The organism is Sphingosinicella flava (assembly GCF_016025255.1).
In the GTDB taxonomy this organism is placed as follows: Bacteria; Pseudomonadota; Alphaproteobacteria; order Sphingomonadales; family Sphingomonadaceae; genus Allosphingosinicella; species Allosphingosinicella flava.
The window spans coordinates 2,230,622-2,288,292 of the sequence record NZ_CP065592.1 but is presented as its reverse complement, the minus strand read 5'-3'; the positions used below and the strand labels follow the sequence as shown (position 1 = coordinate 2,288,292).

Sequence of the window (57,671 nt, the reverse complement as noted above, 5' to 3'; positions counted from 1 at the left end):
CTGGGCAACAAGACGCTCCTGTCCGAGCTCGGCGTGGACACGCAGCCGCTCGAAATGGTTGCCGACGAGCATCGGTCAGAAGGCGGAGGGGTGATGTTCGCTGCCATCGATGGCAAGCTCGCCGGCCTTCTCGTGGTCGCCGATCCCGTCAAGGAAACCGCGGCAGAAGCGATCACCAATCTTCAGCGCAGTGGCGTTCACGTCGTGATGATGACCGGCGACAACCTGCGGACGGCGGAGGCCGTCGCGCGCAAGGTTGGCATCGACGAGCTGCTGGCCGAGGTACTGCCGGAGCAGAAGCAGTCGAAAGTTCAGGCCTTGCGGGAAAAGGGGCGCCGAGTGGCCATGGCCGGCGACGGCATCAATGACGCACCGGCGCTTGCTGCTGCTGACGTCGGCATCGCCATGGGCACGGGGACCGACGTTGCAATGGAAAGCGCCGCCGTAACGCTGGTAAAAGGCGAGTTGACCGGCATCGTCCGCGCCCGCCGGCTCAGCCGCGCGACCATGCGCAACATTCGCGAAAACCTCTTCTTCAGCTTCGTCTTCAACGCGGCCGGCGTGCCGATTGCGGCCGGAATACTCTATCCGGCATTCGAGTTATTGCTGTCGCCAATCATTGCGGGGGCCGCGATGGCTGTCAGCTCCGTTGCTGTGATTGGAAACTCGCTGCGCTTGCGGACCGTGACGCTATGAAGCGTCGAGCGGATGCGACCGTTTTCGCACAGCAGACATTCCGCTATTCGGCAAAGCTGCCCGCTCGGTAAGGGGGCCAAGAAGGCGTCGAAGGGGACGTCCTTACATATATCCGGGTATCGCACTTCCGAGAATGGACCCTCAGCTGCCGTCAGCGCAACTCAGCCTTAAACGCCGAAGGTTTCGCTCATAAAGGATCAAGTCGCGCGCTGGTGCACTGGACATCGGCACTGACGTCCCAAAATTGATATTGGCGCTCGTTCTCCGCTTCCAGATACGCCTCGGCGACCTCGCGCGCGATTTTACACAGCTCTTCGGGGCTGGCGCCGCGACGCTTGGCGATCTCGAACTTCCGTTCCACCTTGGCTGCTTGGTCGGTGCATCCGCTCAAGGTCACGGCGGCAGCCAAGGCGACCACGCTTGCCCGAGACGGCATCTCGATTACGCTCCATGAAGCAGCGCGCGTGCCGGCAAGCGCCGGAAATCACGGCACAAATCGCGGGCATATCGGAGAATGAGGTATTGTAATCACACAGAAAGACTGTGTGGTGCCCAGGAGAGGACTCGAACCTCCACGCCCTTGCGAGCGCCAGCACCTGAAGCTGGTGCGTCTACCAATTCCGCCACCTGGGCACGGGGTAGGTGGCGCGCTTAGCGGGCGCTTGGGGCGCTTGTCAATCGAGAGGCGAGCGGGCAAGGGGACAAAAATTCGGCAAGGCTTTAAGGAAGACGTGAAATGGACCGGCTGGTCACTGTGTTCGGAGGGGGCGGCTTCATCGGCCGCTATGTCTGCCAGGCGCTGCTGAAAGCGGGCGCACGCGTGCGAATCGCGCAGCGGGATCCGAAACAAGCCTGGTTCGTGAAGCCCCTCGGCGGCCTCGGCCAGACCCAGTTCGTCGCGTGCGATATTCGCGACAGGGATCAGGTCTCCCGCGCCGTCGCCGGATCCGATGCGGTCGTCAACCTGGTCGGCGTGCTCAAGGGCAATTTCAAGGCCTTCCATGTCGACGGCGCCCGCAACATCGCGGAGGCCGCCGCGGCAGCCGGGGCACGGACGCTCGTCCACATCTCGGCGATCGGCGCCGATCCTGCCAGCCCCTCCGCCTACGGCCGCAGCAAGGGCGAGGGCGAGCATGCGGTCCGCAAGGCCTTTCCGGACGCGATCATCCTGCGGCCCTCCATCGTCTTCGGGCGCGAGGACAATTTCATCAACCGCTTCGCGCGCATGGCGCGGCTGCTGCCGGTTCTGCCCATCGTCGGCGGAAAAACGAAATTCCAGCCGGTCTACGTCGCGGATGTCGCGCGCGTCGTGTGCGAAAGCATCGCCAATCCCGACGCCCATGCGGGACAAACCTATGAGCTTGGCGGCCCGCAAATCCTGTCCATGCATGATCTCAACGCGCTCATTTGCAAGCAGACCGGCCGATCCAACCTGCTGATCGACGTGCCCGATATCGTGGCCAGCGCGATGGCACGCGTCGGCAGCTTCCTGCCCGGCGCGCCGATCACCTGGGATCAGTGGCTGATGTTGCAACGGGACAATGTCGTGAGTGGCGCGGAGGGCCTGAAAGCCTTCGGCATCACGCCGACGCCGATCGCCGCGGTCGCGGACGGTTGGTTGACCAGCTACCGCCGCCACGGGCGCTTCGCCGCCAAGTCGCCTTACTGACCGTCTTCCGATCGGCAGCCAATTCATGGACACCTCGATCCTCACCCTCATCCTGCTCGGCTTCATCGAGGGGCTGACGGAATTCTTGCCGGTTTCATCGACTGGCCACCTGATCCTCGCTGGCGCCTTGCTCGGCTTTGAGGGTGAGGCGTCGAAAACGTTCAAGATCGCCATCCAGCTGGGCGCGATCCTGGCCGTGCTGCTCGCCTATCGCGACCGCTTTTGGAAGGTGACGGTGGGCCTTGCGGCGCGCGAGGGGGGGGCCATCGCTTTCACCCGCAACATCCTGCTGGGCTTCCTTCCCGCCATGGTCATCGGCGTCGTCGCCTATAAGAGCATCCGCGCGTTGATGGAGACGCCGGAGATCGTCGCCGTCGCGCTGATCGTCGGCGGCATCGCCATCCTGCTGATCGAACGGATGGTGAAGCAGGTCCGCATCCGCAGCGTTGAGGACATGCCCCCGCGTTCAGCCCTGTCCATCGGCATCGTCCAATGCCTCGCCATGGTACCGGGCGTCAGCCGGTCGGGCGCGACGATCATGGGCGCCTTGCTGATGGGCGTGGAGCGCAAGACGGCGGCGGAATTCAGCTTCTTCCTCGCCGTGCCCACGATGATCGCGGCGACGGTCTTCGATCTCTACCAGAACCGCGATCTGCTGAGCATGAACGACATGAACGCCATTGCGATCGGCTTCGTCACGGCATTCGTCGTCGCCCTGGCCGTGGTGAAGGCGTTCGTCGCCCTCGTCTCGCGCTATGGCTTCGCGCCCTTCGCATGGTACCGTATCGTGATCGGCAGTATTGCGCTCGCCTGGCTCGCCGCGCGCTAGAAGCTGGTAATCGATTCATCGGGAGGGGTTTCATGCGTTATCTTCTTGCGATGCTCTGCTTGTCCGCCGCGTCGCCGGCTTCGGCTGCCCAAGCCATCAGCGTCGTTCCCGATTTGCCTGCGGCGAACATGGAAGCGGCACAGGCCGTCATCGATCTCGTCTGGCCGCTTGGCACGTACAAGCGGATGATGGACACCACAGCGAAATTGATGACGGACAATCTCGTGTTGAATGTCATGGACATGAAGGTGGGCGACCTCGGCCCTATCGCGGGAGATGAAGTGGAAGAGGCGGAAGCCGGACAGACTTTGCAGGAAGTCGCCGTCAAAACCGATCCGCATTTCAAGGAACGGTTCGCGATTTTCGCGCGTGTTGCCACCGAAGAGATGGGGGCGCTGATCAATGGAATGGAGCCGGAGATGAGGAGCGCGCTGATGCGGGCCTATGCGCGGCGTTTCCAGGTGCAGGAGCTGCTGGACATGAAGGCGTTTTTTGAAACGCCGACAGGCCGGAGATATGCGACCGAATCGGTTCTGATCATGCAGGATCCCGAAGTGCTGGCCATGGCCCAGTCGTTTCAACCCCGGTTTATGGAAGCGCTTCCTGGCATCATGAAGAAAGTCGAGGCCGCGACGGCGCATCTTCCGCCACCGCCAAAGAGCGACGAGGAACCGCTGACGGGGAAATGAACCCCCGCGCATCCGGGCGTTTCATACAGGTCGCAAGGAATCGCCCGATCGGGAACGAGCGGCTAAGTCCTTGATCGTTCAGGAAAGGCTCATCGGGTTCCGCGTAGGAAACCGACTCGCTCCGGCCGCGTTGTGCGGCGGCCTGTCGTGGAGAGTTTCTATGCGCGTCATGATTCCCGTTCTTCCCTTGCTGTCATTCGCGACGCCCCTGGCCGCGCAGCCGGTGGACCCGGTCGATGCCGAGATTGCCCGCGCCATCCCTTCTCCTGCCGAGCTGGATGCGCTGGGCGTTGTCCTCGGGCGTGTCATGGGCGCGATGATGGATGTCGAGATTGGCGGCTTGATGGACGCGATCGATCCGGACGGCGGCGATTCCCGCAGCCGGGGGCGTGACCGCCGCACCATCGGCGATCTCGCGGAACGCGACGATCCTTATGCCCGCGAGCGGATGCAGCGGGGCGTCGAGGTCGCGACCGCGAACATGGGCGACGTCATGACCGATATCGCGATCCTCGCCCCGCGCCTGCGCCGCACCTTCGAACATGTCGGCCGTGATATCGAGGATGCGACGCGCGACCTGCCGCGCCGCGACCGCCGTTAAAATACGCAATCGCCATCGCGCCTGTGGACTGACGCCGCGTCCGCGCTAAAGAGCGGAAGCATGTGGCAGCTCTACCAATTCCCCCTCTGTCCCTTCTCCCGCAAGCTGCGCCTGCTGCTCGGCGAGAAGGGAGTGGGGCATGAATTGGTTCGCGAATCCCCGTGGATGAAACGCGACGAATTCGTCGACATGAACCCGGCCGGGCAGACGCCGGTGCTGGTCGAACCGGCGCGCGGCATCACGCTGATCGATAGCGGCGCCATTTGCGAATATTTCGAGGAAACGGTCGAAAAGTCGCCGATGATCCCCGGCAGCGCGGCCCAGCGGGCCGAGGTTCGCCGCCTCGCCGCCTGGTTCGATGACCGCCTCTATGCCGAAGTGGTGGAGCCCCTCCTCAACGAGCGGATGAAGAAGCGTCTCGTCACGCGCGACGCGCCCGACACGCGGGTGCTGCGCGATGCGATGCGCGTCGCCAACGCCCATCTCGATTATCTCGACTATCTGCTCGATCACCGCCGCTGGCTGGCGGGCCCGGTGCTGAGCCTCGCCGACCTCGCCGCCGCCGCGCACCTCTCGGTCGCCGATTATCTCGGCGGCATCGACTGGCGCGGTCACAAGCAGACCACCGACTGGTATTCGGTGATGAAATCCCGTCCCAGCTTCCGGCCCTTATTGGCCGAGCGGATGGAAGTGATCGCTCCCCCCGCCCATTACGACAAGGTCGATTTCTTTTAGGATTGACGATTTCGGAACGGTAGCGGCATCATCCGTGTTTCTTCCGACCCTAGGTCAAATTGGAGGAATGGAGCGGAGCAATGACGAGCCGGGATTTCTTGGTTCAGCTTCAAGGTTATGGCCTCATGACGGCCGAAATCAGTTATTACATGCCCGATCATCCGGATCTGCTGCAGCTGTTCGTCTGGCAGGAATATGACGTGGCTCCCGGTTTTCCGGTCCTCCACAAATTTCTCGATCACTGGCGCCGCGAAATCGAGGCGGCGCTCCATTCCATCCGCATCGCCCACCAGCATCTGATCCGCCCCGCCGAATGGCGGGCGGTGGACGGCGTGATCTCGATCAACTGAACCGCGTCAAATCTTTCTGGCGGTAATGAAATAGTCGAGCGACGTGTCTTCGGACAGGACAAAGCCGCGCGTGACGGAGAAGCTGAGGCCTTCCACATCCGTCACCTCCAGCCCGGCATCCTTTACCAGCGCGCAAAGCTCCTCAGGCGTCAGAAATTTGGACCACTCATGCGTGCCCCTGGGGATGCGGCCCAATCCCTCGGCAAGGGTGATCATCATCAGCTGCGACCGGGCGGTGCGGTTGGGTGTCGAGAGGATGAGGAGGCCTCCCGGCGCGAGGTGATCGGCAAGGCCGGTGACGAAAATGCGCACGTCCGAGACATGCTCGATCACTTCCAGGGAGGTGATCAGATCATATTGGCCGTCAAGCGTGTCCGCCGATCCGACCCGATAATCGATTTCAAGCCCCTGCCCTTCGGCGTGAATCCGGGCGGCGGCGATATTTTCCGGCGCGGCGTCCACTGCCGTCACTTCGGCGCCCAGGCGCCGCAGAGGTTCGGCGAGCAATCCGGCGCCGCAGCCGACATCCGCCGCGCGTTTCCCTTCGAGCGGGCGGCGGCTCGTTTCGTCGGTCTGCCAATGATGGTCGATCTGCTCGCGTATATATTTGAGCCGCACCGGATTGAGCTTGTGGAGCATCGCCGACGAGCCCTTGGGATTCCACCAGTCGGCGGCCATCCTGCCGAAATGCGCGGCTTCGTCCGGGTCGATCGTGGAGGGGTCGCTTGCGTTCGCCATGACCCGACTCTATCAGGGCGGCGCGTCTTTTCCCAAGGCTTTTCGGCCGCTCACTTACGCGAGGCACATGGCCCGTATCGTCATGAAATTCGGCGGCACCTCGATGGCGGGCATCGAGCGCATCCGCCATGTCGCGGGTCTCGTGAAGCGCGAAGCGGAGGCGGGCAACCAGGTGGCGGTCGTCGTATCCGCCATGGCGGGCGAGACCGACCGGCTCATCCAATTCTGCCGCGAAGCCTCCTCCCTCTACGACCCGCGCGAATATGACGTGGTGGTGGCGAGCGGCGAGCAGGTGACGAGCGGCCTTCTTGCCATCACCCTCCAGGGCATGGGCGTCAACGCGCGCTCCTATATGGGCTGGCAGCTGCCGATCCGGACGACGCCCGCGCACAGCGCGGCGCTGATCGACGCCATCGATGCGGACATATTGGAAGGCGTTTTCTCCGAAAATGGCATCGCGGTCATTCCGGGTTTTCAAGGCGTTGCCGCGGACGGCAGCGTATCGACCTTGGGCCGGGGCGGGTCCGACACGTCCGCGGTGGCCTTGGCGGCCGCCATCAAGGCGGATCGCTGCGACATCTATACCGACGTGGACGGCGTCTACACGACCGATCCGCGCATCGTGCCCGGCGCCAAGAAGCTCGCGGCGATCACCTATGAGGAGATGCTGGAGCTCGCCAGCGTGGGCGCCAAGGTGCTGCAGACCCGCTCCGTCGGCCTCGCCATGCGGGAGGGGGTGGCGGTGCGCGTTCTCTCCTCTTTCGAAGACAAGCCGGGAACCATGGTCGTCGGCGACGATCAGATCGAGGATTATCAAATGGAACGCCAACTCATCACCGGCATCGCTTATGACAAGAACGAGGCACGGGTTACGCTGACCGGCCTTCCCGACAAGCCCGGCTCCGTCGCCTCTATTTTCGAGGCGCTCGCGAACGCCAATGTCAATGTCGACATGATCGTGCAATCGGTGCCGCGTGCGGGCGAGCCGAGCGACCTCACCTTCACCGTGCCCACCGCCGCCCTCGCCCAATCGGCGGACGTGCTGGAAAAGCTGAAGGAGAAGGTCGGCTTCAACGAAATCCTGACCGATACCAATGTCGTGAAAGTGAGCGCGGTCGGCGTCGGCATGCGCTCTAACGCCGGTATCGCCGCGCAAATGTTCAAGGCGCTCGCCGACCGCGGCATCAACATTCTCGCCATCACCACTTCGGAAATCAAAGTCTCGGTCCTGATCGCCGAGGAATATACCGAACTCGCCGTGCGCGTGCTCCACACGACCTACGGCCTCGACGACAATGGAGAAACCGCGTGACCTTCAATATTCCCCTCCCCCTTGATGGGGGAGGCCGGGTGGGGGTGATCGCCGGGAAGGACACCGCCTTATGACGAACATCACCCCCACCCAACCCTCCCCCATCAAGGGGGAGGGCCATTCCAAACTCACCGCCCTCATGAAGCGCGGCACCGATTTCCTGGGTGCCGAAGTCGCCATCATGGGCGGCGCGATGAGCTGGGTGTCGGAGCGCAACCTCGTCTCCGCCATATCCAATGCCGGCGGTTTCGGCGTGATCGCGTGCGGCGCGATGAGCCCCGAACTGCTCGACACCGAAATCGCCGAGACGAAGAAGCGCACGGACAAGCCGTTCGGCGTCAACCTCATCACCATGCACCCGCAGCTCTCCGAGCTGATCGACGTGTGCGGCAAGCATAAGGTCGGCCATGTCGTCCTCGCGGGCGGCCTGCCGCCGCCCGGCGCGCTGGAGCGGATCAAGGCGACCGGCGCCAAGGTCATCTGCTTCGCCCCCGCGCTCGCGCTCGCCAAGAAGCTGATCCGTTCCGGCGTCGATGCCTTGGTGATCGAAGGCATGGAAGCGGGCGGTCACATCGGTCCGGTCTCCACCTCCGTCCTCGCCCAGGAAATCCTGCCCGAAGTCGCGGCCGATCTCCCCGTCTTCGTCGCGGGCGGCATCGCGCGCGGCGAGGCGATTGCGGGTTACCTGGAAATGGGCGCGGCGGGCGTCCAGCTCGGCACCCGCTTCGTCTGCGCGACCGAATGCATCGCCCATCCCAATTTCAAGAAGGCGTTCATCCGCGCCTCGGCCCGCGATGCGGTGACCAGCGTGCAGATCGACCCGCGCCTGCCCGTCATCCCGGTTCGCGCCCTCAAGAACAAGGAAACCGAGGCGTTCGCCGCCAAGCAGCGCGAAGTCGCCAACCGCCTCGACACTGGCGAGATCGAGATGGCCGAGGCGCAGCTCCAGATCGAGCATTATTGGGCCGGAGCGCTTCGCCGCGCGGTGATCGATGGCGATGTCGAAACCGGCTCGATCATGGCCGGTCAGTCGGTCGGCATGGTGAAGGACGAGCGGCCCACGGCCAACATCATCGCCACCTTGATGGAAGAGGCCGCGGCCGCGCTGGAACGGCGCGCGGCGGCATGAGGCCCCGCCCTGCCTAGCGTTTGAACGGAAAGGCGGTGCCTACCGCCGACAACAGAGGATTAGTTTTGCTGTCCGGCAGATAGCCATAGTCTATCCTCCAGAGTGCCACCCCGCCAATGCTGTTGCGCCGTACCCAATGTCCTTTGACGGCGATGGACATCTCATCCTCGTAGGACAGGAAGCCGGCTGGCAGATTGGGAGGCTGATGGGGAACGCTTGGAAGCGTGGGAGCAAATCCGCCACCCGGGTAGCTGCGATATCCGACCTGAGCCACCGGATCCCATCGGTAAGTGCCATTGATAAGATAGCCGAGCCTTGCGAGTTCGCGATAAGAGGTACGGAGGAAAAAGCCCTCGAAAATAGTGCTGGCGGCTATCGGCTGCCGTGGCCCTGTCACATCCGGCCCATAGTAGGTTCCGTTGAAGACAATGCCGACTCCCAGCTTTCGCGGATCCACACCCGCTCTCGTATAAGCCGCGATAGCGCTGGCGAGATCGTAAGGATGCTCCGGCGCCGCGCCTCCAATGGCGCCGTTGAACCACGATAGGCTGCTACCCCCTTTTTCAGGAAAATATGAGGCGTGATCGAACTGGCCGTAAGGCGTTACATTATATTGATCCACCAGGCTTGGTATCTCGGCCTGCCAGGCTGGAACTCGCCCATCGGCGAGGCCGAATATGTTCGGCGCCGTGGCCGCGACCGTAATGATCAGGGGACGTTGGCTGCCGTAGGATGGATGATTACGAGCGGCGGCGCGAAGATCGACGAGGAGAGCCTTATATCTTCTCCGAACTTCCTCCTCGCTCAAATTGGTGAAATCCGTCCTTACTTTAAGCCAATTTATCGCGATACCGTCATAGTCGTCGGCACGCAGGCGGTTCAGAATATTGGTTATGAAGCGAGGGCGTGCAGCATCGGTGGTAGCCACCAGAAGGGAACTGTCATTGTTTCCGCTTCCATCGAGCATCAGCAGGGCTTTCACCCCCTTGTCATGTGCGCGGCGAACGAGCCGCTCCTCTGGCCCTCCCTCCCCGTGGATGGGGTAGCCTGTCATTTCTTCCAGATCGCCTGGCTGGACGTCGGGGCCGAAGGAGCTTGCAGCGACGACCCCGTAAATGACGAGATGCGACAGTGGCCCCATATCGACTTCTTCAACGGGATATTCCGTCCATCCGTAATAACCTGTTACCCAAGGTTTGTACGCCGGTTCCCCCATAGGAACGACTGAGACAGTGGCGGTCGCCGATCGGGTTGGGTCGGCGATGCTAGTCGCGACCACGCGGTAGTTCCCCTGCGCCAAGGGAGCCACGTAGAGGCCGGTTTCGGTAATTCTGCCGCTGGATGGCCCATCCAGGAGGGTCCACGTGCAGGTATCGGTCGGGTGCCCGGCCACACTGCAGGAAAGCTGCTGGGTATCCGCATAGCCGATCTGCGCCTGTGCCGGAGAAACCGTGATCTGGGCGGGAGGCGGAGGAGAAGGGGACGGGGGCGGCGGCGAGGGCGGGGGCGACGATGAGGATCCCTCTCCGCCGCAGCCGGTAAGCAGGATGGCGGCAAGAAATGGCAAAGCAATCTTCATCGAACTTCCGGTCAAAGCTTGGGTCTCATTCCGGAGGTAGAACGGATGCGTTAAGCGCGATTTAATATGGAGGTCTCGGTTTTCGATCAGGCAAGCGTTGGAAACTAGGGCGGCAATCTGATAGCGGGGGCTATGCCCACCGCTTCCGCCACCTCCGCACGCGAAATCCTGACCGGCCTTCATGAGGTGATGGCTTCCAAGACACAGGCGCAGGCGAAGCTCAACAAGGTGGTGAAGATCATCGCCGAGGCGATGGGCAGCGAAGTCTGTTCCATCTACTTGCTGCGCGACGGGGTGCTTGAACTGTTCGCGACCGTCGGCCTCAACCAGAGCGCCGTCCACGTCACCAAGCTCGCTCTTGGCGAGGGCCTGGTCGGCACGATCGCGGAGGATGTCGCGATCCTCAATCTCGACGAAGCGACCCGCCACCCCGAATTCGCCTACCGGCCCGAGACGGGCGAGGAAATGTTTCACAGCTTCGCGGGCGTGCCCATTGTCCGGCGCGAGCGCGCGATCGGCGTTCTCGCCGTCCAGCATGCCGAAAGCCGGGCCTATGACGATGTCGAGATCGAGGCTTTGCAGACCGTCGCCATGGTGCTGTCCGAACTGATCGCCAATGCCGGTCTTGCCGACCGCGCGACCGCCGCGACCGACAAGGCGCGGGATGCGGGCACGGCACGGCTTGACGGGCTCAAGCTCGTGACCGGCATGGGCCGGGGCACGGCCGTCTTCCATCAGCCGCGCATTCTGATCGAACACACCGTCGCGGAGGATACCGAGGCGGAGCGTCAGCGCGTCTATTCCGCTTTCCGGAAGATGCGCGAGCAGATTGACACGATGACGAGCCAGGCCGAATTCGGCACCGCGGGCGAGCATCAGGAGATACTCGAAACCTACAAGATGTTCGCCTATGACGAAGGCTGGTCGCGGCGGATCAACGAGGCGATCGACAGTGGCCTTACCGCCGAGGCGGCGATCGAGCGCGTCCAGCAGCGCACCCGCATGCGGATGCGCCAGATCGACGATCCCTTGCTCGCCGAGCGGATGCACGACCTCGACGATCTCGCCAATCGCCTCCTCCGCATCGTGTCGGGACAGCTCGGCACGGCGGCGCAGATGGGGCTGCGCGGAGACGCGATCCTCATCGCCCGCAATCTCGGCCCGGCCGAGCTGCTGGAATATGACAAGCGCCGCCTGAAGGGCGTGATCTTGGAGGAAGGGTCGCTGACCGCGCACGTCACCATCGTCGCGCGCGCCATGGGCATTCCAATGCTGGGCCGGGTTCGCAATATTCGCCAGCTCGTGTCGGAAGGCGACGAAATCCTGCTCGACACCGGCGAAGGCACCGCCTTCGTCCGTCCGAACAATGTGCTGGAGGAAGCATTCGAGGCGAAGCTCCTCGCCAGCCAGAAACGGCGCGCCCAATATGCCGCGCTTCGCGACCAGCCCCCGGTGACCAGGGACGGTACGCGCATGACATTGATGGTGAATGCCGGCCTGCGCGACGACGCAGGCGCCCTCGACCTGGTGGGCGCGGACGGCATCGGCCTTTTCCGGACCGAATTCCAATTTCTCGTGTCCGCCACCTTGCCCCGCCGGGAGAGCCAGCAGCGCCTTTACAAATCCGTGCTCGACGCGGCGGGCGACAAGCCGGTCATCTTCCGCACCATCGATGTCGGCGGCGACAAGGCGCTCCCCTATTTGAAGGTCGAGGATAGCGAGAATGAGGAAAACCCCGCAATGGGTTGGCGCGCGCTGCGCCTCGCCCTCGACCGCGACGGCCTGATGAAGGCACAGGCCCGCGCGCTCCTCGAAGCGGCGGCGGGCGGCGTGCTCAACGTCATGTTCCCGATGATCTCCGAGCCATGGGAATTCGACGCCGCGAAGGCGCTGGTCGAGGAACAGCGCGCCTGGCTCGCCGCGCGCCGGAAGGCCCTGCCCCGCGACGTGCGCTATGGGGCGATGCTCGAAGTCCCCGCGCTAGCCGAGACGCTCGACATCCTGCTGCCGAAGATCGATTTCCTGTCGATCGGCACCAACGATCTCACCCAATTTCTCTTCGCCGCCGACCGCGCCCATCCCAAGCTCGCCGAGCGTTACGACTGGCTGAGCCCGGCCATCCTGCGTTTCCTCCGCCGCGTGGTCAGGGCGGCGGACGATCATGGCGTTCCGGTCGGCGTGTGCGGCGAGATGGGCGGACGGCCGCTCGAGGCGATGGCGTTGATCGGCATCGGCATTCGCCGCCTGTCCATCACGCCTGTGGCGGTGGGCCAGATCAAGGCGATGATCCGCTCCCTCGATCTGTCCGCATTGACGCCCGCGCTCGAGGGCATGTTGGCGCGCCCGCCGGAAGACCTGCGCGCGGCTCTCGCGGCTTGGGCGGACCGGCATCAGGTTGCGCTGGGTTAAACAAGCCAGCACGAGAAAGTATCGCGACATTCAGCAGCCCGGTTGACAAGGGCCGCATGCTGCTATGTCATGACGCAGCGTAACGGCAGGGGCGAGTTAATGGTGGATATGGATGAAGGGGCATATGCCGGGGGACCGATCGGGGAGCGCCTGAAGGCCGCCCGCGAAGCCAAGGGCATGAAACTCGACGATATCGCAGCGCACACCCGCATACCCATCCGCCATCTCCAACACATCGAACAGGGCGATTGGGACGCGCTGCCCGCCGTCACCTACAGCGTTGGGTTCGCGCGCACTTACGCCAATGCGGTCGGCCTCAACGGCAACGCCATCGGCGCGGAGCTGCGCGAGCAATTGGGCGCGACGCGCAGCGAGGCCGCGTCGACCGCTTATTACGAACCGGCCGATCCGGCGCGGGTGCCGCCGCGTTCGCTCGCGATCATGATCGGCATTATCGGTATCGCCCTTATCGCCGGCTACTTTATCTGGCGGAGCGCTGCTTTGGGCGGCACGGATGTCGAGCAGGCGCAGGCGCCGGTCACGAGCAGCCCTGCCGCTCCGCAGCAAGCCGCGCCTGCGGCCGAAGCGCCCGCCGCCGCTCCCACGGGCCCGGTCGTCCTCACCGCGACCGAGGAGGTCTGGCTCCGCATTTATGAAGCAGGCGGCCAGCGTCTTTACGAAGCGACGATGAAGCCAGGCGATCGCTACGAAGTGCCCGCCACCGCGACCCGTCCGCAAATCCTGACCGGCAAGCCGCAAGCGCTGCGCGTGACGATCGGCAACACGCCAGTGGCGCCGCTCGGCGAACCCGAGCGGACGATTTCGGACGTGAGCCTGCTCGCCGCCGATCTCCTCGCCCGCAATGGCGGGACGACGCCTGGCACTTCCGGGCAGCCCGGCCCTATCCCGCTTCCTGATAACGCCCCGGGGGCCGCCGGCGCCAACGGGCTTTGATCGCTTCAGGCTGGCGACAGGTTCCGGCTTTGATATAAAGCGGATCAGTCGCCCGGCCGGGCATGTTTTCGCGGGGTAGTTCGATGCGTATTTCCTTGATCGTCGCCATGTTGATGGCGGGGGCCGCGATGCCCGCCGCCGCCCAGTCCGACCTCGGCCGCCGGGTCGAAAAGCTGGAACGCGATGTGCAGGCCGTTCAGCGCAAGGTCTTTCCGGGCGGCGCGGTTCAGCCTGAAATCGTCCCTCAGCAGGATGTCGCGACGTCCGGCGTGCCTGCCACCTCCGCCGTCGCCGACCTCACCGCCCGCGTCGATGCGCTGGAAAGCCAGCTCCGCACGCTGACCGGCCAGACCGAGGAAAATGCCTATCGCGTCCGCCAGCTTGAGGAGGCGTTCAACCGCTATAGGGCGGACATGGAAACCCGCCTTGCCAAGCCTGTCCCGCAACCGGCCGAGGAGGCGCCGTCGACCGCTCCCCCAACCCCGGAACCTGCGCAAGCCGAAACTCCCGCGGCCGCCGCCGATCCGGGAGAGCAGGCTTATCTCACCGGCTATCGCCTGTGGGACGAAGGCAAATATGGCGAGGCGCAGGCGGCGCTCGAGGCGATGGTGAAGAAATATCCCAAACATGCCCGGGCGAGCTATGGGCAGAATTTGCTTGGCCGCGCTTATTTGGACGACGGCAAGCCCGCGACGGCCGCGAAGATTTTCCTGTCCAATTATCAGACCAATCCGAAGGGCGAGCGCGCCGCCGATAGCCTTTATTTCCTCGGCCAGGCGCTTACCGCGCTCAAGAAGCCGGCGGAGGCGTGCAAGGTCTATGACGAACTGGCCGACGTCTATCCCACCATGCGCGACTGGGTGAAACAGCGTCTGCCCAAGGCGCGTCAGGACGCGAAATGTTCGTGAAAAAGGGAGGCAAATCCATGATTCGTAAGCTGACACTGGCCCTCGGCCTCACCTTGGCGCTCGCCGCTTGCAACACCATCGCCGGGATCGGCGAGGATGTGCAGTCGGTGGGCGAAACCGTTTCCGACGCCGCCGACTGAGCCGCTTCCCGCTTTTCGCGGGTCCGCGCCTGACGTAGGGATCGGCGCATGACGATCGCACCCGCCCACGTCGAGCGCTTCCGCGAGGATGTCCAGCGGCTCCTGGGCAGGACCGACCCCGGCCGGATCGGAGTGGCGGTATCGGGCGGCCCCGACAGCCTCGCGCTTTTACTTCTTGCATGGGCTACGTTCGATGGGCGGGTTTCGGCAGCGACCGTCGATCACGGCCTTCGCCCGGAAAGCCGGGAAGAAGCCCTCTTCGCCGGACGCATTTGCGCATCGATCGGCTGTCCGCACGTCGTTTTGAAGGTCGCAGTCGCCGAACGCGGCATGGGCGTTCAGGGAGAGGCGCGCCGCGCCCGCTATGCCGCCCTCCGCGCCTGGGCGGAAAATACGGGCATTTCCGTTCTTTTCACCGCGCACCATGCGGACGATCAGGCCGAAACCCTCCTGATGCGGCTCCAGCGCGGCGCGGGCCTTGCCGGCCTGTCCGGAATCCGCCCGGTCCGTTTCGAAGGCCCCTCCCTGAAGATCGCCCGCCCGCTTCTTGAATGGCGCCGGGAGGAGCTTGGGAAGATCGTCGCGTCAACCTCTATCCTGCCGGTGGACGACCCGTCGAACCGGGATGCGCGTTACGACCGTGTCGCGATGCGGCGGTTGCTGGCGGACAATCCGGTTCTCGATCCCGTCCGGCTGACGAAAAGCGCAGCCATTCTGGGCCAGGCCGAAGACGCGCTCGTGTGGACGGCAGAGCATTTCTGGGCGGACCGGGCGCGCTTGGACGACGGCGCGTGGCGGGTCGACGTGACCGACCTTCCGCGTGAAATCCGCCGCCGCCTGCTCCTTCACGCCATCGCCGATCTTCACGCGCGGCACGCCGTTCCCCCCGGCGCACGGCCAATCGCGAGCGTCGATGGCCTTCTAGCCAGTCTCGAATCCGGAAAAACGGCGACCTTTGCCGGCGTCAAAGGGTCGGCAAGCGGGCATTTATGGCGCATCGCCCCGGCGCCGCGCCGCCGCATTCGGGGCTAGCCCATTCGTCAACCTTCCATTCACCGCGCAGCCCGCATTGTGCTGCGGCTGGAAATGCCTATCTAGGTTTTCGAAAGGTTAGACCGGACTCACATGAACGACGACAAGCAGCCGCCGCAACAGCCACAGGGCAATCCGTGGATGAAGAATCTGATGATCTGGGCAGGCATCCTGCTCGCGGTCCTGTTCTTCGTTCAAGTCGCGGGCGGCGGCGGCAGCGCGCCGGCGGGGAACAGCATCGGCTATTCGGATTTCCTGCAGAAGGTGGAGGACGGCAGCGTCAAGAATGCGGTCATCACCAAGGAATATATCCAGGGCGAGCTGTCCAACGGCCAGCGTTATCGTACCTATGCGCCGCAGGATCCGCAGATCATCGACCGGCTGAAGCAGCAGGGCGTCGCCTTTTCCGCCGAGCCGGAGCCGCAGACCAGCGTTTGGCTGATCCTACTCTACCAGTCTCTCCCCTTCCTGCTGATGATCGGCATCGCGATCTTCGTCATGCGCCAGATGCAGAAGAATGCAGGATCGGGCGCGATGGGTTTCGGCAAGTCCAAGGCCAAGATGCTGACCGAAAAGCATGGCCGCGTGACGTTCGACGATGTGGCGGGCATCGACGAAGCGCGCGAGGAATTGCAGGAGATCGTTGATTTCCTCAAGGATCCTTCCAAATTCGCCCGCCTCGGCGGCAAAATCCCGAAGGGCGCGCTGCTTGTCGGCTCGCCCGGCACCGGAAAAACTTTGCTTGCCCGCGCCATCGCGGGTGAGGCGAACGTGCCCTTCTTCACCATTTCGGGCTCCGACTTCGTCGAGATGTTCGTCGGCGTGGGCGCCAGCCGCGTGCGCGACATGTTCGAACAAGCGAAGAAGAATGCGCCCTGCATCGTCTTCATCGACGAAATCGACGCGGTCGGCCGCCATCGCGGCGCGGGCCTCGGCAACGGCAATGACGAGCGCGAACAGACGCTCAATCAGCTGCTCGTCGAAATGGACGGGTTCGAAGCCAATGAAGGCATCATCATCATCGCCGCGACCAACCGTCCCGACGTGCTCGACCCCGCCCTTCTCCGCCCGGGCCGTTTCGACCGCCAGGTCGTCGTGCCGCGTCCGGACATTGAAGGCCGCGAGAAGATCCTCGCCGTCCACATGAAGAAATTGCCCTTGGCGCCGGACGTCGACGCGCGCACCATCGCGCGCGGCACGCCGGGCTTTTCGGGCGCCGATCTCGCCAACCTCGCCAACGAAGCCGCCCTCCTCGCCGCACGCAAGGGCAAGCGCCTCGTCGCGATGAAGGAGTTCGAGGAAGCCAAGGACAAGGTCATGATGGGCGCCGAGAGGAAGTCCATGGTCATGACCGAGGACGAGAAGAAGGCGACCGCCTATCACGAGGCCGGCCACGCCCTCGTCTCGCTCCATGTGCCGGGCTGCGACCCGCTCCACAAGGTGACCATCATTCCGCGCGGCCGGGCGCTCGGCGTCACCTGGAACCTGCCGGAGCGCGACCGTTATTCGATGAACATGAAGCAGATGAAGGCGCGTCTCGCCCTGTCCTTCGGCGGTCGCATCGCCGAACAGCTCATCTATGGCGAGGACGAACTCAACACCGGCGCGTCCAACGACATCCAGCAGGCGACGGATCTCGCCCGCGCGATGGTCATGGAATATGGCATGTCGGAAAAGCTCGGCTGGCTGCGCTACCGCGATAATCAGGACGAAGTGTTCCTCGGCCACAGCGTCGCCCGCACGCAATCCATTTCCGGCGAGACCGCGAAATTGATCGACCAGGAGGTTCGCCGCCTCGTCGAGGAAGGCGAAGCCACGGCACGCAAGGTGCTGACCGAGCATCTCGACGAACTGCACAGCCTCGCCGCCGCGCTTCTCGAATATGAGACGCTCTCTGGCGAGGAGGCCAAAAAGGCGATCAAAGGCGAGGATATCGGCCGCGAGGATCCTTCCAAGCGACATCCCGCCTTGCCTGTCACCGGCACGTCCATCCCCACCACCCGCCGTCCGCGCGGCGGCATCGGAGGCCCTGCGCCCCAGGGGGCATAAGCACTCGCCATTGCGAGCAGAGCGAAGCAATCTAGGGGCTCCGTGTCACTGGGTTGCTTCGTCGCATCTTCCTTGCAACGACGCCACACTCGTCATGCCGGACTTGATACAGCATCCATGAACACGGACTTTTCCGAATAAAGCGGTGTTCATGGACCCCGGATCGAGTCCGGGGTGACGCGAGTGGGGGATATCCTGCACCTCTGCATTGCCTTTTGCCTCCGCTCCTGAAAAAGGGATCGGCAAGAACAGGTGAGAGGAACCTCCTTTGGCGACCACGATCGAGGAACTGGAAGACCGGCGCGAACGGGCGCGGCTGGGCGGCGGGCAGGCGCGCATCGATGCGCAGCATGCCAAAGGTCGGCTGACCGCGCGGGAGCGGCTCGACGTGCTGCTCGATCCGGGCAGCTTCGAAGAATATGACATGTTCGTCGAGCATAATTGCGCCGACTTCGGCATGGAGAGCCAGAAGGTGCCGGGCGACGGCGTCGTCACAGGGTCCGGCACGATCAACGGCCGCCTCGTCTACGTTTTCGCGCAGGATTTCACCGTCTTCGGCGGATCGCTGTCCGAACGCCACGCGCAGAAGATTTGCAAGATCATGGACATGGCGCTGAAGGTCGGCGCGCCGGTGATCGGTTTGAACGATTCCGGCGGCGCCCGCATCCAGGAAGGCGTTGCCTCTCTCGGCGGCTATGCGGAAGTGTTCCAGCGCAACGTGCTCGCGTCCGGCGTGGTGCCGCAGATCAGCCTGATCATGGGCCCGTGCGCGGGCGGCGCGGTGTACTCACCCGCAATGACCGACTTCATCTTCATGGTGAAGGATTCAAGCTACATGTTCGTCACCGGGCCGGACGTGGTGAAGACCGTCACCAACGAAGTCGTGACGCAGGAGGAATTGGGCGGCGCCGTCACCCACACGACCAAATCGGGCGTCGCCGACGTGGCGTTCGAGAATGACATCGAGGCCCTGCTCGCGACCCGCGACTTCTTCGATTTCCTGCCGCTGTCGAACCGCCACGATCTGCCGACGCGGCAGACGACCGATCCGTGGGACCGGATCGAGGACAGCCTCGACACCCTGATCCCCGACAGCGCGAACAAGCCGTACGACATGCACGAGCTCATCCGGAAGGTCGTCGACGAAGGCGATTTCTTCGAGGTGCAGCCGACCCATGCCGGGAACATCCTCTGCGGTTTCGGGCGGGTCGAAGGCCGAACGATCGGCATCGTCGCCAACCAGCCGATGGTGCTGGCCGGGGTGCTCGACATCAACAGCTCGAAGAAGGCCGGGCGCTTCGTCCGCTTCTGCGACGCCTTCGACATTCCGATCGTCACCTTCGTCGACGTGCCGGGCTTCCTCCCCGGCGTCGCGCAGGAGCATAGCGGCATCATCAAGCATGGCGCGAAACTGCTCTTCGCTTATGCCGAAGCGACCGTGCCGAAGATCACCGTCATTACCCGCAAGGCCTATGGCGGCGCCTATGACGTCATGGCCTCAAAACACCTGCGCGGTGACCTCAACTACGCCTGGCCGTCCGCCGAAATCGCGGTGATGGGCGCCAAGGGCGCGGTGGAGATCATCTTCCGCAAGGACATTGGCGATCCCGAAAAAATCGCGGAGCGCACGCGCGAATATGAGGAACGCTTCGCCAACCCCTTCGTGGCGGCAAGCAAGGGCTTCATCGACGAGGTGATCATGCCCCATTCCACGCGGCGGCGGATCGCCCTTGGCCTGCGCAAGCTGCGCGACAAGCAGCTCGAAAACCCGTGGAAGAAGCATGACAACATCCCGCTCTGACATGGGCGCGGACAACGTCATCCGGATCGTCGCCGGGCTGGTTATGGATGAGGATGGCCGGACCTTACTCGTCCGCAAGCGCGGCACGGCGGCCTTTATGCAGCCGGGCGGCAAGATGGCCGATGGCGAAGAGCCGTTCGCAGCTCTTGAGCGTGAAATCCGGGAAGAGCTTGGTTGCGGCGTGAAAGCCGGTTCGAGCCAGGAGCTGGGCCATTTCATCGCACCTGCTGCGAACGAGCCGGATTGCACGGTCGATGCCCAGCTTTTTGCCGTGACTTTGGATGGCGAGGCAAAAGCTCAAGCGGAGATCGAGGAAGCGATCTGGATCGATCCCGCCAAGCTCGACGGACTGACCCTGGCGCCGCTGACGGCAAACCATGTCATGCCCTTGGCGCGCGAAATGAAAGGTTTGAACGCATGACGCTAGGCCGTCTGAATCATGTCGGTGTCGCGACCCCTTCCATCGAGAAGAGCATTCCGATCTATCGCGACCTGCTTGGCGCGACGAAGATACATGAGGCGTTCGACTTGCCCGCGCAGGGGGTGCGGGTGTGCTTTGTCGATACGCCCAACAGCCAGATCGAGTTGATCGAGCCGCTGGGCGAGACCTCGCCGATCCTGAAGTTTCTGGAGAAGAATCCGCTTGGCGGGCAGCATCATGTCTGTTTCGAGGTGCCCGACATTCATGCCGCCAAGGCCGAGATGGAAGCCAAGGGCGCCAAGGTGCTGGGCGAGCCGCGCATCGGAGCGCATGGAACGCCGGTGATCTTCGTGCATCCCAAGGACATGGGCGGGGTGCTGGTGGAATTGATGGAGGCTCCCAAAAGGGAGCATTGAATTCTCCCCCCACCGTTCGTGTCGAGCGAAGTCGAGACACGGCGTCGAGCGGAGCCGAGACTTCTCTTGCCTCGGCTCCGCTCGGAAGGGCTTCTCGACTTCGCTCGAAGCGAACGGTTTTTTGGGTATTTGATTATGAGTGACACGAACAAACCCACGCGCGCCGATTGGGAGGCGCTGGCCCAGAAGGAAGTGAAGGGGCGCGATCTCACCTGGCAGACGCCGGAAGGGATCGCGGTGAAGCCGCTTTACACCGCCGAGGATGTCGCGGGCATCGATCCCGGCCTCCCCGGCTTCGCGCCATTCACGCGCGGGGTGCGCGCGTCCATGTATGCGGGCCGCCCGTGGACCATTCGCCAATATGCGGGCTTCTCAACCGCCGAGGAATCGAACGCTTTCTATCGCCGCAACCTCGCCGCCGGGCAGAAGGGGCTCAGTGTCGCCTTCGATCTCGCCACGCATCGGGGCTATGACAGCGATCATCCGCGCGTCGTCGGCGATGTCGGCAAGGCGGGTGTGGCGATCGACACGGTCGAGGACATGAAGATCCTGTTCGACGGCATTCCGCTCGATCAGATGTCGGTTTCCATGACGATGAATGGCGCGGTCATCCCGATCCTCGCTTTCTACATCGTCGCGGCGGAGGAGCAGGGAGTCCCTCAAGGTGCGCTGGACGGCACGATCCAGAACGACATCCTGAAGGAGTTCATGGTCCGCAACACCTATATCTATCCGCCTGAACCCTCGATGCGGATCATCTCGGACATCATCGCCTACACGTCCGAGAATATGCCCAAGTTCAACTCCATCTCCATTTCCGGCTATCACATGCAGGAAGCCGGGGCGACGCAGGTGCAGGAGCTCGCCTTCACCATCGCGGACGGCAAGGAATATGCGCGGGCGGCGATGGCGACCGGGCTCGATCTCGACAAGTTCGCCGGGCGCCTCTCCTTCTTCTTCGCCATCGGCATGAACTTCTTCATGGAAGTGGCGAAGCTGCGCGCGGCGCGGAAATTGTGGCATCGGGTGATGACCGACCTTGGCGCCAAGGACGAACGGTCCAAGATGCTCCGCACCCACTGCCAGACGAGCGGCGTGTCGCTCACCGAGCAGGATCCGTACAACAACGTCATCCGCACAACCGTGGAGGCGATGGCGGCGGCGCTGGGCGGCACCCAGTCGCTCCACACCAATGCGCTCGACGAAGCCATCGCGCTTCCGACCGATTTCTCCGCCCGCATCGCGCGCAACACCCAGATCGTGCTGCAGGAGGAAACCGGCATTACCAATGTCGTCGATCCCTTGGGCGGCTCTTATTATGTCGAGGCGCTGACGCAGGAGCTTTACGACAAAGCCTGGAAGATTATCGAGCGCGTCGAGGCCGAAGGCGGCATGGCGAAGGCCGTGGCCGCGGGCTGGCCCAAGGCGATGATCGAGGAAGCCTCCGCCGCCCGCGCCGCGCGCGTCGACAAGGGCGAGGACGTGATCGTCGGCGTCAACCGCTATCGCCTCGCCGATGAGGCCGAGATCGACATCCTCGACGTCGACAATCATGCAGTGCGCGAGGCCCAGATCCGCCGCATCGAGAAGGTGAAGGCGGAGCGTGACGAAGCCGAGTGCCAGGCGGCGCTCGATGCGCTGCGGGAAGGGGCGCGCTGCAATCCTCCCCGGTACGGGGAGGGGAACCATGCGCAGCATGGTGGAGGGGCAGGCACGAACCCCTCCATCGCGCCAGCCCCTCCGTCAGGCGCCGGGGCGCCTGCCACCTCCCCGTTCCGGGGAGGATTTGAGAACAACCTCCTCGCCCTCGCCGTGGAGTGCGCACGCGCCCGCGCCACGCTCGGCGAAATCTCCTCCGCGATGGAAGACGTGTTCGGCCGCTACGGCACCAATCCGCAGCCGGTGAGCGGCATCTACGGCGGCGCCTATCGGGATGACGGTCGTTGGAAGATGCTGCGGGAGGGCGTCGGCTCCATCGAACGGCGCAAGGGCCGCAAGCCGCGCATGCTCGTCGCGAAAATGGGGCAGGATGGCCACGATCGCGGCGCCAACCTGGTGTCTTCCGCCTTCGGCGACCTGGGTTTCGAGGTCGTCGCGGGTCCGCTATTCCAAACGCCGAAGGAAGCCGCCGATCTCGCCATTGAAAGGCAGGTCGACGTGGTCGGCGCCTCCAGCCTTGCCGCCGGGCACAAGACCCTGATCCCCGAATTGATCGGGCACCTCCGCGACGCGGGCCGCAGCGACATTAAGGTGATCGCCGGCGGCGTTATCCCGGCGCAGGATTATCAATTCCTCCGCGACGCGGGCGTGCAGGGGATTTTCGGCCCCGGCACGAACCTGGTGGACGCGGCGGGCGAAGTGTTGAAATTGCTCGGCCACAATGTGCCACCGGCCGGGCCCGATGAGGATGAAGAATGAACAGTTGCTCCCCTTCCCCGTTCGCTTCGAGCGCAGTCGAGAAGCGGCCAGACACGGTTCTCGACTGCGCTCGAACCGAACGGGACGTGAGGCAGGATTGGACCCGCGAGGAAATCGCGGCCCTGTTCGACAGGCCGTTCCTTGATCTGCTCTACGAAGCGCAGAGCGTTCATCGCGCTCACCATCCGGCGAACGAGGTGCAGCTGTCGACGCTCCTCTCCATCAAGACCGGCGGCTGTCCGGAAGATTGCGGCTATTGTTCGCAATCCGCTTCCGCCAAATCGGGCCTCAAGGCCGAAAAGCTGATGGACGTGCGCGCAGTGTTGCAAGCGGCGGCCGAAGCCAAAGACAATGGGTCGGGCCGTTTCTGCATGGGTGCGGCCTGGCGTAACCCGAAGGACCGCGACATGCCCGCCATCGTCGAAATGGTGAAGGGCGTGCGCGCCATGGGGCTCGAAACCTGCATGACATTGGGCATGCTGACGCCGGATCAGGCGCGAATGCTCGCCGATGCAGGGCTCGATTATTACAACCACAATATCGACACGAGTCCGGAAAATTACGCCAATATCATCTCGACCCGCACCTTCGAGGACCGGATCGAGACGCTGAACAATGTCCGCGTAGCGGGGATCAACGTCTGCTCCGGCGGTATCGTCGGCATGGGCGAAACGCGCGAGGATCGCGTGGGCTTCATCCATGCGCTCGCCACGCTTCCGGCTCACCCCGAAAGCGTCCCCATCAACGCCCTGGTGCCGGTGAAGGGCACGGTGCTCGGCGACATGCTGGCCGATACGCCGCTCGCCAAGATCGACGATATCGAATTCGTCCGCACCGTCGCGGTAGCGCGTATCACCATGCCGCATTCCATGGTCCGCCTGTCCGCGGGCCGCGAAAGCATGAGCGAAAGCACCCAGGCGCTTTGCTTCATGGCGGGGGCGAATTCAATCTTCACGGGCGACAGGCTTCTCACGACCGGCAATGCGGGGGGCGATGCCGATAGCGCCTTGTTCGCCAAGCTGGGGCTGAGGCCGATGATTGACGATCCGGCCAGGGAAGAGGCCGCGTGATCAAAGCCCTACTCTCCGCGATTCTGCTGCTCACGGCACCTGCCGTCGCGGATCCGGTTCCGATCACGATCGGCGAGACTCATCGTGTCGCTTCCCGCCATCTGGGCGAAGAGCGCGCGGTGAACGTCTATCTGCCGGACGGCTATGGCGATGGGACGAAGCGTTTTCCAGTCCTCTACCTGGTGGACGGTGGATTAGAGCAGGACTTCCTGCATATCGCCGGAACGACGCAGCTGGGCGGCATTTGGGCCCGTTCATTGCCGATCATCGTCGTCGGCATCGAAACCAAGGACCGGCGGCGCGAATTGATCGGCCCGACGGCCGACGCGAAGCTGCTCGCCCAATATCCTACGGCAGGATCTTCGGCCGCTTTCCGGGCCTTCATTCGAGACGAGGTGAAGCCGCTCGTCGAAAAAGCCTACCGCACCAATGGCGAAGATGCGGTGCTGGGGGAATCGCTGGCTGGTCTCTTCATCGTCGAAACTTTCCTCACCGAACCGGCATTGTTCGACCGCTATGGCGCGGTCAGCCCCAGCCTATGGTGGGACAATGAACGTTTGTCCTATGAGACCGCCTTCCGGCTCGGGAGGCGAGAGGCAGCCGATACACGCCTGTTCCTAACCATTGCCAATGAAGGGCGGGAAATGCAGAGCGGCGTCGACCGCCTAGTCGCAGCGCTTGCCGCCAATCCTGCCAAGGCAGGGCAATGGTGCTATGTGCCGCATCACGAGGCGACCCACGGCACCATCTACCACCACGTGTCGCCCGAAGCGTTGCAATATCTCTTTCCCACACCGGTCAACCACGATCCCGAAATCGGATTCACAGTCGCATGTTCAAAAAAATCCTGATCGCCAATCGCGGGGAAATTGCCTGCCGCGTCATCCGCACGGCGAAGAAGATGGGCATCAAGACGGTGGCCGTCTATTCCGACGCCGACGCGCGGGCGCCGCATGTGCGGATGGCGGATGAAGCGGTGCGGCTGGGGCCCCCGCCTGCGAGCGAGAGCTATTTGCTGGCCGACGCGATTATTGCGGCATGCAAGGCAACCGGAGCGGAAGCCGTACATCCTGGCTACGGCTTCCTGTCCGAGCGGGAAAGTTTTGCCCGCGCCTTGGCCGACAACGGCATCGCTTTCATCGGGCCGCCGCCGAAGGCCATCGCCGCGATGGGCGACAAGATCGAGTCCAAGAAGCTCGCCAAGGAGGCGGGCGTTAACGTGGTGCCGGGCTATCTGGGGGAAATCGCGGATACGGACGAGGCGGTCCGCATCGCAGGAGAGATCGGCTATCCGGTGATGATGAAGGCCTCGGCGGGCGGCGGCGGCAAGGGCATGCGCCTCGCTTATAACGAGCAGGATGTGCGCGAGGGCTTCGAGGCGACGAAGCGCGAAGGCCTCGCCAGCTTCGGCGACGATCGCGTGTTCATCGAAAAGTTCATCGAAAGCCCGCGCCACATCGAGATCCAGGTGCTGGGCGATCAGCATGGCAATATCGTCTATCTTGGCGAGCGCGAATGTTCGGTGCAGCGCCGCCACCAGAAGGTGGTCGAGGAAGCCCCCTCTCCTTTCGTCACCCCTGAAATGCGCAAGGCGATGGGCGAGCAGGCCGTCGCGCTGGCCCGCGCCGTCGGCTATTATAGCGCGGGGACGGTGGAGCTCATCGTGTCGGGCGCGGATACCACCGGCAAGGGTTTCTACTTCCTCGAAATGAACACTAGGCTTCAGGTCGAGCATCCGGTGACGGAGGAAGTCACCGGCCTCGATCTCGTTGAGCAGATGATTCGCGTCGCTTACGGAGAGAAGCTCGCCTTCACGCAGGCTGATGTGAAGCTGACCGGCTGGGCGATCGAGAACCGCGTCTATGCCGAAGACCCCTATCGGGGCTTCCTGCCATCGACAGGACGCCTCAGTCGCTACCGTCCCTCACCTGCCGGCAATGGCGTCCGCGTCGACGATGGCGTGTTCGAAGGCGGCGAAGTGTCGATGTTCTACGATCCGATGATCGCCAAGCTCATCACCTATGGCGCGACACGCGAAGAAGCGATCGACAAGCAGATCGCCGCGCTCGACGCGTTCGAGCTCGGCGGCATCGGCCACAATGTCGATTTCCTCTCCGCGCTGATGCAGCATCCGCGCTTCCGCGAGGGCCGCCTCACCACCGGCTTCATCGCCGAGGAATATCCGGAGGGCTTCCAGGGCGCACCCGCGAGCGCGGAGCTTCGCCGCAGCCTCGCGGCGCTCGGTGCGATGGTCGCGACGGCGGAAGCAGTCAGGGCGCGGCATATTGACGGGCAGCTCGGCGCGCCGCTCGATCCGCCGTCTGTATGGGTTGCGCGGATCGATGGCGAGGATTTCGAGGTCGCGGTGCTGGACGGCGACGTCACCGTGTCCGGCGCGGCCTTCCATGTCGAGGTCGATTATACGCCGGGTCAACGCCGTGTGGACGCGCTGATCGACGGCAAGCCGCTCACCGTCCAGATCGAGCGCAAGGGCTCGTCCTGGCTGTTCACCACGCGCGGCGCCAAGCATAAGGTACGGGTGCTCGACCCGCGGACGGCCGCGCTCGCCGCTCATATGATCGAGAAGACGCCGCCCGATCTTTCCAAATATCTCCTCTGCCCGATGCCCGGACTGCTCACCCAGCTCCATGTCGCGGAAGGCGACAAGGTGGAGGCTGGGCAAGCGCTTGCGGTCGTCGAAGCGATGAAGATGGAGAATATCCTTCGCGCAGAGAAAGCGGGCACGGTGAAGAAGGTCGAAGCCAAAGCCGGCGACAGCCTTGCCGTGGATGCGGTTATCGTCGAATTCGAATAAGCGAAGAGCAGGGCGCGAACATCATGACGGCTGCCGTTCGCGCACGCTACAATCCAGCTCTCGGCTTCATCTTCGTGACGGCGTTTCTGGACGTGATGGCGATGGGGATCGTCATTCCGGTGCTCCCCGCATTGATCTTCGAATTTACCGGATCGAATGCGGAAGCGGGCATCTATAACGGCCTGTTCGTCGCGCTCTGGGCGGGCATGCAATTCATTTTCTCGCCGGTCATCGGATCCTTGTCCGACCGCTATGGGCGCCGGCCGGTCATCCTCATCTCAGCGGCCGGGCTTGCGGCCGACTTCGCGCTGATGGCGCTGGCCCCGAACCTTTGGTGGCTGGCGGTGGGCCGCATATTGGGCGGGCTCACCTCGTCCAGCTTCACCACCGCTTTTGCCTATATGGCGGACATTACGGAGCCGGAAAAACGGTCCCGCGCCTATGGCCTCATCGGGGCGGCGTTCAGCGGCGGTTTCGTCGCGGGGCCGATGGTCGGCGGCATATTGGGCGAATGGGGTCCGCGCGTGCCCTTCTGGGCCGCGGCGGGTCTTGCGGGTCTCGCCTTTCTCTACGGCCTGTTCGTTCTTCCGGAATCGCTGCCGGAGGACAAGCGCATGGCCTTTTCCTGGACCCGGGCGAACCCCTTTGGGGCGCTGCGCCTCCTGCGCTCGCACCCGGAACTCTCGGGCCTCGCGATCGTCAACTTCCTCCTTTATTTCGCGCATCACGTCTTTTCGGTGGTGTTCGTCCTCTACGCCGCCTTGCGCTATGGCTGGGGCACGTGGGAAGTGGGCCTTGGCCTTGCCCTGTGGGGCGTGCTCGACATCCTGGTGCAGGCGGTTCTGGTAGGTCCAGCGGTCAAACGCTTCGGCGACAGGACGGTGATGGTCTGCGGACTCATTGTCGGTGCGGTCGGACTTGGCCTCCTTGGCTTCGCCCCCACCGGCGCGTGGTTCGTCGCGGGCATCTTTGTCAGTGCGCTATGGGGGTTCGCCATGCCGACGCTGCAATCCCTGATGACCCAGCGCGTATCGGAGCAGGAACAAGGCCAGCTTCAAGGCGCCAATATGAGCGTCGGCAGCATCGCGGGCGTGGCTTCCCCTTTGTTCTTCGGTTTCGTCTATGCCAATTCGGTCGGCGCCAAACCCGTCATCGATCATCCCGGCCTGTCCTTTTTCCTGGCGGGAGCAACCCTTATGGCGGCGGCCATGCTGGGCTGGGCCGTCGTCCGGCGCGAGGTCAGGCGAGAGACTAAAACCCCCTTTACTTGACTTTCCCGTTCATCTTCGCCAAATGCCTCCCACGCGAAGTTGCTAGAGGCAGCGTGATCGCCCGCATTCGGGCCGGCCTCCTTCGCCTTTCCTAGGCTCTCCCTTTTCACGCGGGTTGGTCAAAACCCGCCGCGTTTTCGCGCGCCATTCAGGCTGCGCGGACGCCGCTTTTTGCGAGTTCCACCATGATTGAATTTTCTACCCTCGGCCTTTCAGAGCCGATTATGCAAGCGCTGGCTTTGAAGGATTACGGCCAGCCGACGCCGATCCAGGCGCAGGCCATTCCGCTGGTGCTGAAAGGCCGCGACCTTCTCGGCATCGCGCAGACCGGCACCGGCAAGACGGCCGCCTTCATGCTGCCCTCCATCGACCGCTTGATCCTGTCCAACAAGCGTCCGCAACCGCGCACCTGCCGCATGCTGGTGCTCGCGCCGACGCGCGAGCTGGCCGGACAGATTGCGGAGAATGCCAAGGCTTATAGCCGCTTCGCGCATCTCTCCGTCGCGACCGTGTTCGGGGGCACGTCGATCAACAAGAACAAGAACGACGTCGCGCGGGGCGTCGACGTCCTGGTCGCAACGCCGGGCCGCCTCCTCGACCTGATCGAGCAGGGCTTCCTGACGCTGCGCAACGTCGAAGTGCTGGTGCTGGACGAGGCAGACCAGATGCTCGATCTCGGCTTCATCCATGCCCTGAAGGCCATCGTGAAGCTGTTGCCGTCGAAGCGCCAGACCCTGTTCTTCTCAGCCACCATGCCGAAGACGATCAAGGAACTGGCCGACCGCTTCCTCACCGATCCGGCGGAAGTCGCGGTCACGCCAGCGGCGTCGACCGCCGAGCGGGTCGAGCAATTCGTGACCTTCGTCAATACGCAGGAGAAGCAGGCCCTTCTCACCATCGCGCTGCGCGAGGGTTTCGAAACGCACAAGATGGACCGCGTTCTCGTCTTCACCCGCACCAAGCACGGCGCCGACCGCGTCGTTCGCCTGCTCGCGGGCAACGGCATCGCCTCTAACGCCATTCACGGCAACAAGAGCCAGCCGCAGCGCGAGCGCGCGCTCGGCCAGTTCCGGTCGGGCGAAGTGAAGATTTTGATCGCCACCGACGTCGCGGCGCGCGGCATCGACATTCCGGGCGTCAGCCACGTCATCAATTTCGAGCTTCCGAACGTGCCCGAACAATATGTCCACCGCATCGGCCGCACCGCCCGCGCGGGCGCCGGCGGCATGGCCATCGCCTTTTGCGCGGACGACGAGCGGGCTTACCTCAAGGGCATTGAGAAGCTCACCAAGCAGAAGGTGGAAGTGGTGCCGCTGCCCGAAGGCTTCCTGGCCGAGGCGGAGCGGATCAAGAACAGCCGCGTCATGCCTGCCCAGGCTTCGGGTCATGCGGCGCGTGGGTCCGGCGGCGGCGAAGAGCGCGAACGCAATCGCGTGAAGCGCCCGAAAAGCCGCCGCCCGAATTTCGGGCACAAAGGCGTTCCCAAGAGCAATCGGGCGAAAAGACGCGCTTCGGGACGGTAATCGCCGCTCCTCTTTCCGTCATGGCAAAGGGAGGCCCTGTCTCGTTTCGAAACCATTTGACCGGGTGACGAAACGGGGAAGGATCGTTATGCCGCCGGCATGAATCGCTTCCCTTTGCTTTTGACCTTGATCTCCGCTCCCGCTTTTGCCGAAGAGATCGTGGTGACCGGCCGCGGCCTTCCAGCCAGCGCCGGTGACCGCGCCTATGACGTGACGGTAATCGATCGCGACCGTCTGACGACCTCCGCGTCCGGCCGCCTCGACGATATTCTGCGCGATGTGCCGGGCGTTCAAAACTTTCGCCGTTCCGACGCGCGGTCGGCCAATCCGACCAGCCAGGGCGTGACGCTGCGCGGCCTCGGCGGCAATGCGTCGAGCCGGGCGCTGCTCATTCTGGACGGCGTGCCGCAGACCGATCCGTTCGGCGGCTGGATCAATTGGCCGGCTTACGACCCCGAACGCCTGGGCGCCGTCCGCGTGATCCGCGGCGGCGGGAGCGGCCTCTACGGTCCCGGCGCGCTTGCGGGGACGATCGAGCTGACCAGCGCGGGTCCGGGCGACATTGGCGGCGCACATGGGAGCCTATATTATGGCAGCCGCGACAGCCTCGACGCGCGCGCCGGCTGGAGCGGAGGGCTTGGCGCCGGTTTTGCCGCGATATCGGCCAATTACGGGCGGGGCGACGGCTTCACGCCCATCGTCGCGGATCAGAGGGGGCCGGTGGACCGGCCCTCCCCCTACGAACAGGCAAGCGTCGGAGTGCGCGGCGCCGCGCCGCTGTCCGCCGACGTGGAAGTGCAGGTGAGCGGCACGGTCTTCACCGATCGCCGCGAGCGCGGCACGCCGCTCAGCGCGAACAGCACGACCGGAGCGGACGCATCGTTGCGCCTTGTGGGCCCGGACCGCTGGTCGGCGCTTTTCTACGTTCAAACCCGTGATTTCTACAACAGCTTCGCCAGCGTGAACGCCGCGCGGACGCAAGCCGTGCGGGTGGCCGAGCAGGTGAGCGTTCCTTCCACGGGCCTTGGCGCTCGTGTCGAATGGATACCGCGCGTCGCGCCCGATTTCACGCTGCGGGTTGGCGGCGACTGGCGCCAGACGTCCGGCGAAACGCGGGAAGGTTTTTTCTTCGTCAACGATGTGGCGACGCGCGGGCGGGTTGCGGGCGGGACCACGGATGTTTTGGGCCTGTTCGCCGATGGCGCCTGGGAAACCGAAGCCATGACGATCAGCCTCGGCGGCCGGATCGACCATTGGGCCATTCATGACGGCCGCCTGACGGAGAAGGTGTTCGCCACCGGCAGGACGCTGACCGGCATCGCGTTCGACGATCGCAGCGGCTGGCGCCCGACCGGGCGGATCGGCGCCGCCTATCGTCCCGGCCCGGCTCTCACCCTTCGCGGCGCCGCTTATCTCGGCTGGCGCCTCCCGACGCTGAACGAGCTGTACCGGCCATTCCGGGTGGGCGCGGAAACGACGCGCGCCAATGCCGGGCTCGCGCCGGAGCGGCTGAGGGGGATCGAGGCGGGGATCGACTATCGCCCGCTCTCCACCGCGCGTCTCGGCCTCACCTTGTTCGCCAACCGCCTCGACGATCCGATCGCCAACGTGACGATCGGCCCGAACCTGCGCGAGCGCCAAAATCTGGGCGGCATCGAAGCGAAGGGCGCGGAGTTCGACGCCTCGCTCGGGATCGGCGCGTGGACGCTGTCGGGCGGCTATTCCTATGTCGATGCCAAAGTGATCGCGGGCGGCCCGGCGGCGGGCCTGAATGGCCTGCGCCCCGCGCAAACGCCGCGCCACTTTGCCAGCACCACGCTCGGCTGGCGCGGCCTGGCGGGTGCCCATGCCTCGGTCACGGCCCGATATACCGGCGATCAATATGAAGACGATCTGGGTGAGCGCACATTGCCGGATGCGCTCACATTCGACGCCGCCGCCGGGGTGCGGCTGACGCCTTCCCTGGCGCTCGCCCTTCGCGCCGAAAACCTGACCGACACGCGCGTCGTCGCCACCTTGTCGAGCGACGGGCTGGTCGAACGGGCGGCGCCGCGCACTTTGTGGGTCGGGCTTCGTTTCGGCGCGCAGTGACCGGTTAGAGGAAGGCGCGCAATTCCATCCATTTCTCGAGCTTGCTTTCGAAGGAAAGCGTGTAAGCCGGGCTGCTCGACGGCAGGGGAAGAAGAACCAGGGCGCTTCCGGCCAGCAGGCGCCGTCCGGCAGCGAAGGCGGTACCGCCGTTGAAGCCGACCGCACGGAGCGCCGGGAGCGCTGCCGCCAATCCCGCCAGATCGTTGGTCTCCGGATCGCGAATGGCGGCGTCGAGGCTTCCCGCCCGGCGCGCCGATGCGACGACATCCCAAAGCCCGACTTTCGCGGCCCGCAAGGCCTCCAATCGCTGAAGGTAAGGGAGAGGCACGAGCGGCCGTTCGATGACCCCGCTCATCAGCCGCCAGAATTGATTCAGCGGATTTCCATAATATTCCGCTTTCGCAAGCGATTGTTCGCCCGGAAGACTGCCGACGATGAGGATCCGGCTCTGGCTGTCGGCGACCGGCTGGAAACTGATTTTGCGCATGAAAATGCCCTGCCAGCAAAGCGCGGGCAGGGCATCATCAATCTTCGTTTTTCAAAGGCTCAATTGCTGATGGCGTAAGTCACCGTGTTCTTGGAATCGACGTCTTGCAAGATCAGCTTCTTGGGCTTGAAGCCCTTGGTGTTCGGGAAACCGAGCTTGATTTTTGCCTTCTCGCCCGGCCCCAGCTTGATCGTATCCTGGATGGGGGGGAACGATCCCGACGGCCCGATGGCCTTGCCGTCGTAAAGCTCGCCCCAATTCACGCGAGATTCATCGCGCTCGTTCAGCAACGTCACCTTGAGTTCGGAAGCAGTGAGCCCGGCGGTGGACTTACCCTTGTTGATGACGTCGACCACCATCTGATAATGCCCGTCCGACGCCGCGCCGAAGCTGGAAATGCTGAAAGCGAAAGTCGGAAAGCCTTCATAAGCGGCATTGGTGACTTTCTGAACGCCTTCAATGGTTCCACTGGGCGAAATGCCGGCCGCGGCCGGCGTGGCGGCGGCAAGGAGAGCAGCGGCTGCGGCGGCGCTGAAAAGAGAAGAAGTGAACGTCATGGCTTGTCTTTCTTGCGTTGGCTGGACGCGCCAGCCCAATCAGAAGGAATGAAACCGGTCAGCAACCGGTCTTCATATTTTCTTCGGCCGTAGCCGCTTCATCGACGGCGACACGAGTCGTTTCACCTGCGACCACGCCGCCCAGACCGCCTCCGGCAGCATGATTGGCCAGCACGCCCGCAAGGCCAGTCTTCTTGATCGCGCCGAACAAGCCGCCGCCCTTCTTCTTGCAGGGCTTGGCCTTCGCCGTCTTCACCGGCTTGGCATTTTCTTCATAAGGCCCGCTCGCCTTGCCGGTCCGTTCGATCGGCGTCAGCTTGATCTGCGCCTGCGCAACGCCGGCGGACATGACGGCCAGGCCGAGCAACCCAATTTTCACCGCGCGAGCCGCGCGAAACGTCGATATCGTCATAAGCAATCTCCCCCTCTGTTATCGACTGAAATTACAGCGGAATTCCTCTTCTAGTCGACGAACCCCATGGATCGGGTCGACGACTCAAGCCGTTATCAATCATAGGACGGCTTTCAGCCAGATTAATGCGGCCTTATCCATTCGCGCCGCGCCTCGACATTGCCCCGCCCCTCCCTTATCGGCATCGGCAAACAAGACAGGATGAGGACATATGGCTGGAAATGCGCTCGATCGCGTGCTGGTTCTGGAAATGGTGCGCGTGACGGAGGCGGCGGCGGTTGCCGCCTCGAAGCTCATCGGGCGCGGCAATGAAAAGGCCGCCGACCATGCCGCCGTGGAAGCGATGCGCGAGGCGCTCAACCAGCTGGAATTCGACGGCACCGTCGTCATCGGCGAAGGCGAACGCGACGAAGCGCCGATGCTCTATATCGGCGAAAAGGTCGGCGCGGCGCAGGGCAGCGGTCCGCGCATCGACATCGCGCTGGATCCGCTCGAAGGCACGACCATCACCGCCAAGGCCGGTCCCAATGCCCTCGCCGTCCTCGCCATTGCCGAGGAAGGCGGGCTTTTGAACGCACCGGATGTCTACATGGACAAGATCGCCATCGGCCCGGACTATCCCGACGGTACCATCGATCTCGCCAAATCGCCGGCCGACAATATCCGCGCGCTCGCCGCCGCCAAAGGCGTCCAGCCCTCCGACATCATCGCCTGCGTCCTCGATCGCCCGCGTCATGAAAAGCTGATCGCCGAGCTCCGGGCGCTGGGCTGCGGCATCATGCTCATCCCGGATGGCGACGTCGCGGGCGTGATCGCGGTCACCGATCCCGATACGACGATCGACATCTACATGGGCCAGGGCGGCGCGCCCGAGGGCGTGCTGGCGGCCGCGGCGCTGCGCTGCGTCGGTGGCCAGTTCCAGGGCCGCCTCGTCTTCCGCAACGAGGATGAACGCGCCCGCGCCGCGCGCTGGGGCGTTCAGGATCTCGACCGCATCTATCATCTGGAAGACCTCGCCAAGGGCGACGTGATCTTCGCCGCGACCGGCGTGACGGACGGCTCGCTGCTGGAGGGCGTCAAGCGCCGCAAGGGCTGCATCACCACCCAAAGCGTCGTGATGCGCGCCAGCACCGGCACCGTGCGCTGGGTAAAAGGCGAGCACCGCCACGAACCAGGCCATCATTGCGAGTAGGACCAGCCTGATCACATGTGCTCCTGCGAAAGCAGGAGCCCAGCGGCGCCGATCGTGAAACGGGACTCCTGCTTTCGCAGGAGCACGTAAAGGACGGCTCAGCACAGAAACTCCGCCGCCTCCGGCACGCGGCTGAACGCGATCTTCACGCCGAGATAATTGAGGTCCAGCCCGCGCTGCGAGGCGAGCGTCACCGTCTGCTTCTTGTAAGCGCGGTTCAATTTGTCGATGGCGGCCCAAAGGAAGGCCTCCTTCTCCTCCCGCGCTTCCGCGCCGGGCGGGGCGAAAAGGTCGGGATCGCGGCCCTGGGTGCGAAAATCGCTGAAATTCACATAGACGGTGCCCATCCGCCCCTTCCACAGGCCTGAGCGTTGCAGCGCCTGGACTGCCTGCACCCACATGACGTCGAGTTCGCGCAGGAAGGTCCAGCTGTTCTGAGACGCCGGAAAGTGGCTCTCAAACTCCAGCCAGCCGCGCGGTCGGAGCGCGATGCCGAGGCTCATGCGGCAGGCATGCAGCTTGTAAAGGCGAAGGCGGCTCGCGGCCTTCAGGGTCAGGGCACGGGCGACGATGCGCGCCTCGGGCGGGCGCTGATGCTCGGGCGAGAGGACGCGGCTGTGGCCGATCATGCTCTTGGCCTTGGGCGCCTCGTCCGGAATGTCGTGGCCGCGCAGGGCGTAAAGAAAACGCTCCCCCACCACCGATCCCCAGATCGCCCGCGCCTGCTTGGGCGGGAGATGCCATAGCTTTTCGAAATCCGTGACCTTCGCCTTGGCCAGGCGGCGCTCGACCCCTTCGCCGATGCCGGGAATGGCGCGGAGCGGCAGCTTGGCGAGGGCATCCGGCAAGCTCTGCGTATGGACGACCTGCAACCCGTCCGGCTTCTCCAGTTCGGATGCCAGCTTGGCGAGCAGGGGGCTGGCGGCGATGCCGATGGAGGAGCGGAGCGCCGGGCCGACATTGCGGCTGATCCCCGCCTTCACCTCCAGCGCCTTGGCGACGGCGGCCTCCGCATTCTGCTCGTCCCGGCTGAGGCGGCAGGCGCATTCGTCGATCGAATAGACGCGCGTCACCGGCAGATGCCGCCCGATCTCCTCCATCAATTCACCATGCACTTCGACATAGCGCTCGTGCCGGGCAGGCCGGATCGCGATGCCGGGGCACATTGCGCGCGCTTCCCGGACGGTCGTGCCGCGCTTGATGCCGAGCGCCTTGGCTTCATAGCTCGCCGCGATCGCGCCGGTATGTTCGGAGGGAAGCGGGATCACCATCACCGGCTTGCCGAAGAGCGCGGGATCGTCATGCTGCTCGACCGCGGCGAAATAGCCGTTGAAGTCGATAAACAGGAATCGCAGCGGATGATCCATATCGAGTCGCATAGAACATAAAGAGAACAGATTTTAGGCATTCCCGCAATTCGGGGCCGCGATTTTTCCACAGCTTTTCGCTGGGAAGGATTCCGTTCCGGCCTGCAATGGCTTAGGAAGAGAGCGTGAACCTCCGCCCCGCTCCATCCGATTTCATGCATGTATGCGGCGTCGCGCGCTCGATATCCGGGCAGCCTTGGCGGTGGCGCGGCGCGGGGTGCGACCCGCTCGATCAAGGTTTCGTGCCGGACGATCTGGTGGCCCAGCTCCTGCTAGCGCGGGGGGTTTCGCGCGAGGATCTGGAGCGGCACCGGACGCCGACCATCCGCGGCTTCATGCCCGATCCGTCGATTTTCCGGGACATGGATAAGGCGGCGGATCGGATCGCCGATGCGGTTCAGGCGCGCGAGCCCGTTACCATTTTCGGCGATTACGACGTGGACGGCGCGACCTCCGCCGCATTGCTGATCCGCCTGCTCCGCGACCTCGGCCTTGAAGCTACGCCTTATATCCCCGACCGGCTGATGGAAGGCTATGGCCCGTCGGGCGAAGCGCTGGTGCGAATCGGCGAAGGCGGCGCGAAACTGATCGTCACCGTCGATTGCGGCGCGCAGGCGTTCGAGGCGCTGGACATGGCGCGGGATGCGGGGATCGAGGTGATCGTCGTCGACCACCATAAATGCGCGAGCGCGCTTCCCAATGCCTTCGCGCTCGTCAATCCCAACCGTTTGGATGAGGAAGCCGACGCCGCCGCGCACGGTCACCTCGCCGCCGTCGGGGTCGCCTTCCTGCTCGGCGCGGCCCTGATCCGGACGTTGCGGCGGCGCGGATTCTTCACGGAACGGCCGGAACCGCGCCTCGTCGACTTGCTCGACATCGTCGCGCTCGGCACCGTCGCCGACGTCGCGCAGTTGAAGGGACTCAACCGCGCCTTCGTGACGCAGGGCCTGAAGGTGATGGCGCAGCGCCGCAACATCGGCCTCGCCGCCCTGATCGAGGTGTCGCGGCTCGACCGCGCGCCGACCTGCACCGATCTCGGCTTCGCGCTCGGCCCGCGCATCAATGCGGGCGGGCGGGTCGGCAAGTCCGATCTCGGCGTCCGCCTCCTCACCACCGAGGATCCAGCCGAAGCGGCGGCGCTGGCCGAGGAACTGGAACGCTACAATCAGGAACGGCGCGCGATCGAGATGCTGGTCTGCGAAGCGGCGGAGGCCGCAGCCGCGGGGCAGGATAATCGCGCCGTCGCCCTGGTCCACGGCGCGGGCTGGCATCCCGGAGTCATCGGCATCGTCGCCGGACGCCTCAAGGAGAAATTGGGCCGGCCCGCCATCGTCGTGGCATTCGACGAAGCGGGAATCGGCAAGGGCTCCGGCCGGTCGATCGCCGGGGTCGATCTCGGCGCGGCGATTCTCGCGGCCAAGGACAGCGGCCTTCTGGTGGCGGGCGGCGGGCATGCCATGGCGGCCGGCCTCACCGTCGCGCGCGACTGCCTCGACGCGCTCGCCGACTTTCTCGACGACCGGCTGGCGGCCGATGTCGCGCGCGCGCGCGACGACCGCGCCCTCCTTCTCGACGCGGTCTTGGCGCCGGGCGGCGTCCATCCCGCGCTTTGCGACGCCCTTGAAGCGGGCGGCCCCTATGGCGCGGGGTGGCCGGGCCCGCGCGTCGCCGCCGGACCGGTGCGGGTCGTCAAGGCCGACATTGTCGGGCAAGGGCATCTGCGCCTGATCGTGTCGGGCGACGACGGGCGACGCATCAAGGCGATCGGCTTCCGGCTGGCGGACAGCATGCTCGGCCAGACCCTGCTCGCCGCTCCGGGAGACCGCAAGCTGTGGATCGCCGGACGGATCAAGCGCGACGATTGGAACGACCGCCCCGCCGCCGAAATCCACCTGGACGATGCGGCCTGGGCGGATTGATCGCGTGATGGTTTGGCGGCGCAAAGAAAATGCACGTCCCCCGCTTGACCCTGACGCCCGCCTCGCCTAATCGCAGCCCCGCCCAATGACGCGCCATGCGGCGCTCCAGATGGCCCCTTCGTCTAGCGGTTAGGACGCGGCCCTTTCACGGCTGAAACACGGGTTCGATTCCCGTAGGGGTCACCATATTGATTTTGCTGGATTTTCTGCGCCTATCCTGCTCTTTCGAGCGGGGGCAAACGAAATTTTTTGCCCCCTTTGTGGATCGTAAAGCGCAACCTCCCGCGACAACGCAATTCAACTTTCAGTTGAAAACGGGGCGTTCTAGCCCTATGTGACGGTCAATCGCACCCGCCAGGCCTCTGTTCGCAAGGACATGCACACTTGGCGGGTCTTTTGTTTTTGGAAGTCTCCGCCTAGGCTATGGCCTAATGGGGCGCACCTTTAACAAACCCGTACTCTCGATAGATCAACAGATCGCTCATCTGCGTTCACATGGAATGATCATCGTAGATGAGGCTCGCGCAGCATACTGGATCACGCACGTAAGCTATTACCGCCTTAGCGCCTATTGGCTCGCTTTCGAGCACCCCAAGGGTTCAACCGGTTCACGCTTCTTACCGGGCACATATTTCGAGCAGGTGACGGCTCTCTACGACTTTGATCGTGATCTCCGGCGCCTCGTAATGCGGGGTTCCGAGCACGTCGAAGTGGCCCTTAGGGGTAGCTGGGCTTACCAACTTGCTCATTCCAGTGGCCCGCACGGATATTTGAACCAAGATCTATATCGAGATCAGGAGGAATTTAGCCGGGGGCTTCGTAAGCTTACGAACGCAGTGAAGACCTCAGCAGAGACCTACATCGAACATTATCGCGCAACCTATGATATTCCCAATCTACCCGCCGTGTGGATGGTTGCGGAGATGATGTCGTTCGGACAACTCTCCAGATGGTATTCAAACCTTAATGATCGCGCATTGCGCAATAGGATTTCCGAGCCGCTTGGACTTCCGGAGACTGTGTTGGTACCTTTGGTTCGCCATGTTACTGACATCCGTAATATCTGCGCCCATCATGGCCGCCTGTGGAATCGTGGCTTTTTGCAGCCTCCGAAACTTGCAAAGAAGCCCGACGATTTAAACAAGTCCCTAGACCTTGCGGCCGCACAGGCACCGGCGAAGCTATACAATGCACTTACCCTAATAGCACACGTCATCCGCACGGTTGCCCCTGCATCAACATGGGCAATTGATGTCGCCGCGCTCGTCGAACGTCACCCTACAGGAGGGCAAGTCGCTATGGGCTTTCCTGCGGATTGGAGAACGCGGCCGTTGTGGCGTTCAGAATAGACTGCCTCTTAGCCTCTCATCAATGACACCATGAGAATAGCGAGCTATCATTCAGCATGGGGACCGAAATTGAGATATATGTTGGCCGAACGGCGGTGCCGGACGCCAATTACATGGGCTGGCAGAATTGTACGGATCACGTGTTCTACGAGGCGGACTTCTTTCGACGCCCTCGAAATTCTACACATAAGGTGGTTCGAGACGTCTCGGATCAATACTACATCGAGCCTCCAGAAACGTATCGCTACTTTCTAGCCCCTGCAGAGGTCGTCCGAAAACGGCTAATGATCCAAGGCTACACACCTGAATTTTGTGCACATTCCTGGGAGGTTTCACGGCTCCACCAAGTTGAAACATATCAGAAGTTTGCACGAGGTGAGGATAGCCAAATTAGCGCTGATCTTGCGCTGATGGCATCTACTTCTCTGTCAGATTGGCTGGAACTAGTTCGTAGACAGGAGAAGGCTTCACCAGACAAGGTGATTACTGGCCGCCACCAGCCTTGGCACATCATGAGCTTGCTCGGGGCGCCCAACGATGTTCTCGTTCAACTAGCCCTTCTATCCGATGCCTTTCCTTCGTCCCAAGTGTGGATGGATTGTAGCTTCCTCTACGATGATGACGATGATCCTCGAACACCGCACCAGATCGCGGAAGAAGGAGCGGCGGAGTTCGCCGATTTCCCCGAAGGCAAGATCATCGTTCTTACCGAGGGTAAATCAGACACAAGGATAATCACAGCTGCGCTTAAGGCCTTCTATCCTGAGTACGCCGACGCATATCAGTTCATCGATTTCGAGGAATTTCGGATTGAAGGCGGCGCATCGGTTCTCGCGCGCATGGTAAAGATACTCTCAGGCGCCCGAATACAGAACCGTCTTTTGGCCCTGTTTGACAATGATGCGGCTGGCGCTGAAGCGATTCAGAGTCTCAGCCGTATTCGTTTTCCCCGAAATGTTCGCCTAATGATGTTACCAAACACGAAGTTGGCGCGAAGCTATCCAACACTGGGCCCTAGCGGACGCCTTCGCATGGACGTGAATGGCTCGGCGGCTCCAATTGAGCTCTTTCTAGGTCGCTCGTCACTTATCACACCCGAAGGAACTTTACGGCCGATTCGCTGGAGCCAATGGAAGGACAACGTAGAGCGTTACCAGGGAGTGGTCGACGATAAGGACGCTATCTGCTCTGCATTTTTGGCATCCCTAGAGGCTGGCAGTAGCCCAAGTACTCTACGCAGGTCTTTTCCTGAGATGAATTTGTTACTGCAATCGATCTTTCGCGCCTTCGAGGACAACACGCCGCCTCTGATCTAGACCAGAGAAACAACGCTTTGTTGCCCCCTCGCCCGTAAGCCATTGATAAGCAATGATCAGGTTTTGCGCCTCAAAGGGGCAACTGCTATTGAAAACAAAGGATTTTTGAGTTCCAGGCTGAAACACGGGTTCGATTCCCGTAGGGGTCACCATCGTTTCCAGGCTCAAGCGCGATTACGGAACGGATTGGGCGGTCTCCACGCATCCTGTTTCCGCTTGATATCGAGACCGCGAAGCCCCTACGAAACTGCACGTTTGATTTTGGAGGGGGTATTTCGTGCGGTTAGCAAATGTCGGGCTTGTTCTGGCCCTGTTGTCGTCCAGTGCTTTCTTAGGCGCTCCGGCCTCCGCATCCCCGCCTTCCGCCGAACACTCCCTCTCCTTCCGGCGTGACGGCGTGGAGGCCAGGCTGGGCGCGGCCGTCGTCAGGGTGACGGCGATCACGGATGCGATCCTGCGGATCCGCATCGCCCCGGACGGCACGTTTCCGGAGGATGCGAGCTGGGCGGTGGCCAAGGATGTCCGGAACCGGAGCGTGGCGGTCGCTCCGTCCGCCAATGGCTTCGCCACGCAATCGCTGCGGGTCAGCATCGATCCCGCGACATTGCGGGTGACGGTATCGGACCTGGATGGAAAGATCATTTCAGAAGATGCCGCCACACCCCTTCGCACCGAAGGCGCGGCATTCACGCTCCGCAAGGCGATGCCGGTGAGGGAACGTTATTACGGTCTCGGCGACAAGACCGGGCCCTTCGACCGGCGCGGGGCAAGCTACGTGCTCTGGAACACGGACGCCTGGGGTTATGGGTCCGCCACGGATCCTACCTACAAGGCGATCCCCTTCTTCATCGCGACCGGCGGCGCGGGCGGCAGCTATGGCCTCTTCCTCGACAATAGCTGGCGGAGCTGGTTCGATTTCGGGCATCGCGAGGATCGGACGCTGGCCTTCGGGAGCGAGAATGGCCCGATCGATTATTATCTCATCGCGGGCCCTTCCACCGCGGACGTGACGCGCCGCTATACCGATCTGACCGGCAAGGCGCCGCTCGTCCCGCAATGGGGCCTCGGCTTCCAGCAATCGCGCTACAGCTACATGAGCGACGCGGAGGTGCGCGAGGTTGCCGGACGGCTGCGGCAGGAACGGGTGCCCACCGACGTCCTGTGGCTCGATATCGACTATCAGGACCGCAACCGGCCCTTTACCACCAACAAGACGACCTTCCCGGACATTGCCGGCCTCGCCCGCGACTTGAAGAAGGACGGCGTCCAGCTCGTGGCGATCACTGATCTTCACATCGCGAACGCGCCCGATCAGGGTTACGCGCCTTATGACAGCGGCGATGCCGGCGGCCATTTTCTGCGCAATCCCGACGGTTCCCGCTACATCGCGCCGGTGTGGCCCGGCCCGTCCGTCTTCCCGGATTTCACCCGTGCCGACACGCGGCGTTGGTGGGGCGATCTCTACAAGGATTTCGCCGATGCCGGCATTGCGGGCTTCTGGAACGACATGAACGAACCGGCGATCTTCCAAACCCCGACCAAGACGATGCCGCTCGATATTGTGCATCGTATCGCCACGGACGATTTCGCCGCCCGCGACGCCTCCCATGCCGAAACGCACAATATTTACGGCATGGAAAATGCCCGTGCGACGTTCGAAGGCCTGCAACGGCTGCGCCCGGACGAGCGGCCCTTCGTCATGACCCGCGCCACCTATGCGGGCGGGCAGCGTTACGGCGTGACCTGGACCGGGGACAACAGTTCCACCTGGGACCATTTGAAACTGTCGGTGCAGCAGCTTCTGAACCTCGGCCTATCCGGCTTTTCCTATAGCGGGGCCGACATTGGCGGCTTTACCGGCGGGCCGAGTCCGGATCTCCTGACGCGCTGGATGCAGATCGGCGCCTTTACCCCGGTTTTCCGGGTTCACGCCGCGAACAACGCGCCGCGGACCGAGCCCTGGGTCGACGGGCCGGACCATCTCGCCCTGCGCCGCAGGGCGGTGGAGGAACGCTATCGCCTGATGCCCTATTTCTACGGGCTCGCCGAGCTCAATTCGCGGACCGGCGATCCGATCATGCGGCCGGTTTTCTACGATTATCCGGCCATGCAGAGCGCCGGGTGCGACCAGTCGATGACTTTCACCGTCGGCAAGGATCTGCTCGTGGCGCCATCGGGCAAGCCGGAATCGCTGCAAACCTATGACGTCTGCCTGCCGGCCGGGGGGTGGTATGATTATTGGTCGGGCCTGCCCGCAAAGGATGAGGCGCCCAAGGGCGAAACCCGCTTCACGATCGCGAAGGAAACGCCGCGTCTCGACCGGCTTCCGGTCTTCGTCCGCGCCGGGACGATCCTGCCGCGCCAGCCGCTGGTGCAAAGCACGTCCGAAACGCCGCAAGGCCCCTTGTCGCTCGACATCTATCCGGGGGCGGACTGCCGGGGTGAACTCTATCTCGACGATGGCCGGACGCTGGGGCATCTCAAGGGCCAATATCTCCGCCAGACCGTGCGCTGCACCCTCACCGGCGACGGCCTGCGCATCGCGTTCGACAAGCGCCAGGGCGATTATGCGCCGTGGTGGAAGGACATTGCGGTCACGGTGCATGGCTGGGACGGCGACGGACAGGTGAGCGCACGCGGCAAGACCCTGCGGCATGACCGCGATGCCGCGGCGAAGACGATCCGCTTCACCCTTCCCGATCAACAGCGCGCCGCGGAAATCCGGGTGACGCGGCGTTAAGGCGCGATCCGCATCTTCAGCGCCTGACTCCCTCTCTGGCATCCGGGACTTGCCTCCGCTAACATCCGGTGCCGGAGAGAGCGAAGATGACGCAGGACAAGGATAGCCCTTCGATCGGTCTTGAAGGCGTCCAGCAATGGACGCAGCTGATGGCCCAGGCGCAGGAGATGATGCTCGGCTTCGCCGCGCGGCAGGTCGATCAGATGCAGGAGCATGTCGGGACATTCCCCGCGCTGCACGCGCTTTGGCCCAATGCCGGTGACCTGACCGACCCCGGAAAGCTCGCCAAGGCACAGGCCGAGTTGTGGACGCAAGGTCTGTCCATTTGGGAAAAGATGCTGTCCGGTTCGGCGGATGAAAGGAAGGCGATCGAGGCGCGGGCCGATCGCGACCGGCGCTTTTCGGCGGCGCAATGGAAAGCGCACCCGCTCTTCGACCTGCTCCGTCAAAGCTACCTCCTCATCTGCGACCGCATGCTCGGCAGCGTGGACGCCGCGGAAGGCCTGGATCCAAAGCAGAAGGAGCAGCTTCGTTTCGCCACTCAGGCCTTTCTCGATGCGATGAGCCCGTCCAACTTCCCTTTGACCAACCCCGAAGTGCTGGAGCGCGCGGTCGAGACGAAGGGCGAAAGCCTGCTCACCGGCCTTACCCATATGCTCCGCGATATCGAGAAGGGACAGCTCACCCATACGGCGGAGGATGCCTTCGAGCTCGGCCGCAACATCGCGGTAACGCCCGGCAAGGTCGTGAAGCGCACGCCGCTCTACGAACTCATCCAATATAGCCCGTCGACCGAGCAGGTGTTCGAAACGCCGCTCGTCATCTTCCCGCCCTGGATCAACCGTTTCTACATCCTGGACCTTAACCCGCAGAAGAGCTTCATTCGCTGGGCGGTCGAACAGGGCCTCACCGTCTTCGTCGTGTCGTGGAAGTCGGCGGACGAGAGCCTCGCCGGGGTCACGATGGACGATTACGTTCTGCAGGGTCAGGTCGATGCTATCGACACGGTGCGCGACCTGCTCGGCGTTCCCGCCGCCCATACGATCGGCTATTGCGTCGCGGGCACGACGCTCGCCGCGACGCTCGCCTATCTCGAGGCGACGGGTGAGGCGGACAAGGTCGCCAGCGCCACCTTCTTCACCGCCCAGGTCGATTTTTCGGATGCTGGCGATCTCTCCCTTTTCGTCACCGACGAGCAGCTGGGGATGATCGAGGCTCTATCGGCGGAAAAAGGCGTGATGGACGGCCGCTACATGGCCGCCACCTTCAACATGCTGCGCGGGCGCGATCTCGTGTGGAACTACGTCACCGCCAATTACCTGAAGGGCGAGGATTATCCGCCCTTCGACCTGCTCCACTGGAACGGCGATACGACCAACCTGCCCGCCAAGTGGCACCAAGCCTATCTGCGCGACCTCTATCGCGACAACAAGCTCGTCCAGCCCGGCGCCCTGGAGGTCGCGGGCGTGCCGATCGACCTTTCTCGGGTAAAAACGCCCACCTACATCCAGGCGGGCCGCGAGGACCACATCGCTCCGGCGAAGAGCGTGTGGAAGATCACGCATCATTTCAACGGCCCGCTCCGCTTCGTCCTCGCCGGGTCCGGCCATATCGCGGGGGTCGTGAACCCGCCCGAGGCGCAGAAATATCAATATTGGACGAACGACGATGCGGTGGAGACGCTGGACGATTTCATCGCGGGCGCAGCCAAGACGAAGGGCAGCTGGTGGCCCGATTGGCTGGCCTGGATCGGCACGCGGTCGGGAAAGAAAATTCCCGCCGCCAAGGCGCGCATTCCCGGCAAGGGCAAGCTGAAGGCGTTGGAAGACGCGCCTGGCACCTACGTGCGAACGCCCTGATGCGAGCAGAGGGGCGGGCTCGCTTGTTGTGCAAGACGGCAGCCTTCACCGCGCGTCTCGTCCATTATGGCGCGAATGTGCGCCATGCCGAGCATGAGCACCGCCAAGCGCAGATTTCCTTCCTGCTCCTCGGCGATGCTTTGGAGATCGTAGGTCGGCGCGAAGCGGACGTGTCCGTTCCGGCGAGCGGCATCAAGCCTGCGGGTATTCGCCATACCGCAGCCTTCGGCAAGAATGGCGCGCTGATGCTCGCTTTCGATTTCGCCGATGGCGCGGAACACGGCCCGTTCGATTGGACTGAACCCTGCCGGTGGCGGGGATTATCCGTGCCTCTGATGAATCTGATCGGCACCGCCTTGCGAAATGGAGGAACCTGCGAAGACTTCTTCTGGGACATTCTGGCCCATGAGCAGGACAGCGATTACGTCGGAAGATTGGGGCCTGGATGGTTGCACCGGGCGCGCGAGAGGATCGCCGATGATCCTGCGGAAGCCGACATTTCCGATATGGCGGCGCAAGCGGGCGTTCACCGCGTGCACTTCTCTCGGTCTTTCCAGCGTGCTTTCGGCATTGCGCCGAGCCTCTATCGTCAGCGTTGCATGGCGGCACGGGTTTTGAGCAACGTCTTGGCCGGCAACCCCCTCGCCGATGCGGCGTCCGCGGCGGGCTTTGCCGACCAGAGCCATATGACGCGCACGTTGCGAAAGCAGACCGGGCTTAATCCCCACCGGCTTCGAACCCTTCTCCTTTAAGGTTACATCGGTTCAAGACGGACCCGGGCCACGCCCGTAGCAACGCACCAGTTTCTAATCATCGGGTATCAACTCATGCGTTTTGCTTTTCACCTCTCCGCTCTAACCGCTCTGACGGCGGCATCACCCGGCATTGCCGCGCCTCGGCATCAGGATTTCGACCGCGCAACAAGCCGTGTCCGGCCGCTTGCCGATGCGACCCGTACCGTTCCGGGCGCGGCGCCCGCCGCTGCCTTCATCGCGGTGGCGAGAGGGATGAAGCCCGTCATCGTCGTCGACGGCGTGGCCGACGTCCGCACCGGCGCCAAGGCCGATGGCGACACGCCTTTCTACATCGCGTCGATGACCAAGGCCTATATGGGCCTGCTCGCCGCAGAACTGGACCGGAAGGGCATATTGAAGCTCGACAGCACGATCGCCGACCATTGGCCGGACCTGCGCATTCCCGGCACGGACACGAACGCAGTGACGCTACGCAACTTGCTCACTCACCGCCTGTTGTTCGAGAACTCGCCCCTGAGCTTCCGAACCGCCTATACGGACGAAGTCGCCGCCGCCGATTATCCAGCGCTTCTCGCCTCCCATTCGACCCTGCGGAAGCCGGGCTTCTCTTATACCAATCTCGGTTATTTGATGTATGGCGCCATCCTCGAAAAGGAGACGGGGCGGTCATGGAAGGACTGGCTGGCGAGCGATGTCTTCCAGCCTCTCGGCCTCCGCCACAGTTCGGCGCGGAGCAGTGATTTTCCAGTCGTCACCGCCGCGCATCAATGGACCGCGCAGGGCTGGCACGCCTTTCCGATGAAGACGGACGCCTTGATGCATGCGGCAGGAGGCCTCGTCACCTCGCCAAACGACATGGCGCGTTGGCTGCAGGCCCATCTCGAAGGCACGGGCCTGTCCGCCGGCAGCTTCCGTGCCGCCCATGCCGTCCTTCCGCATCCTGCGGAAACGAACGAAGGGCAAAGCTGCGACGGCTATGCCCTCGGCTGGTCGCGGTGCACCGCGCACGGCATCACCTATCTGACGCATGGCGGCGGCTATACAGGTTTCCGGTCGCGGATGCTGATCGTACCAGCCTTTGGCGTCGGCTTCGCCTATCTGACCAACAGCGACAGCATGACTGGAGGGTTGACCGCGAAGTTGCAGGACGCTTTCGTGAAAGCCCTGGCGGACCCCACCTTCGCATCGGACCCCGCCGCGTTTGCCGCAGATTATGCGAAGATCGTGGCGGAGCAGGCGGCGGGCCGCGCGTCGCGGGAGGCAAAGGACCGTACCGACGTCAAATGGGGCGGCTGGACTTGGCAGCCTGCCCCCGAAGTCCTCGCGCATTACGTAGGCCGCTACCTCCACCCCGCTCTCGGCGAGATGACGGTCCTGAGGGACGGGGGAGGTCTTGTGGCAGCCCTTGGCGCCTATTCGGTCCGGTTAACTCCCGCCGTGGAAGGCGTCTTTGCGGGCACCTCCAACCTGGCTGAAAAGCGAGAATTTTTGCGCTTTGATCCAGGCGCGCAATCGCTGCTTTGGAACGACAGCCGGTTCATCCGTGTGAACTGATATTGCAGTGCAGCATTTCTCTTGAAATTGCCACCGCAAGGCATTATTGTGCAGTGCAGCATAAGAGGTTTGTTTTATGGCTGACACGAAATCCAGGGTGAAGACGGTGCGGAAGCCCGCTGTCGTGGCCACGGCGGTTGCCGCCGCGGCCGGTGCGGCTGCCGCCGGTGCCGCGCGCGCCCGTAAGAGCAATGAAGGAAAAGCGAACATGACCAACGAAGCGACCCAGGCGGCTCAGGATGCCGCGCAGAAGACCCAGGCTTTCTTTGCCGACGTGAACGACCGCGCGAAGGTCGCGGCCGACAAGACGCAGAAGATCGTCGAGGAATTGACCGATCTCGCCCGCGGCAACGTGGAAGCGCTCGTCGCGTCGTCGAAGGTCGCGGCCAAGGGCGCCGAAGCGCTCGGCCAGGACGCCGCCGAATATGGCCGCAAGCGGTTCGAGGAAGCCTCGGCGACGCTCCGCAGCCTGTCGGAAGCCAAGACCCCGGCCGATTTCTTCCGCCTGCAGAGCGAATTCGCGAAGAGCGCCTTCGACAGCTTCGTCGCGGAAAGCGCTAAGGTCAGCGAGACGATGGTGAAGCTCGCCGGCGATGTCGCCGAGCCGATCACCAGCCGCTATTCGGTCGCTGCCGATCGCATGAAGGGCCTCGCAACCGTCGCGTAAGCACGTTCGAACAGGAAAAAGGCGGTCCTCCGGCAACGGAGCGGCCGCCTTTTTTATGCGTTATGGGTTACGAGATTGTCGTTTTGGAACGGCGCACCATCTTGCCGCGGGCGCGCCGGAATAGCATAATTGGGGCCATGTACATGATCGGGGACGAGTTCAAAATCCTGTCGGCTGGTGGCGATCAGCGCGATGCCGACGAAGGCACCGGCCTTGGCGTTGCCACCCGCACGCGAACCCGGACGAAAACGCCTTCCCCCTACAAGGTATTGATGCTGAACGACGATTACACGCCGATGGAATTCGTCGTGCTTGTCCTTCAGCGTTTTTTCCGCATGGACATCGAAGATGCGACCCGCGTGATGCTGCAGGTTCACCAGCGCGGCGTGGGGGTATGCGGCGTGTTCAGCTATGAAGTCGCGGAAACCAAGGTTTCGCAGGTCATCGATTTCGCACGCCAGAACCAGCATCCGCTGCAGTGCACCTTGGAAAAGGCCTGACGCGGTCCACGCCGCCTAGCTGCGCATCGGCGAAGGCTAGCGCGCCGGCGGGAGCCAGCTCGTGTCGATCTTCGCGTAGCGATCGATGAAATTCGCTTCGGCCGCCAGGCGGCCTTCGTCGATCAGCCCCACCTTGTTGCCGCTGCGGGCGATCAGGCCATCGTCGACCAGGCCCCGCATCATGCGGTTGACGTGAACGGCGGTGAGGCCGGTCGCGTCGCCCAGATCCTCCTGCGTCAGCGGCAGTTGAAGCTCGCTCAATTCGCCTTTCAACATCACCCGATTGCGGGCGAAGATTTCGCACAGGATCGATGCCACGCGGGCCCGCGCCGACGTGCGGCCGATCGAGGCCAGGCGGTCCGCCATCGCCACCCGCTCCGCCATCGTGACCGTGAAGATCAATGCGGCGAGACGCGGATGGGATTCAAAGATGTCGCAGAGCTTCTGGCGGTTGAACGGCGCGATCGTCGCATCGCTCACCGTCACGATCGTTTCGGGTGAGTGATCGAGCGCCAGGCTCGACAGGCCGATGATGTCGCCGGGAAAGAAGAAACGCATGATCTGGCGGCTGCCGTCGCCGAGGACGACATGGCTTTGCAGCCAGCCCGACCGCAGCACGAACAATTCCCGGCCGCGATCCTGCTCCCGGCGGATGATGGTTCCGCGTTTGCATTCCCGCTCCTGCACCTCGATTTCATCGAGGGCGGCATGTTCGTTATCCGTTAGGTCAAGATAGTGCGACAGACGTTCCGCAAGGCAACTGCCCAAATTCATCCCCGTTTTTAAAGCCCACTCTTGGGCGGCTTATTAGGATGCATTTTTTTGGTGCGCCCTAACCGAAATCAAGTGACCGCAGCGGATCGTTTCGGCATGAGGCTGCTTGCGTGCGCGCGGCAAAGCTCTAGAAACCGCGCCATGGACAAGATCATCATCAAAGGCGGCCGCCGCCTTGAAGGCCGCATCCAAATTTCGGGCGCGAAGAACGCGGCCCTCACCCTTTTGCCCTGCGCCCTCTTGACCGACGAGCCCTTGACGCTGCGCAACCTGCCGCGCCTCGCCGATGTCGACGGCTTCGGTCATCTGATGAACCAGCTTGGCGCCTCGACGATGATCGAAGGATCGAAACGGGACGAATTCGGCCGCGTGATGACGTTGCGGGCATCCAACATCGCGTCGACGGTCGCGCCTTACGACATCGTGCGCAAGATGCGGGCCTCGATCCTCGTGCTCGGCCCCCTCATGGCCCGCGCGGGGGAAGCCACCGTGTCGCTGCCCGGCGGCTGCGCGATCGGCAACCGGCCGATCGACCTGCACCTGAAGGCGCTCGAAGCGCTTGGCGCCGAAATCGAGCTTGCCGCCGGCTATGTGAAGGCGAAGGTGCCGAGCGGGGGCCTGCGCGGCGGCCATGTCCGCTTTCCGGTCGTATCGGTTGGCGCCACCGAAAACGCGCTGATGGCGGCCGTCCTCGCCAAGGGGACGACGGTGATCGAAAATGCCGCGCGCGAGCCGGAAATCACCGATCTCGCCATGTGCCTCATCGCCATGGGCGCGAAGATCAGCGGCCTGCGCACCGATACGCTGACGGTCGAGGGCGTCGATCGCCTCCACGGCGCGACCTATGCGGTGATGCCCGACCGGATCGAGGCGGGCAGCTATGCCTGCGCCGCAGCGATAACCGGCGGGTCGATCGAGCTGGTGGGCGCGCGCAAGGAGACGATGACCGCGATCCTCGACGCGCTGATCGAGGCGGGCGTCACAGTTGAGGACGTGAAAGGCGGCATCAGGGTGACGGCGGGCGCGGACATTAAGCCCCTGACCCTGTCCACCGCGCCGTTCCCCGCCTTCCCCACCGACATGCAAGCGCAATTCATGTCGATGCTGGCACTGGCGAACGGGACCAGCCTGCTCACCGAAACGATCTTCGAAAACCGCTACATGCACGTGCCGGAGCTGTCGCGCATGGGCGCCGACATCGACGTGCGCGGCCGCGCCGCCGTCGTGCGCGGAGTGCCGAAACTCCATGGTGCGGAAGTGATGGCGACGGACCTGCGCGCGTCGATGAGCCTCATCCTCGCCGGCCTCGCGGCCGAAGGCGAGACCATTGTCTCCCGCATCTACCACCTCGATCGCGGTTACGAGCGGCTGGAAGAAAAGCTGCAGGCCGTCGGCGCCGATATCGAGCGCGTATCGGCGGGTTAAGCCACCGTTTCGACGGTATGAATGATGAGGCCGACGAGGCCGCCGACAAGCGTCCCGTTGACCCGGATATATTGCAGATCGCGTCCGACCGCACTTTCCAGGCGGCCGGTGATGGTGCGCGCGTCCCAGCCGCGGACCGTTTCGGATACGAGGGCGACGATGCCGGTCCCATAGGTCGCGACCATGCCGACGACGGTGCGGCGGGCGAATTGGTTGATCGTGGCCTTGAGCCGGGCATCGTCCTGAAGGGTGGTGCCGAGCTGCTGCAACGCTTCGCCGAATTTTCCGGCCATCGTCGCGTCGGGATCGCGCGCCGCCCTTAAGAGGCCCGCGCGAGCGTTTTCCCAGAGGCCGTCCATCCAGTGGCTGAGCGCTTCATTGTCGACGAGGCCGTTCTTCATCTCCTCGACCTTGGCCTGCGTATCGGGATCGCTGCGCAGGTTGCTGGCGAGACGCGCCAGGCCTTCCTCCGCGCTTTGACGCAGCGGGTGGTGCGGATCGACGGCCATGTCGATGGTGAGGCGGCGCAGACCGTCGACGATCGCATCGGCGAGTTTGTCGTCGATCCCCGCGAGCCGCATCACCCAGCCCGCCCGTTCGTGGACCATGTCGCGGATGATGTCCTCATTGGCGTCGAGCGTCCGCCCGGCCCAGGTGATGATGCTGTCGAGGACGGGAATATGCCGGTCCTCATCCATCGCCGCTTCCAGCGACTGGCCGAGCATTGGCGAGACTTCCAGCGCGCGGATGCGGGAGGAAATGGCGCTCTTCACCATGCCGCCGAGGCGTTCCTGATCCAGCGATTCCAAAACGTCGACGATGAGCCGTGACGCGCCCTCGCGCAGCCGCCCTTCGCCCGCCGGCGGCTCCGCAAGGAAGCGGCCGATCGCCCCAGCCACGTCCACCTTCCCCATGCGCCGCGCGACGACGGACGGGGTCAGGAAATTGTCCCGGAGGAAGAGGGCCAGCGTGTCGCCGATCCGGTCCTTGTTGCGGGGAATGATGGCGGTGTGGGGGATGGGTAGCCCAAGCGGGTGGCGGAAAAGCGCGGTGACCGCGAACCAGTCGGCAAGGCCGCCGACCATCGCGGCTTCGGCGAAGGCCTTCACGAAGCCCCAGGCCGGATAGGCTTCATCGAGGCTGGTCGCGACGGCGAAGAGCGCGGCCATCGCGAGCAGCATGCCCGTCGCGATGACCCGCATGCCCCGCGCGCCGCCTTGAACCGGGTTGAGGCGTGAGAGGCCGGACGACGTGGAGTGGCGCATGCCCTCTATATCGTCCGGCCGCCCATTTGGTTCACTCCGCGGGTTGCGCGGCGGGGCCGTGATCCTCGACGCCCTTGTAGGTGATGAGCTTCCGGCCATGCTTGGCGATCCGCTTTTCCAACCCAAGGGCCAGGGAGAAGGTTCCGGGCACCAGCACCAAGGTCAGGACGGTTGAGAGGATGAGGCCGCCGATCACGGTGATGCCCATCGGCGCGCGCCATGCGTTGTCACCAGAAATGGCGAGCGCGGTCGGCACCATGCCCGCGACCATGGCGACCGTGGTCATCACGATCGGCTGGGCGCGCTTGTGGCCGGCATCGAGGATCGCCGTCATCTTGTCGACGCCTTTGTCCATCTCCTCCAGCGCGAAGTCGATCAGCAGGATCGAGTTCTTGGCGACGATGCCGAGCAGCATCAGGAGGCCGATATAGACGGGCAGCGAGATCGGATTGCCGGTGACGAGCAACGCCAGCGTGCCGCCCAGCGGCGCCAGCAGCAGCGAGCCCATGTTCACGAACGGCGGCATCAGGCGCTTGTAGAGCAGCACCAGCACCGCGAAGACCATGAACAGGCCCGAAATCACGGCGATGATGAAGCTCTGAATGAGCTCGCCCTGCCATTTCTGCATGCCGGACACGACCTGGTTCACGCCGAGCGGCAGGTTCTTCATCGTCGGCAGCTGATTGATCTTGGTCCAGGCCTGGCCGCTGACGATGCCGGGGGCAAGATCGGCGCCGATCGTGACGCGGCGCGTCTGGTTCATGCGGTCGATGCGGGTCGGCCCGGCGCCGAAGCCGATATTCGCGACGAGCTTCAACGGCACCGATCCGCCGGTCGCCGTCGGCACCGGAAGGTTCTCGATCGTCGAAAGCCGCGCGCGGGCATTTTCGTTGAGCGCCACCCGGATCGGGATCTGCCGGTCGGACAGTGAGAATTTCGCGCTGTTCTGATCGATGTCGCCCAGCGTCGCGATGCGGATCGCGTTCGAAAGCGCGCCGGTGGTGACGCCAAGCTCCGCCGCCAGATCGAGACGCGGGCGGATGGTGATTTCCGGACGCTGCAAGTCGCCGTTGACGCGCGGCGACGTGATCTCGGGCAACCCGGCCATTTCCTGCATCAGCTTGTTCGCCGTGGCCTGCAGCTTGGCGGGATCGTCGCTGCCCAGCGTGACCATGATGTCGCGGCCGCCGCCGAATTGCGAGCGGAAGGACACGCGCGCATCCGGGATGTTCGCCAATTGCGGGGCGATCGCCCGTTCGAACTCGACGCTCGAACGCTCTTTGTCTTCCTTGTAGATCGCGGTCACGTTGGCATTGCCGACGAAAACCCGGCTGAAGGTGGATTCCACTTCCGGCTGCTGCTTCAGCAAGCTCGCGACCTGACGGGCGACCGCGCCGGTTTGGGCGAGCGTGCTGCCCGGCACCATTTCGATGGACGCCGTGGAGCGATCCTGGTCGGTTTCCGGCTGGAAGGTCTGCGGCAGCATCGCGAAGGTGGCGATGGTGCAGGCGAAGGCGATCGCGCCGCCCGTCACCGCGACCCAGCGGTGGCGGAGGGTGAAGCGCAGGACCGACATATACCAGTCCATCAGCTTGCCTTCGCCGTGCGACTGATGCCCTTTGGACTTCAGGAAATAGGCCGCGATCATCGGGGTGATGAGACGCGCGACGGCGAGGCTCATCAGCACCGACGCCACGACGGTGAAGCCGAAATTCTTGAAGAACTGGCCCGCAATGCCCGGCATCAGGCCGACGGGGAAGAAGACCGCCACGATCGACATGGTGGTCGCAAGCACGGCGAGGCCGATCTCGTCTGCCGCCTCGATCGAGGCCTGATAGGCGGATTTGCCCATGCGCATGTGCCGGACGATATTCTCGATCTCCACGATCGCATCGTCGACCAGCACCCCGGCCACCAGCGCGAGCGCCAGCAGCGTCATTGTGTTGAGCGTGAAGCCCATCAGATCCATGAACCAGAAAGCGGGGATCGCCGACAGCGGAATGGCAAGGGCCGAAATGATCGTGGCGCGCCAGTCCCGCAGGAACAGGAACACGACGATAACGGCGAGTACCGCGCCTTCGAGCATCGCCATCATCGAACTGTGATATTGCTCCTTGGCATATTTCACATTGTCGAAGACGAGGTCGAACTTGACGTTGGGATTGCGCTTTTCGAGCTCCGCGATCTTTGCGACCGCGCCGTCGAACACGGCGACATCGGATTCATTCTTCGCGCGCTGGAAGCTGAAGGCCAGGACTTGCTGGCCGTCCTGCGTCGCATAGGAACGCTGCTCGGCATACAGGTCGCGCACCTCACCGATGTCGGCGAGCTTCACCGTGCGTCCGCCGCCCACATTGAGCTGCGTTTGCGAAAGATCGAAGGCATTCGCCGCATTGCCGAGAACGCGGACCGACTGTTCCGAACCCGCAATCTCGGCGCGGCCACCGGCGGCATTGAGGTTGATCTGGCGAAGCGCCTGATTGACCTGGTTCGCGGTCAATCCCTGCGACTGGAGCTTGGCCGGATCGAGGATGACGCGGATTTCGCGGCTGACGCCGCCCGTCCGGTCGACGCCCGCCATGCCGGGGACCGACAGCAATTCCTTGGTGACGGTGTTGTCGACATACCAGCTCAGCTGCTCGAGCGTCATGTTGGTCGACGAAACGGTGTAGCTCGCAAGGTCGTTGTCGGTCGTGTCGACGCGGAAGACCTGCGGCTCCAATATGCCTTCCGGCAATTGGCCGCGAATCTGCGTGATGGAATCGCGCACGTCGTTCACCGAGCGGTCGATCGGGGTGCCGATCGCCAGCTGGACCACGGTCGTCGAACTGCCTTCGGTGACGTTGGAGTTGATCTCCTCGATCCCGGGCAAGGACCGGACGGCGGCTTCCACCTTCTGCGTGATCTGGTTCTCAAGCTCGGTCGGCGCGGCGCCCGGCTGCGAGATGGCGACGATCACCACCGGGAAATCGATGTCCGGATCGTTCTGGATTTCCATTCGCATGAAGCTGATGAGCCCGGCGAGCGCGAGCGCGACGAACAGGACGAGCGGCGGAACCGGGTTCCGGATCGCCCATGCCGATATGTTGCGGAAACTCATATGCTGTGCTCGCCTTAGCGGTTGGCCGTCGCGCGGACGGGCTGGACGGTATCGCCGGGGTTCAAGAACGCGCCTGCCGATTCGACGACCCGTTCGTTGCCTTGCAGGCCGCCAACGATGGCGACGCCGGCATCGGACACATCGCCGATCTGGACGTCGCGACGGACGACCTTGTTCCTGCCGTCGATGATGTAGACGAAATTGCCCTTGTCGTCGCTTTGCACCGCCGATTCCGGCAGCAGCGGCGCGTCGAGCGCACCGGCGCGGATTTCGGCCGACGCGAAGCCGCCTGGACGAATGGCGCGGTTATAGGGAATGGAGATGCGCGCCTCGCCTTGGCGGGTTTGCGGATCGATGACCGGCGACACCTGCCAGACCGATCCTGAGACGGTCTGAGCCGAACCAACCGGAGTCACGCTGGCGGGGACGCCGGGGCTCAGCCGCGTCAGATCCTCTTGCGACAAGCGGGCGAGCATTTCCATTTCGCCGCCCATGGCGATGCGGAACAAGGCGCCCGAACCCGCGCTCACTACCTGGCCCGGCTCGACCATGCGATCGAGAACCAGGCCGGCGGCGGGGGCACGGACGTCCAATTTGCCGATGCGCGCGCGGGTTTCGGCAAGCTGGGCCTGCGCCACCCGGACGCGGGCATTGGCGGCGTTGAGCGTCGCTTGCTTGCGGTCGATATCGGCCTGCGACACGAAGCCGCGCGCGACCAAGGCCTGGGCCCGCTTCAACTCGCTCGCGGCGAGCGCGGCGTCGGCGCGGGCGACGTCGATCTGCGCGGCAAGCTGCTGCGCCTGCTGGCTTTGCACCGACCGTTCAATGACGGCGAGCGTCTGACCTGCGCCGACCCACTGACCGGGCTCGACGAGGACGCGGGCGACGGTGCCGCCTTCGCCCGACACGCCGACCGGCATGTCGCGGCGCGCGGCGAGCGTGCCGGTGGCGGAAATGAGACGGGCGACCTGCTGGCGGCCGGGCACGATCACGGTGACGCGCGGCGTCGCTGCGGCCCCGCCCTTGGCGGCCGGTCCCGCGGCTTTCTCTTCGCCGCCGCCCATCAGGGCTGCGATGGCGATCAAGGCGACCACGATCGCGGCGACGGCCGCGACGATGATATTACGCCGCCGCCGGTTGCGGATGATGATCGTCTCATCCACGATCTCGCCATCCGCGAGTGCGTCGCGCCGCCACTGAGCCGCTTCGATATTCATAGCCATCTTTCCACCGCTGAGACGGTTCATCCCGTCATATGCCGACTGTATTACCGCAATAAGTCACCGGCCTCAAGCCGGAAAAAGTGCGCGCGCAGCCTGTCGTGCGCCGCCCATAGACCCGAAGAAGGCTTTTTTCCATCGATTCCGGTTTAATGGGGCTGAATCGGGCTTGTCTTTTCCATTCAGCAACAATGCACCGGCCAAGGCGTTAATGAATTTTCCCTGTTTCGTTTCGGCTTAGTAAGGAATGGAGGATGAAATGATTCGAATGATCGCGTTGGCAGCCGCCGCCGCCGCTACCCCGGTTACGGGCGCGATGGCGCAAGAAGCGCCGCTCAGCCCGACCCGCCCGATCATGGGCACGCGCCTTGACGTTGTCGCGACTGGAGAGGTGCGCCGCGTGCCCGATGTCGCCCAGATCAGCACCGGCGTCGTTACCCAGGCCCCGACCGCGACGGCCGCGATTGCGGACAATGCCCGGCAGATGGAACGGGTGCGCGCTGCCCTCAAGCGCGCGGGGGTCGCCGATCGCGACATCCAGACGAGCGCCATCAGCCTCAGCCCGGACTATCGCTATATCGACAATCAGCCGCCGCAACTGACGGGCTACCGGGCTGGCAATCAGGTCACCGTCCGGTTCCGCGACATCGCCAATACCGGCAAGATATTGGACGCGCTGGTCGGCAACGGCGCCAACCAGATTAACGGCCCGGCCTGGACGATCGAAAACCAAGACGCCGCCATGGACGAGGCGCGCGCCGATGCGCTTGCCAAGGCGCGGGCGCGGGCCGGTCTTTACGCGCAGGCGCTCGGCAAAAGGGTCGGACGCATCCTGTCGGTCAGCGAAACGGGCGCGATGCGGATGCCGGGACCGATGCCTTATGCGATGGAAGCCCGGGGTGCCGATGCCGCCTCCACGCCCATCGATCCGGGCGAGCAGGCGATCGAAGCGACCCTTTCGGTCAGTTTCGAACTCGAGTGAATCGGCGATCAGGATAAAGAAAAGGGACCGTTCCGGCAGCCGGAATGGTCCCTTTCCTGTTTGAACCGAGACTGTTCTTAGCGGACGCGGCCGCGGCGGAACAGGTTGACGATCGCGAGCAGGATGACCGCGCCGAGCAGCGAGACAAGGAACGAAGTGAGATTGAGCGGCGCATTGTTGATCGACCCGCCGGAAACGACCAGGCCGCCGATGAACGCGCCGATAATGCCCACGACGATGTTGAGCAGGATGCCCTGCTGCGCGTCGGTGCGCATGATGATGCTGGCCAGCCAGCCGATGATGCCGCCGATGATCAGCCACAAGATGATACCCATTATATGGTCTCCTTTCCCTTTTCTTCGCGCCGACAGACCGACAGATTTCGTCGGCGGTACGAAGGGCAAGACGCGTGGGCCGCGCGCTTGTTCCTCCCGGCCTCTCCGCACTTGAAAGAGCGGCAGGCGGGCGGGAAACGACTGAAACGATTATTTGTTTCGGAAGAGTAGCGAATGCCCGCGCCAGCGGTGTCAGGCGCGCTTTCGGTCGTAGAGCGATTTATAATGTTGGATGCGCGTGACGCGCAGGC

General features: G+C 63.7%; 50 protein-coding genes and 2 tRNA genes (2 of these 52 running past the window's edge). 38 read left to right on the top strand and 14 right to left on the bottom strand.

Annotation, left to right across the window (positions count from 1 at the left end; translation table 11 throughout):
* On the top strand, positions 1 to 696 hold the 3' portion of the coding sequence (locus IC614_RS11685; protein WP_226372656.1) for a heavy metal translocating P-type ATPase. 1,707 nt of this gene lie to the left of the window's left edge; only the last 696 of its 2,403 coding nucleotides appear in the window; its start codon lies off the left edge, out of view; its stop codon occupies positions 694 to 696.
* Positions 697 to 883: 187 nt separating this feature from the next.
* On the opposite strand, the gene IC614_RS11680 is transcribed toward IC614_RS11685, so the two are convergent.
* Together IC614_RS11680 and IC614_RS11675 are read right to left on the bottom strand one after the other, a co-directional pair.
* Positions 884 to 1,132, bottom strand: coding sequence for a hypothetical protein (locus IC614_RS11680; RefSeq protein WP_200971628.1), 249 nt, complete (start codon positions 1,130 to 1,132; stop codon positions 884 to 886).
* Between the two features lie 110 nt (positions 1,133 to 1,242).
* A tRNA-Leu gene (locus tag IC614_RS11675) sits at positions 1,243 to 1,329 on the bottom strand.
* Between the two features lie 103 nt (positions 1,330 to 1,432).
* Between IC614_RS11675 and IC614_RS11670 the strand changes: the two genes are divergently transcribed.
* The 6 genes from IC614_RS11670 to IC614_RS11645 all read left to right on the top strand — a co-directional run bounded on the left by IC614_RS11670 (position 1,433) and on the right by IC614_RS11645 (position 5,569).
* Entirely contained in the window at positions 1,433 to 2,365 is a 933-nt protein-coding gene (locus tag IC614_RS11670) for a complex I NDUFA9 subunit family protein (protein WP_200971627.1), read from the top strand.
* A 25-nt stretch (positions 2,366 to 2,390) separates the two neighbouring features.
* Entirely contained in the window at positions 2,391 to 3,194 is an 804-nt protein-coding gene (locus IC614_RS11665; protein WP_200971626.1) for an undecaprenyl-diphosphate phosphatase, read from the top strand.
* Positions 3,140 to 3,883 (top strand): DUF2059 domain-containing protein, encoded by a 744-nt coding sequence (locus tag IC614_RS11660; protein ID WP_200971625.1) that lies wholly within the window; start codon positions 3,140 to 3,142, stop codon positions 3,881 to 3,883. The genes IC614_RS11665 and IC614_RS11660 overlap by 55 nt, the downstream gene beginning before the upstream one ends.
* A 160-nt stretch (positions 3,884 to 4,043) precedes the next feature.
* Positions 4,044 to 4,484 carry a hypothetical protein gene (locus tag IC614_RS11655; protein WP_207791121.1) on the top strand — a complete coding sequence of 147 codons (441 nt, stop codon included), beginning with the start codon at positions 4,044 to 4,046 and terminating at the stop codon, positions 4,482 to 4,484.
* 60 nt (positions 4,485 to 4,544) lie between these two features.
* Complete coding sequence (locus IC614_RS11650) at positions 4,545 to 5,219, top strand: glutathione S-transferase family protein (protein WP_200971623.1); 675 nt, start codon at positions 4,545 to 4,547, stop codon at positions 5,217 to 5,219.
* A gap of 80 nt (positions 5,220 to 5,299) precedes the next feature.
* The gene (locus IC614_RS11645) at positions 5,300 to 5,569 is read left to right on the top strand and encodes an usg protein (protein WP_200971622.1); all 270 of its coding nucleotides are present in this window, start codon (positions 5,300 to 5,302) and stop codon (positions 5,567 to 5,569) included.
* Positions 5,570 to 5,575: 6 nt separating this feature from the next.
* Here the strand turns inward: IC614_RS11645 and ubiG are convergent, their stop codons facing one another.
* Positions 5,576 to 6,307, bottom strand: coding sequence for a bifunctional 2-polyprenyl-6-hydroxyphenol methylase/3-demethylubiquinol 3-O-methyltransferase UbiG (ubiG, locus tag IC614_RS11640; RefSeq protein ID WP_200971621.1), 732 nt, complete (start codon positions 6,305 to 6,307; stop codon positions 5,576 to 5,578).
* A gap of 67 nt (positions 6,308 to 6,374) precedes the next feature.
* Between ubiG and IC614_RS11635 the strand changes: the two genes are divergently transcribed.
* Together IC614_RS11635 and IC614_RS11630 are read left to right on the top strand one after the other, a co-directional pair.
* The gene (locus IC614_RS11635; protein WP_200973215.1) at positions 6,375 to 7,619 is read left to right on the top strand and encodes an aspartate kinase; all 1,245 of its coding nucleotides are present in this window, start codon (positions 6,375 to 6,377) and stop codon (positions 7,617 to 7,619) included.
* A gap of 139 nt (positions 7,620 to 7,758) precedes the next feature.
* A complete protein-coding gene (locus IC614_RS11630; protein ID WP_226372782.1) occupies positions 7,759 to 8,748 on the top strand; it encodes an NAD(P)H-dependent flavin oxidoreductase in 990 nt (329 codons plus the stop codon).
* A 13-nt stretch (positions 8,749 to 8,761) separates the two neighbouring features.
* Here IC614_RS11630 and IC614_RS11625 read toward each other — a convergent pair whose 3' ends face one another.
* Positions 8,762 to 10,327, bottom strand: a complete 1,566-nt coding sequence (locus IC614_RS11625) for a glycosyl hydrolase family 18 protein (RefSeq protein WP_200971619.1) — start codon at positions 10,325 to 10,327, stop codon at positions 8,762 to 8,764.
* A 132-nt stretch (positions 10,328 to 10,459) separates the two neighbouring features.
* Between IC614_RS11625 and ptsP the strand changes: the two genes are divergently transcribed.
* The 16 genes from ptsP to IC614_RS11545 all read left to right on the top strand — a co-directional run bounded on the left by ptsP (position 10,460) and on the right by IC614_RS11545 (position 31,645).
* Positions 10,460 to 12,736 (top strand): phosphoenolpyruvate--protein phosphotransferase, encoded by a 2,277-nt coding sequence (ptsP, locus tag IC614_RS11620; protein WP_200971618.1) that lies wholly within the window; start codon positions 10,460 to 10,462, stop codon positions 12,734 to 12,736.
* A gap of 69 nt (positions 12,737 to 12,805) precedes the next feature.
* Positions 12,806 to 13,690 carry a helix-turn-helix domain-containing protein gene (locus IC614_RS11615; RefSeq protein ID WP_226372655.1) on the top strand — a complete coding sequence of 295 codons (885 nt, stop codon included), beginning with the start codon at positions 12,806 to 12,808 and terminating at the stop codon, positions 13,688 to 13,690.
* Between the two features lie 83 nt (positions 13,691 to 13,773).
* Complete coding sequence (locus IC614_RS11610; protein ID WP_200971617.1) at positions 13,774 to 14,598, top strand: tetratricopeptide repeat protein; 825 nt, start codon at positions 13,774 to 13,776, stop codon at positions 14,596 to 14,598.
* Positions 14,599 to 14,615: 17 nt separating this feature from the next.
* Positions 14,616 to 14,738: an entericidin A/B family lipoprotein gene (locus IC614_RS11605; RefSeq protein ID WP_200971616.1), complete on the top strand. Its 123-nt coding sequence runs from the start codon at positions 14,616 to 14,618 to the stop codon at positions 14,736 to 14,738.
* Positions 14,739 to 14,786: 48 nt separating this feature from the next.
* The gene (tilS, locus tag IC614_RS11600) at positions 14,787 to 15,770 is read left to right on the top strand and encodes a tRNA lysidine(34) synthetase TilS (RefSeq protein ID WP_200971615.1); all 984 of its coding nucleotides are present in this window, start codon (positions 14,787 to 14,789) and stop codon (positions 15,768 to 15,770) included.
* Between the two features lie 93 nt (positions 15,771 to 15,863).
* Positions 15,864 to 17,819 carry an ATP-dependent zinc metalloprotease FtsH gene (ftsH, locus tag IC614_RS11595; protein WP_200971614.1) on the top strand — a complete coding sequence of 652 codons (1,956 nt, stop codon included), beginning with the start codon at positions 15,864 to 15,866 and terminating at the stop codon, positions 17,817 to 17,819.
* A gap of 268 nt (positions 17,820 to 18,087) precedes the next feature.
* Positions 18,088 to 19,620, top strand: a complete 1,533-nt coding sequence (locus IC614_RS11590; RefSeq protein WP_200971613.1) for an acyl-CoA carboxylase subunit beta — start codon at positions 18,088 to 18,090, stop codon at positions 19,618 to 19,620.
* Positions 19,601 to 20,041: an NUDIX hydrolase gene (locus IC614_RS11585; RefSeq protein ID WP_226372654.1), complete on the top strand. Its 441-nt coding sequence runs from the start codon at positions 19,601 to 19,603 to the stop codon at positions 20,039 to 20,041. Before IC614_RS11590 ends, IC614_RS11585 begins: the two co-directional genes overlap by 20 nt.
* Positions 20,038 to 20,457: a methylmalonyl-CoA epimerase gene (mce, locus tag IC614_RS11580; protein WP_200971612.1), complete on the top strand. Its 420-nt coding sequence runs from the start codon at positions 20,038 to 20,040 to the stop codon at positions 20,455 to 20,457. The genes IC614_RS11585 and mce overlap by 4 nt, the downstream gene beginning before the upstream one ends.
* A gap of 135 nt (positions 20,458 to 20,592) precedes the next feature.
* On the top strand, positions 20,593 to 22,875 hold the full coding sequence (scpA, locus tag IC614_RS11575) for a methylmalonyl-CoA mutase (RefSeq protein WP_200971611.1): 2,283 nt from the start codon (positions 20,593 to 20,595) through the stop codon (positions 22,873 to 22,875).
* Between the two features lie 86 nt (positions 22,876 to 22,961).
* Entirely contained in the window at positions 22,962 to 23,945 is a 984-nt protein-coding gene (gene bioB / locus IC614_RS11570; RefSeq protein ID WP_226372653.1) for a biotin synthase BioB, read from the top strand.
* Entirely contained in the window at positions 23,942 to 24,796 is an 855-nt protein-coding gene (locus IC614_RS11565) for an alpha/beta hydrolase (RefSeq protein ID WP_200971609.1), read from the top strand. Before bioB ends, IC614_RS11565 begins: the two co-directional genes overlap by 4 nt.
* On the top strand, positions 24,778 to 26,760 hold the full coding sequence (locus IC614_RS11560; RefSeq protein ID WP_200971608.1) for an acetyl-CoA carboxylase biotin carboxylase subunit: 1,983 nt from the start codon (positions 24,778 to 24,780) through the stop codon (positions 26,758 to 26,760). The genes IC614_RS11565 and IC614_RS11560 overlap by 19 nt, the downstream gene beginning before the upstream one ends.
* Before the next feature lie 23 nt (positions 26,761 to 26,783).
* The gene (locus IC614_RS11555; RefSeq protein WP_200971607.1) at positions 26,784 to 28,031 is read left to right on the top strand and encodes a TCR/Tet family MFS transporter; all 1,248 of its coding nucleotides are present in this window, start codon (positions 26,784 to 26,786) and stop codon (positions 28,029 to 28,031) included.
* 224 nt (positions 28,032 to 28,255) lie between these two features.
* Positions 28,256 to 29,554 carry a DEAD/DEAH box helicase gene (locus tag IC614_RS11550; protein ID WP_404829130.1) on the top strand — a complete coding sequence of 433 codons (1,299 nt, stop codon included), beginning with the start codon at positions 28,256 to 28,258 and terminating at the stop codon, positions 29,552 to 29,554.
* Positions 29,555 to 29,653: 99 nt separating this feature from the next.
* Entirely contained in the window at positions 29,654 to 31,645 is a 1,992-nt protein-coding gene (locus tag IC614_RS11545; RefSeq protein ID WP_200971605.1) for a TonB-dependent receptor, read from the top strand.
* A 4-nt stretch (positions 31,646 to 31,649) separates the two neighbouring features.
* On the opposite strand, the gene IC614_RS11540 is transcribed toward IC614_RS11545, so the two are convergent.
* Genes IC614_RS11540 through IC614_RS11530 form a run of 3 tightly spaced genes read right to left on the bottom strand, consistent with a single transcriptional unit; the run spans position 31,650 to position 33,101 of the window.
* The gene (locus tag IC614_RS11540; protein WP_200971604.1) at positions 31,650 to 32,132 is read right to left on the bottom strand and encodes a DNA-deoxyinosine glycosylase; all 483 of its coding nucleotides are present in this window, start codon (positions 32,130 to 32,132) and stop codon (positions 31,650 to 31,652) included.
* A 59-nt stretch (positions 32,133 to 32,191) separates the two neighbouring features.
* Positions 32,192 to 32,728, bottom strand: a complete 537-nt coding sequence (locus IC614_RS11535; RefSeq protein WP_200971603.1) for a hypothetical protein — start codon at positions 32,726 to 32,728, stop codon at positions 32,192 to 32,194.
* Positions 32,729 to 32,747: 19 nt separating this feature from the next.
* Positions 32,748 to 33,101 carry a hypothetical protein gene (locus IC614_RS11530; protein WP_200971602.1) on the bottom strand — a complete coding sequence of 118 codons (354 nt, stop codon included), beginning with the start codon at positions 33,099 to 33,101 and terminating at the stop codon, positions 32,748 to 32,750.
* A gap of 211 nt (positions 33,102 to 33,312) precedes the next feature.
* Between IC614_RS11530 and glpX the strand changes: the two genes are divergently transcribed.
* Positions 33,313 to 34,293, top strand: coding sequence for a class II fructose-bisphosphatase (gene glpX, locus IC614_RS11525; RefSeq protein WP_200971601.1), 981 nt, complete (start codon positions 33,313 to 33,315; stop codon positions 34,291 to 34,293).
* A gap of 98 nt (positions 34,294 to 34,391) precedes the next feature.
* Here the strand turns inward: glpX and IC614_RS11520 are convergent, their stop codons facing one another.
* On the bottom strand, positions 34,392 to 35,672 hold the full coding sequence (locus tag IC614_RS11520; RefSeq protein WP_207791120.1) for a Y-family DNA polymerase: 1,281 nt from the start codon (positions 35,670 to 35,672) through the stop codon (positions 34,392 to 34,394).
* Positions 35,673 to 35,815: 143 nt separating this feature from the next.
* On the opposite strand from IC614_RS11520, the gene recJ reads away from it, so the two are divergent.
* The 10 genes from recJ (at position 35,816) to clpS (ending at position 48,319) form a co-directional block, all read left to right on the top strand.
* Positions 35,816 to 37,579 carry a single-stranded-DNA-specific exonuclease RecJ gene (gene recJ / locus IC614_RS11515; RefSeq protein WP_200973212.1) on the top strand — a complete coding sequence of 588 codons (1,764 nt, stop codon included), beginning with the start codon at positions 35,816 to 35,818 and terminating at the stop codon, positions 37,577 to 37,579.
* Between the two features lie 111 nt (positions 37,580 to 37,690).
* Positions 37,691 to 37,765: transfer RNA gene (locus IC614_RS11510), tRNA-Glu, on the top strand.
* Between the two features lie 245 nt (positions 37,766 to 38,010).
* Positions 38,011 to 38,928 (top strand): Abi family protein, encoded by a 918-nt coding sequence (locus IC614_RS11505; RefSeq protein WP_200971599.1) that lies wholly within the window; start codon positions 38,011 to 38,013, stop codon positions 38,926 to 38,928.
* A gap of 284 nt (positions 38,929 to 39,212) precedes the next feature.
* Positions 39,213 to 40,244, top strand: a complete 1,032-nt coding sequence (locus IC614_RS11500; RefSeq protein ID WP_404829129.1) for a hypothetical protein — start codon at positions 39,213 to 39,215, stop codon at positions 40,242 to 40,244.
* Between the two features lie 397 nt (positions 40,245 to 40,641).
* On the top strand, positions 40,642 to 42,984 hold the full coding sequence (locus IC614_RS11495; protein ID WP_264175498.1) for a glycoside hydrolase family 31 protein: 2,343 nt from the start codon (positions 40,642 to 40,644) through the stop codon (positions 42,982 to 42,984).
* An 86-nt stretch (positions 42,985 to 43,070) separates the two neighbouring features.
* Positions 43,071 to 44,843: a PHA/PHB synthase family protein gene (locus IC614_RS11490; RefSeq protein WP_226372651.1), complete on the top strand. Its 1,773-nt coding sequence runs from the start codon at positions 43,071 to 43,073 to the stop codon at positions 44,841 to 44,843.
* 77 nt (positions 44,844 to 44,920) lie between these two features.
* Positions 44,921 to 45,595 (top strand): helix-turn-helix domain-containing protein, encoded by a 675-nt coding sequence (locus IC614_RS12290; RefSeq protein ID WP_207791119.1) that lies wholly within the window; start codon positions 44,921 to 44,923, stop codon positions 45,593 to 45,595.
* 75 nt (positions 45,596 to 45,670) lie between these two features.
* Entirely contained in the window at positions 45,671 to 47,152 is a 1,482-nt protein-coding gene (locus IC614_RS11475) for a serine hydrolase (protein ID WP_200971595.1), read from the top strand.
* 76 nt (positions 47,153 to 47,228) lie between these two features.
* Entirely contained in the window at positions 47,229 to 47,819 is a 591-nt protein-coding gene (locus tag IC614_RS11470; RefSeq protein WP_200971594.1) for a phasin family protein, read from the top strand.
* 137 nt (positions 47,820 to 47,956) lie between these two features.
* A complete protein-coding gene (gene clpS / locus IC614_RS11465) occupies positions 47,957 to 48,319 on the top strand; it encodes an ATP-dependent Clp protease adapter ClpS (RefSeq protein WP_404829128.1) in 363 nt (120 codons plus the stop codon).
* Between the two features lie 36 nt (positions 48,320 to 48,355).
* Here the strand turns inward: clpS and IC614_RS11460 are convergent, their stop codons facing one another.
* Positions 48,356 to 49,087, bottom strand: a complete 732-nt coding sequence (locus IC614_RS11460; RefSeq protein ID WP_226372650.1) for a Crp/Fnr family transcriptional regulator — start codon at positions 49,085 to 49,087, stop codon at positions 48,356 to 48,358.
* Positions 49,088 to 49,234: 147 nt separating this feature from the next.
* Between IC614_RS11460 and murA the strand changes: the two genes are divergently transcribed.
* On the top strand, positions 49,235 to 50,518 hold the full coding sequence (gene murA, locus IC614_RS11455; RefSeq protein WP_200971592.1) for a UDP-N-acetylglucosamine 1-carboxyvinyltransferase: 1,284 nt from the start codon (positions 49,235 to 49,237) through the stop codon (positions 50,516 to 50,518).
* Here murA and IC614_RS11450 read toward each other — a convergent pair.
* From IC614_RS11450 to IC614_RS11440, 3 genes are read right to left on the bottom strand one after another with little or no spacing between them, the layout of a single operon-like run.
* A complete protein-coding gene (locus IC614_RS11450; RefSeq protein ID WP_226372649.1) occupies positions 50,515 to 51,783 on the bottom strand; it encodes a DUF445 domain-containing protein in 1,269 nt (422 codons plus the stop codon). The two genes, murA and IC614_RS11450, sit on opposite strands and share 4 nt — an antisense overlap.
* A gap of 31 nt (positions 51,784 to 51,814) precedes the next feature.
* The gene (locus tag IC614_RS11445) at positions 51,815 to 54,883 is read right to left on the bottom strand and encodes an efflux RND transporter permease subunit (protein ID WP_200971591.1); all 3,069 of its coding nucleotides are present in this window, start codon (positions 54,881 to 54,883) and stop codon (positions 51,815 to 51,817) included.
* A gap of 14 nt (positions 54,884 to 54,897) precedes the next feature.
* Positions 54,898 to 56,100 carry an efflux RND transporter periplasmic adaptor subunit gene (locus IC614_RS11440; protein WP_200971590.1) on the bottom strand — a complete coding sequence of 401 codons (1,203 nt, stop codon included), beginning with the start codon at positions 56,098 to 56,100 and terminating at the stop codon, positions 54,898 to 54,900.
* Positions 56,101 to 56,362: 262 nt separating this feature from the next.
* On the opposite strand from IC614_RS11440, the gene IC614_RS11435 reads away from it, so the two are divergent.
* On the top strand, positions 56,363 to 57,085 hold the full coding sequence (locus IC614_RS11435) for an SIMPL domain-containing protein (RefSeq protein ID WP_226372648.1): 723 nt from the start codon (positions 56,363 to 56,365) through the stop codon (positions 57,083 to 57,085).
* Between the two features lie 77 nt (positions 57,086 to 57,162).
* On the opposite strand, the gene IC614_RS11430 is transcribed toward IC614_RS11435, so the two are convergent.
* Both IC614_RS11430 and sciP read right to left on the bottom strand, forming a co-directional pair.
* Entirely contained in the window at positions 57,163 to 57,420 is a 258-nt protein-coding gene (locus IC614_RS11430; RefSeq protein ID WP_200971588.1) for a GlsB/YeaQ/YmgE family stress response membrane protein, read from the bottom strand.
* A gap of 192 nt (positions 57,421 to 57,612) precedes the next feature.
* Positions 57,613 to 57,671 carry the 3' portion of a CtrA inhibitor SciP gene (gene sciP, locus IC614_RS11425; RefSeq protein ID WP_200971587.1) on the bottom strand. Its footprint extends 238 nt past the window's final position, so 59 of the gene's 297 nt are visible here — the last part of the coding sequence; the start codon falls outside the window, past its right edge; the stop codon is at positions 57,613 to 57,615.

Coding starts and splice junctions, on each gene's coding strand:
- IC614_RS11680 (WP_200971628.1), bottom strand. CDS start 1,132: ATGCCGTCTCGGGCAAGCGTGGTCGCCTTGGCTGCCGCCGTGACCTTG.
- IC614_RS11670 (WP_200971627.1), top strand. CDS start 1,433: ATGGACCGGCTGGTCACTGTGTTCGGAGGGGGCGGCTTCATCGGCCGC.
- IC614_RS11665 (WP_200971626.1), top strand. CDS start 2,391: ATGGACACCTCGATCCTCACCCTCATCCTGCTCGGCTTCATCGAGGGG.
- IC614_RS11660 (WP_200971625.1), top strand. CDS start 3,140: ATGGTACCGTATCGTGATCGGCAGTATTGCGCTCGCCTGGCTCGCCGC.
- IC614_RS11655 (WP_207791121.1), top strand. CDS start 4,044: ATGCGCGTCATGATTCCCGTTCTTCCCTTGCTGTCATTCGCGACGCCC.
- IC614_RS11650 (WP_200971623.1), top strand. CDS start 4,545: ATGTGGCAGCTCTACCAATTCCCCCTCTGTCCCTTCTCCCGCAAGCTG.
- IC614_RS11645 (WP_200971622.1), top strand. CDS start 5,300: ATGACGAGCCGGGATTTCTTGGTTCAGCTTCAAGGTTATGGCCTCATG.
- ubiG (WP_200971621.1), bottom strand. CDS start 6,307: ATGGCGAACGCAAGCGACCCCTCCACGATCGACCCGGACGAAGCCGCG.
- IC614_RS11635 (WP_200973215.1), top strand. CDS start 6,375: ATGGCCCGTATCGTCATGAAATTCGGCGGCACCTCGATGGCGGGCATC.
- IC614_RS11630 (WP_226372782.1), top strand. CDS start 7,759: ATGAAGCGCGGCACCGATTTCCTGGGTGCCGAAGTCGCCATCATGGGC.
- IC614_RS11625 (WP_200971619.1), bottom strand. CDS start 10,327: ATGAAGATTGCTTTGCCATTTCTTGCCGCCATCCTGCTTACCGGCTGC.
- ptsP (WP_200971618.1), top strand. CDS start 10,460: ATGCCCACCGCTTCCGCCACCTCCGCACGCGAAATCCTGACCGGCCTT.
- IC614_RS11615 (WP_226372655.1), top strand. CDS start 12,806: ATGACGCAGCGTAACGGCAGGGGCGAGTTAATGGTGGATATGGATGAA.
- IC614_RS11610 (WP_200971617.1), top strand. CDS start 13,774: ATGCGTATTTCCTTGATCGTCGCCATGTTGATGGCGGGGGCCGCGATG.
- IC614_RS11605 (WP_200971616.1), top strand. CDS start 14,616: ATGATTCGTAAGCTGACACTGGCCCTCGGCCTCACCTTGGCGCTCGCC.
- tilS (WP_200971615.1), top strand. CDS start 14,787: ATGACGATCGCACCCGCCCACGTCGAGCGCTTCCGCGAGGATGTCCAG.
- ftsH (WP_200971614.1), top strand. CDS start 15,864: ATGAACGACGACAAGCAGCCGCCGCAACAGCCACAGGGCAATCCGTGG.
- IC614_RS11585 (WP_226372654.1), top strand. CDS start 19,601: ATGACAACATCCCGCTCTGACATGGGCGCGGACAACGTCATCCGGATC.
- mce (WP_200971612.1), top strand. CDS start 20,038: ATGACGCTAGGCCGTCTGAATCATGTCGGTGTCGCGACCCCTTCCATC.
- scpA (WP_200971611.1), top strand. CDS start 20,593: ATGAGTGACACGAACAAACCCACGCGCGCCGATTGGGAGGCGCTGGCC.
- IC614_RS11560 (WP_200971608.1), top strand. CDS start 24,778: ATGTTCAAAAAAATCCTGATCGCCAATCGCGGGGAAATTGCCTGCCGC.
- IC614_RS11555 (WP_200971607.1), top strand. CDS start 26,784: ATGACGGCTGCCGTTCGCGCACGCTACAATCCAGCTCTCGGCTTCATC.
- IC614_RS11550 (WP_404829130.1), top strand. CDS start 28,256: ATGCAAGCGCTGGCTTTGAAGGATTACGGCCAGCCGACGCCGATCCAG.
- IC614_RS11545 (WP_200971605.1), top strand. CDS start 29,654: ATGAATCGCTTCCCTTTGCTTTTGACCTTGATCTCCGCTCCCGCTTTT.
- IC614_RS11540 (WP_200971604.1), bottom strand. CDS start 32,132: ATGCGCAAAATCAGTTTCCAGCCGGTCGCCGACAGCCAGAGCCGGATC.
- IC614_RS11530 (WP_200971602.1), bottom strand. CDS start 33,101: ATGACGATATCGACGTTTCGCGCGGCTCGCGCGGTGAAAATTGGGTTG.
- glpX (WP_200971601.1), top strand. CDS start 33,313: ATGGCTGGAAATGCGCTCGATCGCGTGCTGGTTCTGGAAATGGTGCGC.
- IC614_RS11520 (WP_207791120.1), bottom strand. CDS start 35,672: ATGCGACTCGATATGGATCATCCGCTGCGATTCCTGTTTATCGACTTC.
- recJ (WP_200973212.1), top strand. CDS start 35,816: ATGCATGTATGCGGCGTCGCGCGCTCGATATCCGGGCAGCCTTGGCGG.
- IC614_RS11505 (WP_200971599.1), top strand. CDS start 38,011: ATGGGGCGCACCTTTAACAAACCCGTACTCTCGATAGATCAACAGATC.
- IC614_RS11500 (WP_404829129.1), top strand. CDS start 39,213: ATGATCCAAGGCTACACACCTGAATTTTGTGCACATTCCTGGGAGGTT.
- IC614_RS11490 (WP_226372651.1), top strand. CDS start 43,071: ATGACGCAGGACAAGGATAGCCCTTCGATCGGTCTTGAAGGCGTCCAG.
- IC614_RS11475 (WP_200971595.1), top strand. CDS start 45,671: ATGCGTTTTGCTTTTCACCTCTCCGCTCTAACCGCTCTGACGGCGGCA.
- IC614_RS11470 (WP_200971594.1), top strand. CDS start 47,229: ATGGCTGACACGAAATCCAGGGTGAAGACGGTGCGGAAGCCCGCTGTC.
- clpS (WP_404829128.1), top strand. CDS start 47,957: ATGTACATGATCGGGGACGAGTTCAAAATCCTGTCGGCTGGTGGCGAT.
- murA (WP_200971592.1), top strand. CDS start 49,235: ATGGACAAGATCATCATCAAAGGCGGCCGCCGCCTTGAAGGCCGCATC.
- IC614_RS11450 (WP_226372649.1), bottom strand. CDS start 51,783: ATGCGCCACTCCACGTCGTCCGGCCTCTCACGCCTCAACCCGGTTCAA.
- IC614_RS11445 (WP_200971591.1), bottom strand. CDS start 54,883: ATGAGTTTCCGCAACATATCGGCATGGGCGATCCGGAACCCGGTTCCG.
- IC614_RS11440 (WP_200971590.1), bottom strand. CDS start 56,100: ATGAATATCGAAGCGGCTCAGTGGCGGCGCGACGCACTCGCGGATGGC.
- IC614_RS11435 (WP_226372648.1), top strand. CDS start 56,363: ATGATTCGAATGATCGCGTTGGCAGCCGCCGCCGCCGCTACCCCGGTT.
- IC614_RS11430 (WP_200971588.1), bottom strand. CDS start 57,420: ATGGGTATCATCTTGTGGCTGATCATCGGCGGCATCATCGGCTGGCTG.